Genomic DNA, 57,671 nt, shown 5'->3' with positions numbered 1-57,671 from the left:
CGAGTAAAATTTAAAGCTTCCGACAGGAACTGAAGTATCTTCTTCTAATTTAAGTTTAACAAAATATTTTAATTGTAACTTAGTAAGCAGTCCCAATTTGCCGCCTTTTAATCGCTCTGCATCGGCAGGATGACATTTAATTATCAAACTGAATTCTTTGGAATTAAGACGGAATTTCTTTAACCATTTTTCCAAATCATAAACAAGATGAGAACCTTTTGTTACGAATCCGCTTCCACCACATACAGGACAAACATCTTTCATCGCCTGCATAATATTTTGTCTGATTCGCTGTCGTGTAATTTCAATCAAACCAAAATCCGACATCGGTAGAAGCGATACTTTTGCCCTGTCTTTGCGAAATTCTTTTTTAAGTTCATCGTAAACTTTCTTTTTATTTCGCTCATCTTCAAGATCAATAAAATCAACGACAATAATTCCACCAATATCTCTTAATCTTAACTGACGAGCAATTTCTCTTGCAGCTTCAAGGTCAGTTTTAAGTGAATTAAGTTCCTGCTCAAGATTTTTAGCATACTTTCCGCTGTTAACATCAATTACAACCATTGCTTCTGTATGTTCGATGATAAGATAACCACCACTTGGTAAAGGAACTTTTCTTCCCAATAAAGTTTTAATCTGCTCTTCGATTTTGAACGCTTCAAATATTGGTTGCGGAGATTTATACAATTCAATCTTTTCGGTGAGTTCAGGTTGAAAGTCCTGCACAAAATTTTTGATTTGCCTGTAAAGTTTTTTTGAATCAATAAAAACTTTTGAGACATCTGGTGTAAGTAAATCTCTGATAACACTTTCAGTTGTAGATAAGTCCTGATGCACAAGTGCAGGTGGTTCTTCGTTTTTTGCTGCCTGTTGAATTCTGTTCCAGGTTCTTACAAGATGATTTAAATCTTCACGAAGAAGTTCTTCAGGTTGGTCTTTAGCTACCGTTCTTATTATCAATCCACAATTTTTAGGAATGATACTTCTAGCAATATGTTTTAATCTTCTGCGTTCTTTGAAGTCAGTAATTTTTTTGGAGATTCCGATTTTATTATCAAAAGGAAGAAGCACACAAAACCTACCGGGAAGAGAAATTGAAGAGGTAACTCTGACACCTTTCCCTTCAACAGGTTCTTTGGCTATCTGGACAAGAATGTTCTGTCCTTTTTTTAATCTTGGCGGGAAAGTCTGATGATTATTTTCACCATTTGAATGATTTGAATGATTTTCCGATTCGTCATCGTCTTCGTCATCTATATCACGATCATCTTCATCAAGCATACTCTGAAGTTGCTGAGTTCTTTGACCAATATCTGAGAAATGTAGGAAAGCATCGTGCTTCATTCCGATGTTTATAAATGCTGCACGGATACCAGGTAAAACTCTTGCAATTCTACCAAGGTAAATATCCCCCACCATTCTTCTGTTTTCAGGATAATCTACAAAGAAGTCTACTAAGTTTCCATCTTCCGTGATAGCAACACGAGTCTGGTTTGAAGATGAATTGATTATAATCTCTTTTATCATAAAATAAAAACTTTGTTTTTGTAACAGGAAAAATTCTTTTCGTCATAACAACAGATGATTCCTGTTTAACTTCCGATAAAATCAGAAACATCAGATTCTCATAGAAACCTGATATGAAATTTAAAAACCTGTTTAATGCGTTTGGATTCATCTGTATTTTAACTGAAGCCGACACAATGCCGGCTTCATTTTGAATTATTATTGTTGTTTTTCTTTTTGTTTATTCTCTTCTGAATTGTTAAGCACTTCTTTACGACTTAAAGATAATTTACCATCTTCAATCTTCATCAGCTTAACAAGTACTTTATCACCAACTTTAAAGTAATCTGTTACTTTATTTACACGTTTATTATCAATTTGTGAAATGTGAAGCAATCCTTCTTTGCCCGGAAGGATTTCTACAAATGCACCGAAGTCCATAATTTTTGTCACAACACCTTCATATACTTCCCCGACTTCAGGAGTAGCTGTTAGCTTTTTGATATATTCTTTGCACTTCTGTGCATTCTCTCTGTTTGGAGAAGCAATGTTAACTGTTCCGTCTTCATCAATTACAATTTCAACTCCGAATAATCTTTGCATTCCCTGAATTGTTTTTCCGCCAGGACCAATAACCAATCCAATCTGGTCAGTATCAATTTTCATTGTAATTAATCTTGGTGCATAAGGTGAAAGATGTGGACGAGGTTCTGAAATTGCCTGATTCATTATTTCAAGAATTTTCATTCGTCCTTCTTTTGCCTGAGCCAATGCTTTCTCCATTATCTCAAAAGAAATTCCCTGAATCTTGATATCCATTTGAAGCCCGGTAATTCCTTTTGATGTGCCGGCAACTTTGAAATCCATATCACCAAGATGATCTTCATTCCCAAGAATATCTGAAAGGATTGCATATTGCTCTCCTTCTTTAACAAGTCCCATTGCAATACCAGAAACTGCAGCTTTAATCGGAATTCCAGCATCCATCATTGCAAGTGAACCAGCACAAACAGTTGCCATTGAAGATGATCCGTTCGATTCAAGAATATCGGAAATTACCCGAACTGTGTAAGGGAAAACATCTTCGGAAGGAAAAACCTGTTTGAGAGATCTTTCAGCAAGATTTCCGTGACCAATCTCTCTTCTGCTTACTCCGGTTAATCTTCCAACTTCACCAACAGAAAATGGTGGGAAGTTATAATGCAACATGAATTTTTTTGTGTATTCCTGAAGCAAACCATCTACTAATTGTTCATCGTTTTTTGTTCCGAGTGTCACAGTAGTTAAGCTTTGAGTTTCACCTCTTGTGAATAATGCTGAACCGTGAGTTCTCGGAAGCAACGATGTTTCAATTGTAATTGGTCTTATATCAGTTGTTTTTCTTCCATCAAGTCTGATTCCTTCAGTAAGAATTCGCTGACGCATCAGTTCTTTTTCCATATCATGAAGTAGTTCAGCAATAACTTTTTCCTGCTCAGGATATTTTTCAGCCAGAGAAGTCTTAACAAACTCAGCGAGTTCTTTATTCTTAGCTGAACGTTCTTCTTTGGTAAGAACTGAATAAACGATTGATTTTAATTTTTCTAATGCGAGTTCATTGACATCGTTTTTAAGATTTTCATCAATAACTTTTTCCGGAACAACCCATTTTTGTTTTCCAGCTTCTTTCTGAAGCTCGAGTTGAATTTCAACAATCTTCCTGATTTCAGTCTGAGCAAATCTCAACGCTTCAAGCATTTCAGATTCACTTAATTCTTTTGCTTCACCTTCAACCATCATAATCGAATCGCTTGTGCCAGCAACAACAAGTTCCATATCACTTACTTCAAGCTGCTGATGAGTTGGGTTTATTACAAACTGTCCATCAACTCTTCCAACACGAACTTCACCCATCGGTCCGTCAAACGGGATGTCGGAGATTGTCAATGCTGCCGAAGCACCGCAAGCTGCAAGCACATCTGCATCATTTTCACCATCATACGATAAAACCATTGCAATAACCTGAGTTTCATTCATAAAGTTTTTAGGAAACAGTGGTCTTATCGGACGGTCGCAAAGTCTTGCACTAAGGATTTCTTTTTCGGTTGGTCTTCCTTCTCTTTTAATATACCCACCCGGAATTTTTCCGGCTGCAGAAGTTTTTTCACGATACTCAACCTGCAAAGGAAAGAAATCCTGATCATCTTTTACATCTTCAGAAGCAACAGCGGTAACAAGCACCATTGTATCTCCGTAGCGAACCATAACAGCGCCGTTTGCCTGTCTTGCATAACGACCTGTTTCAATTGAAAATAACTTACCGCCAATTTCAACTTCTTTTTTAATAATAGCCATAATAGTTTTTTTACTTTCTTATGTTTAATTCTTTAATAATTGCTCTGTATCTCTCGATGTCTTTCTTCATCAGATAATCGAGCAATCTTCTTCTTTTACCAACCATCATCATCAATCCTCTTCTTGAGTGATGGTCTTTTTTATGAGATTCAAAATGACTTGTGAGGTCATTGATTCGCTCTGTTAAAAGAGCAATCTGAACTTCAGGTCTTCCTGAATCTTTTTCATCTTTGCCGAACTTTTTAATTATTTCGAGCTTTCTTTCTTTTGTGATCATTTTAGTACCTCTGATTTTAGTTATACAATGTAATTCCAGATTTAACCGGAATTAATTAGTTAATTCTTTTATTTGATTTAAAACTTTCAATCCGTTTTCTTTATCAAGATTCATTTGATTTATAAGCTCTTCGGCTGAATTAAATTTTTCTTCGCCTCTTAGCTTCTGAATTACGGAAACTTTCATTTCCTGTCCATAAATATCGTTATTAAAATCGTATATATAAACTTCAGGAATAACCGCTCCGTCATTGTAAAATGTTGGTCTTTTGCCAATGCTTAACAGTGCTTTATGATGAATTCCTTTCAGTTCAACAAGCACTGCATAAATTCCGATTTGTGGAAGCAGTTTATCTCCATCATTCAGTTTTATGTTTGCTGTTGGATAACCGAGTTCTCTTCCTCTTTTATCACCTTCAATTACGATTCCCGAAAATGAATATGCTCTTCCAAGCATCCTGTTTGCTTTGTCAATCTGCCCGTTCTCAATTGCCGCTCTTATTTTTGTACTGCTAACAGGTTCGTTATCAATTAAGAAAGGTGGAATTTGAATAACTCCGAAATCATATTTTTGACCGGATGAAATTAAAAACTCAACATCACCTCCACGACCTTTACCAAAATGATGATCATAACCAATTACAATTTTCTTCAGTCCGATTTTATCAACAAGAAATTTCTTTATGAACTCATCAGGTGTAAGCTGAGAAAATTCTTTAGTGAAGTTTATTATGAATAAATTTTTTACACCAAGTTGCTCAAAAATTTTTATTTGTTCTTCTGATGTAGTTAACAGTTTCAAATTCAATTCAGGATTTATAACTTTTCTCGGATGAGGATGAAAAGTTATAACAAGATTCCTGAGATTTTCTGTTTCAGAGCAATCAATTACTCTTTTAATGATTTCCTGATGTCCCGAATGAATACCATCAAAAGTTCCAAGTGTCAGAACTGTGTTCTTATCAAATTTAATCTCATCTATGTCTCTGAAAATATTCATCAATCTCTGCTACTTAGTAACTAACTTATCATTTGCTTATTGATTTCATTTTTGTAATCAAATTTTTCTACAAACTCATCTACCTGCAAAGCATCTTCAACTTTGTAATCACCAATTGCAGTTCGTCTTAATGAAGTAAGCATTGCTCTTGTTCCAAGTGCTTTTCCAAAATCATCAGCTATAACTCTGATATATGTTCCTTTTGAACATTCAATAGTAAAATGAATTTCAGGTAAAGAAATTTTTTCAATATCAAAGTTGTAAACAGTTACTTTTCTTGGTTCTCTTTCAACAGTTTTACCCTTTCTTGCATAGGCATAAAGGGACTTTCCAGCTTTTTTAACTGCTGAGTACATTGGTGGAATCTGCTCGATTTCACCAATGAAAAGTTTTGATGTCTGAATAATTTTTGATTCATTCAGATCACCTGGAATAGGATAATCTTTTATTTCAGTTTCTGTATCCATCGAATCAGAAAATTTACCAAGAGTAATTACTCCAGTGTAAGTTTTCTTCAAATCCTGATATCTTGTTATCTCTTTAGTTTTATTGCCGGTACAAAGAATTAATAATCCAGTTGCAAAAGGATCGAGTGTTCCGGCATGTCCAACTTTTTTGACACCGATTGCTTTTCGCACGTTATGAACTACTTTGAATGATGACCAGAATGCAGGTTTATCAATCAGAATTACTTCGCCGGATTGAAAATCAGGGTGAGTTTGGTTCATTGTTTTCTTTGTTATCATCTTCGTGAATTTTTTTAATCAATCCTTCAATTTTCTCTACATAATCAAGCGTATCATCAATGAAAAATCTTAATTCAGGGACAAAACGAATTCTTATCCGGTGTGCAAGTTCAGTTCTGATAAAACCTGTTCTGTCTTTTACTCTTTCGAGTACAATTTCTCTTTTTTCTTTTTCGAATACCGATAAATAAATGCTTGCAACTCTTAAATCAGGACTCATTCTGACATGCGTAACAGTTAGAAAACCCAAATCAACATCTTTAACTTTGTGAAGAAGGATATCGCTTATTTCTTCTTTAACCAAATGTTCAACTCTATCTACTCTGTGTGACATAATTAGGTAAGCGTTTTCTTTGTTTCAACAATTTTGAATCCTTCGATGATGTCGCCAACTTTAATGTCATTGAAGTTTACTATGCTGATTCCGCATTCATAGCCGGCATCAACTTCACGAACATCATCTTTGAATCTCTTTAAGCTTAGGATTTCTCCCTGATGAATTACAATTCCATCTCTGATAATTCTGATTTTATTGCTTCTTGCAATTTTACCATCGGTAACATAACAGCCAGCAACAGTTCCAACTTTAGGAACTTTGAACACTTCACGAACTTCAACTGTTGCAGTGATTTCTTCAGATAGTACAGGAGACAATAATCCTTCAAGCGCTGATTTTACTTCATTAATAGCATCATAAATAACGCTGTATAGTCTGATATCAACTTTTTGAGTTTCAGCAAGTTTTCTTGCATTAAGATTCGGACGAACATTAAATCCGATTATGATTGCATTTGATGCTGCTGCAAGCAATACATCGCTTTCAGAAATACCACCAACTCCTTTGTGAATAACACGTACAACCACTTCCTGATTTGTAAGTTTCATAAATGAATCGGACAATGCTTCAACAGAGCCATCAACATCACCTTTAACGATAAGCGGAAGTTCCTTTACTCCACCGATTGAAATTTGTTTTGCAATTTCATCCAATGTAAGATGATGAACCTGTTTCTGATCCTGTTCGCGTTTTAATTGCTGTCTCTTCAATGCAATTTCTCTTGCATCTCTTTCAGATTCAACAACAACAAAAGTATCACCTGCCTGAGGAACTCCTTCAAAACCAAGTACCTGAACAGGAGTTGAGGGCGGAGCTTCTTTAACTTTATTTCCGCGTTCATCAAACATTGCTCTTACTCTGCCGTGATAAATTCCTGCAACAAACGGATCACCAATTCGTAGCGTACCTTTCTGAACCAGAACGGTTGCAACAACACCACGACCTTTATCAAGTTCAGCTTCAACAACTGCTCCTCTTGCAGGTCTGTCAGGATTAGCTTTAAGGTCAAGAATTTCTGCTTCCAAAAGAATTTTTTCTAAAAGTAAATCAATATTCTTTCCGGTTTTTGCAGAAAGCTCAACGCACTGATATTTTCCACCCCAGTCTTCAACAAGAAGATTTCTATCAGCAAGTTGTTGTTTTATTTTATCGGGATTAGCTCCCGGCTTGTCAATTTTATTTATTGCAACGATGATAGGCACATTAGCTGCCTGAGCGTGATTCAATGCTTCTACGGTTTGAGGCATAACTGCATCATCTGCTGCAACAACGAGAACAACTATATCAGTTAATTGTGCACCTCTCGCACGCATTGCAGTAAATGCTTCGTGACCCGGAGTATCAAGAAATGTAATTAATTTTCCCTCAGGTAATTCAACCTGATAAGCACCGATATGCTGTGTAATTCCACCTGCTTCGCCAGCAACAACATTTGTGTTTCTGATGTAATCAAGTAAGGAAGTTTTACCATGATCAACATGTCCCATTATCGTAACCACCGGTGGTCTTGGTTTTAATGATTCTTCCGGATCGGGTTTATCTTCAAGTACATCCGCAGTGTATTCTTTCTGAAACTCAACTTCAAAACCAAATTCATCAGCTACAAGTGTAATTGTTTCAACATCAAGTCGTTGGTTGATTGATACCATTAGTCCCATCGAAATACATTTGGCAATAACTTCGCCAACAGGAACATTCATAAGATTTGCAAGTTCATTAACTGCAATGAACTCATTAACTTTGATTTTCTTACTTTCCAGTTGCTTTAGCTCCTGAAGTCTTTCCTGTTCAGCTTCTCTTTCCCTTTTCTTCTTTCTTTTAAGTGAACCACGAATAGAGCCAACAGTTTCATCCATACTTAACAAGGTCTGCTTGATAGCAGCTTTAACATCTTTTTCATCGATTTCAAATTTCTTAACACGCTTTTTCTTTTTGCTTGATTCAATTTCTTCAACAACAGGTTCAATAGAAGCTTTCTTTTTAGCTTTTGGTTTTTTCTTCTTTTTCTTAACCGGCTCTTCAGATATTCTGTCAATTATAACTGGTTGTTTAGGTTCTTCCTTAACTTCAGGTTTTCGTTGCACCTGAGGTTGCTTCTGCTCTTTTTGCTCTTTCTGTGATTTCTTTCTTTTCTTTCCTTCATCAAGATCAACTTTACCTAATATTTTCAGACCTTTAACTTTATTTTCAACGGTATCTTTAGGTTGAACAAAATTCTCCTGTTCAACAGCTTCGGTTTTCTCTTCAGCAGCTTCAACAGTTTCAACCTCTTGCTGCTCCTGTTTTGCTTCTGTTGTTATTTCTACTTGCTGCTGAACTTCTGGAATTGATTCTGCTTCAACTTCCTCTTTTTGTGGTTCAGTTATTACAACTTCCTGAGGAGGTTCTTCAACAGCAACTTCATCAGAAATTGAAACAGATTTTTCGCGTGACTCTTTATCAGATTTTGAAGAGAATTTTTTCTTGAACTCTTCTACCTTCTTTGTATGCTGAGCAGCTTTTTCAATTTCCTTCTTGAAGTGAGATTGAATATCATGCATCATTTCATCTGTCACAACAGATTGAATAGACTTTACTTCGTGTCCTTTTTTACGAAGGAAGTCAATCAACACTTCAGTTGACAGATTTATCTCACTTGCAAGTTTGTGTATTCGTACTTTTTTTGCTTTTTCTTCAGCCATAAATTTCCTTAACGGAAGGGATTATTCTTCCTCTTCAAATTGTGATTTTATGATTTCAAGGATTTCTTCAATCTTTTCATCATCAAATTCTTTTATTTCTTTTAGCTTTTCGGGACCAGCTTTCAATACTTCAAGAGCTGTATCATAACGGTTATTAATAAGTATTTCATAAACATCTGCACCAAGTTCTTCTTTAAGGTCAATAAGTTCAATATCTTCTTCATATTCTTCAAATGGTTTTTCTTCACGAATGATTTCTATTTCATAACCAGTCAGTTTCATTGCAAGGCGAATGTTCACACCATTTCTTCCGACAATCATAGAAACCTGATCGCTATCAGCAGTTACAACAGCTTTCTTTTCTTCTTCATTAATTTCTATGCTCTTGAGTTTTGCCGGTGCAAGTGCCCGTTGAATGAAAACTGCGGGATCATCAGAGTAATGAATAACATCAATGTTCTCATTATTCAATTCACGAACTATCGCATGAATTCTTACGCCTTTCATTCCAACGCAAGCACCAACAGCATCTATTCTGTTGTCAGTTGATTCAACTGCAACTTTTGCTCTTTCACCGGGTTCTCTGGCTATTGATTTTATTTCGATTATTCCGTCATAAATTTCAGGAACTTCAATTTCAAAAAGTCTTTGCAGGAATAAATTATCTGCTCTGGAAATTATTATAACAGGACCACTGCTGGTTTTCTTCACTTCTTTAACAATGGCTCTGATAGTTTCGCCTTTCTTATATTTTTCGAAAGGAATCTGTTCACTCCTTGGCAGTACCAATTCATTTTTATTATGATTGATAAGAATATCATTTTTTCTGATTTGATAAATTTCACCGACAACTATCTCACCAAGAAGTTCTTTATACTCATTGTAAACAATATCTTTTTCCAGCTCGCGAATTTTCTGATTGAGACTTTGCTTTGCTAATGTAACCAGTCTTCTTCCGAGAGAAGCCAGTTCAATTTTCTCAACATAATCATCGCCCACTTCAAGTTCATCTTCATTTCCTTTTGCATTTACTTCATCAATACTTATCTGTGTGTTCGGATCTTCTACTTTTTCAACTATTTCTCTTTCAAGAAATATTTCGATATCGCCGCGATCCATATTTACGACAACTTCATATCTGGCATTCTCGCCATATTTTTTTCGGACAAGAAGACCGAAAATGTCTTCGAGAATTCCACCGAGAACATCTCTGTCAATACCTTTTTCCCTTACCATTTGGGCAAAGGATTCAACTATATCATAATTCATTTTTTGTTTTACCTCCGCTAAGAAAAACTAATTAATACTTTTGCTTTTATTATTTGATTGTGATTTATTAAAAATTCATTTTTACCATCATAGAAAGTCAATTCATTTCCATTTACAGAAACGAGTTTTGCTTTCTGCTTTTTAATTTCATCACCGAAATTATACTCAAGTTCAAAATTCCGGTTAATGTTTTTCGGATATTGTTCAATAAATTTCAATGGTCTATCAACTCCGGGAGTAGAAACATCCAGCCGATAATTACCAACTTCTTCATCTTCAGAAAGAACATCATTTATCTTCCTGCTTAACTCAGCAAGGTCGTCTGCTGAAATATTTTTTGCAGAATCAACAAATACCTCAATAATTCTTTTCCTCTGGTCACCTCTGATATTGGTTTCAATCAGGAAGAACTCTGTCCCGGATATCGAATTTTGAACAATTTTCAATATTTTTTCTTTTATTGCACCCATAGTAACAAAAAACGCCCTCATTGGGGCGAATCACTGTTCCAAAAATAGAATTAATTCAGTTGATAAGCAAGGAATTCATAGGGATTAATCACAGCAACCAGTGCTTTGCCAGTGACTGGAAGTTTTGATACTTGCGTTACTCTGCGTCTGTCAGTTTACGGACACGAAAATTTTTATCTCATCAATATCATCTTCTTGGTTTGTGTGAAGTTACCAGCTTGCAATCGATAAAAATATACTCCGCTGGATAATCGCTCTGCATTGAATTCTAATTCATAATATCCAGGTTCTTTTTGTTCGTTTACCAATGTCGAAACTTCGTTGCCAAGGATGTCGTAAACTTTTATTGTTACAAGATTCCTCGCTCCGCTCGGAATGACAAATGTAATTTTGGTTGTTGGATTAAATGGGTTTGGGTAGTTCTGCTCTAAAGAAAAATTATTTGGTAAAACTAAATCATCATCGGTTGAATTTATTATGATGGATTTCAATAATACAAAACCATTGTCAGGAAAGACCCAGGTTTGAACAAATTTGCCCGAGTCAGTTTGAAATGCGAAAATTGTATCAACTCTGTTATTCTGATTAAAGTAAACAGCATTCCAGTTATCGGGAACTTTTATCAAACAAGTTAAAGGTAAATTAAAAATTTCGTTATTAAGATTGTCAGAGAGACTAAATAAAATAACACTGTCAGTAACTGAAATTACCTGAACACTAGCGCTCTGCCGTTGTTTAATATATTTTGTCACTTCTGCAATTGGTGCAACCCAAACTTTTTCACTATCGGATTTATTTTTAAGCCAACTGCAATATTCTGTAAACCATTCGTTGGATATCGGTTCATAAATTCCTTGAGCTACCAAATCACCAAGTTCTGAAAACGGAACAACATCGTGAACCATCATTATAGCCCAGCCATTATTGTTTATCGAAGCTTCAGTCCAATTCATGAAAGAATAAAGCTCATCAAGATCATCGTCTATAGAATTTCTTGGCAAACTAAAATGAACGGGATAAGATTTAAGCGAATAAAATCCGTTCTCAGTTAATTGAAAACTGTTTGCATCAATACCAACGGCTCTTCCGGATTCGTAAAATGTTTTTGCGATGGAGTCAACGGTGGCATTATGATCAGCGAAAGGATAAGCAAGCGTTAAACATTTTTGATTAGAAATTCTTTGCTCAATGATTTTTTTTGACTGATACATCTCATAGATAATAGAGTTTTGTGTTGAAGTATCTCCAACAGTCAAAGTAGTCAGATAAAGGTGATTAAGTGTATGTGAACCGATTTCATGTCCTTCCGAAGCAAGAGTTTGAAACATTGGCCATGTTCCATATCTCCATATCGTCGGTTCGGTTTCAGTCAAATATGGAGGAAGCAAATAAAAAGTACCTTTAAAATTAAACTGATTAAGTATTGGTCTGACATTTATAAAATGAGATTTAAGTCCATCATCAAAACTGAATGAGAAAGCTGATGACTTATTATCAAACCACTTTGTTAAATAAACTAAATTCTGAGTTTGTGCATAGAAGTTAACATTGGAACAGGATGTTAAAATCAAAATCAGAAAAAATAATTTTATTCTACTGATGCTCATTTTGGCTGATACTTCCAATTACTTAAATAACTTTTCAAATATTTTCCAGTCCAGGAATTTTCAACCTGAACAATTTCTTCAGGAGTTCCGGTAGCAATTATCTCGCCACCTTTTTCGCCTGCATCGGGACCAAGATCAATTATATAATCGGCGCATTTTATCACATCAAGATTATGTTCTATTATTACCACCGAGTTGTTTCTTTCTAATAAAATCTTAAAACAATTCAATAGTTTCGAAATATCATGAAAATGCAAACCAGTAGTTGGTTCATCAAATATGAAAAGTACATGCTTTTTCTCTCTTTGAGCAGTAAGATGAGAAGCAAGTTTTATTCTTTGAGCTTCTCCACCTGAAAGTGTGTTAGATGGCTGACCAAGTTTAATGTAATCAAGTCCCACATCAGAAAGCAGTTGTAAGGTTCTGACAATTTTATCTTCACCTTTGAAGTATTGAATTGCTTCGGCAACAGTCATATTCAGAACATCAATAATATTTTTGCCACGATAGGTGATTTCTCTAACTTCTTTCTTAAATCTTGTTCCATTGCATTCATCGCATTCAAGATAAAGATCAGCAAGAAATTGCATTTCAACTTTAATGAATCCGTCACCCTGACAGGTTTCACATCTTCCACCGGGAACATTGAATGAAAAATATCCTGGTTTATATCCTCTTGCTCTTGCCTGATGTGTAGATGCAAACAACTCTCTAATCAATTCGAATGCCTTGATATAACTTGCAGGATTTGAACGCGGACTTTTTCCAATAGGTGATTGATCCACGATTACAACATCATCAAGGTATTCAGCTCCTTTTATGTCATCAAACTTACCAATGTATTCCGGAGCCATTCCAAAATATTTTGCCAATCCTGCGTAAAGAATATCGTGAACAAGAGTACTTTTACCTGAACCACTAACACCTGTTATCACCACAAGTTTATTTAATGGTATTTCAACATTAATGTTTTTAAGATTGTTTTCTTTTGCACCAAAAATTTTTATTGTTTTTGTAATTGAAGTATTTCTCGCTTCGGGTAAGGGAATTGAAAGTTTACCAGAGAGATATTTTCCGGTTAATGATTTTTCATTTTTAATAATATCCTGATAAGTTCCAGAAGCAACTATTTCTCCGCCTTTTGCACCGGCTTCAGGTCCAAGATCAAAAATCAAATCTGCTTCGCGCATCATTTCTGCATCGTGCTCAACTACCAAAACAGTGTTTCCTATATCACGAAGATTTTTTAGAATATTTATCAATCTCGAATTATCTCTCGGATGCAAACCAATACTTGGTTCATCCAGAACATAGAGTGTTCCCACCAAAGCAGAGCCAAGTGATGTTGCAAGATTTATTCTTTGTGTTTCACCACCTGAAAGAGTGTTACTGATTCTGTCGAGTGTGAGATATCCAATTCCAACATTATTAAGAAAAGTCAAACGCTTAATTATTTCCTGAAGAATTCGTTCTGCAACCATTAAATCATATTCTGATAACTGAAGTTGTTCAAAAAATTTCAGTGATTGTTCTATTGGCATCTGAACGATTTCGTGAATTGATTTGCCACCAACTTTAACCTGAAGAGCTTCTCTTCTGAGTCTTGCACCTTTGCAAGCGTGACATGTTGTGTAACCTCTGTATCTGCTAAGGAAAACTCTTATGTGCATTTTGTAAGTATATCTTTCCAACTCTTCAAAGAATCCATCAATGCCGATATAAGTACCAAATCCTTTTCTGAGCCAGCGGACTTGCTCTTCAGTCAGATTTTTGAATGGTACATTTAGCGGAATGCCATATTCTTTTGCATTGCGAATCAAATCTCTTTGAAGTGTACTGTACTTTGGAGATTTGAATGGGGCAATTGCTCCTTCCATTAAACTGAGGTTAGGATTCGGAACAACAAGATTCATATCAATGCCCATTACTTTGCTGAAGCCCTGACAAACCGGACAGGCACCAAAAGGATTATTGAAGGAGAAAAATCTTGGTTCAGGTTCTTCGTATTTAATACCGCAACATTCATAAAACTTATTAAACTCTTTTATCTCTTTCGTATCGGCGTTAATTAAAGCCAATCTGTTTTCACCTTCTTTAAATGTAACTTCAATCGAATCAGCTAACTTCTCATCAAGATTATCTTTTTGGATTTTAAATCTTTCAACAACAACAAAAACATTTTCTTTTTTCTTTGGATAAAAATCTTCTTCGTTTAAATCGTGATAATCATCATTCGCATAAATTCTGAAGAAACCTCTTTTCTTTATCAAATCAATTTCTTCCTTTACTGAATGACCTTCGTGATCGTGAAGCGGAAATGTCAGATAGAATCTTGCACCTTCTGATTGCTGATTAAGCCATTCAATTACTGTATTTGTAGTTGCTCTTTTAACTTCATTGCCACAAAGAAAGCAATATGTTTTACCTACCCTTGCAAAAAGCAGTCGAAGATAATCATAAATCTCTGTAGTTGTACCAACAGTTGACCGAGAATTTCTTGCACCGGTTTTTTGTTCGATTGCAACCGCCGGAGAAATTCCTATCATTAAATCAACATCGGGTTTGTTCATTCTTTCCAGAAACTGACGCGCATAAGAAGATAGACTTTCAACATATCTTCTTTGTCCCTCTGCATAAATTGTATCAAAAACTAATGAAGATTTACCGCTTCCACTGACTCCGGTAAACACGACGAGTTTGTTGCGGGGAATTTCAAAGCTTAAGTTTTTTAGATTGTGCTCGCGTGCACCTTTTATTATAATTTTCTTTTCTTTAATTGACATATAGTTTTATGATTATCAGGATATAAATTTACAAAATAATCCTGAAGTGAGGTGAGAAAAATTTAATCACTAAAGAGGCATTATTGCGGAAACTATTTCGATTCCAAAGCTTTTAGTTCGGCAATTTTTTTATCAAGAAGCTGAATTTTTTCATTCAACTCAATAATCTTAGAATCAATTTGCTGTTCAAACTCCTGTTTATCCCAATAACCTCGCTCTTCAAAATAGCTTTTGAATAACCAGTTATGTTTTAGTGCTTCCATATTTTCTGCAAGTCTTGAAGCACTGACTTTTGTGTCTTCGCTTATCTGAACAAAGTTTTCAAGAATTTTATTTATACTTTTTCCTTCCGTTCCCTGATCGGTAAGCAACGAACCAAGAACACCTTTTCCTTCCGAAACTCCATGGAGCAAAGTGTCAATTCCGGCTACAACATTATTTGTGTTTTTAACTATGGTTTCAACACCTTTACCAAGATCATCGAATAAAGCAATAACTTTTCTCAAATCCTCCGTAACAGCAGTGAGGTTTTTATCTGCTGACTTTGTGATATTTGTTGCAGCATTATAAAGTTCTTCATCATAAAGAATTTTTCCTATGGTACCTTCGCCTTTATTTACTTTGCCAACAATATCAGCAAGATTTTTTGTCATCTCTTTTGTATAGGCAAGAATTCCCTGAGTCTCTTCAATAACATCTGCAAAACTCAAAGGTTCTTTCGAAAGTATTACTCCATTGTCACTTATTGGTTCGGCATTATCTGAGCCCATTGAAATGATTACAACTTTATTTCCTACCAGTCCTTCTGTTTCGATTGATGCGCGGGAATCTTTTTTAATAAATCTTCTTACTTCTTCTTTAATTCGCATGCTTACCTCAACTCTACCGGAAGTGTCAGCCATTATTTTAATATCTTTTACTGCGCCAACATCAATTCCTCCGAATCGAACAGAAGCACCGTTTCGTAAACCTTCAGTATTCTGGAAATATGCTCTGATTGTAAAAGTTGAAACAAAAAGCTGATCTTTATTTCCGAGCATAAAAATTCCAACTACCAAAAGAACGCTTCCAATAAAGATGAAAATTCCAAGCTTTGCACCTGTTAAATCTTTAAACATTAGTTCACCTGTTTATTTTCATTTATAAATTCATGACTGAAAAAGTTTTTTAAGAAAGGATCGTTTGATGAAGTTAATTCAGGAATACTTCCTTCATATTGTACTTTTCCGTTATTAAGTACGATTGCTCTGTCAGCAATAATTTCAGCACAAAGCAAATCGTGTGTAACAACAACCGAAGTCATATTTAATGATTTCTGAAGTTCAAGAATAAGATAACTAATTTCCTTGGAAGTTATCGGATCAAGTCCTGTTGTTGGTTCGTCATAAAGCATGAGTTTTGGTTCTGTAATAATTGAACGCGCAAGTCCTATTCGCTTTTTCATTCCTCCGGAAAGTTCAGATGGCATTTTATCAATGGCTTCGAGCAAAGAAACTTTTTCAAGAACATTAATAATTTTTTGTTCTCTTTCTTCAGGAGTAAAATTAAAATGACGGATTAAAGGGAATTCCAGATTTTGCCTTACACTCATTGAGTCATATAATGCTGCACTTTGAAATAAAAATCCGATTTGCTTTCTAAGATTGTTTAATTGTTTGATGTCCAGTGAAAGAACATCTTTCCCATCGATAATAATTTTGCCATCATCAGGTTCCATCAAACGAACCATACATTTCAACAGAACGCTTTTACCTGTTCCGCTTCTTCCGAATACGACGAGATTTTCTCCTTCATCAACTTTAAGAGAAACATCATCCAGAACAACATGACTATTAAAAGATTTTTTAAGATTATAGATTTCGACCATATCAGAATGTTGGCCAAAGCCATAAAGTTATTTTAACAAGAATCATATCAAAAATTAAAATCATCAGTGATGATACTACAACTGCAGTTGTTGAAGCTCTTCCCACACCTTCCGTTCCATTTGTTGCAGTGTAACCTTTATATGAACCAACCAAACCAACTATGTAACCAAATACAAAAGTTTTAGCCACGCCGGGAATAGCGTCTCCAAACTCAACGGAATAAAGTACAGCGTTTGTATAATATTCAATCGTCATATTCTGAACAAGAACTACTGCAATGTAAGCACCTGCAAGGGCTATGAAGATAACATATACAGTTAATATCGGAAGAATAAAAGTGCAAGCGAAAATTCTTGTAACAACTAAAAATTTAAATGGATCAACTGCTGAGACTTCCATAGCATCAATTTGTTCTGTTACACGCATCGAGCCAAGCTCTGCACCAATTCCACTGCTTACTCTTCCCGCAAAAATAAGTGCAGTGATTACAGGACCTAATTCACGCACAATGGAAATTCCCACTGAACCAGGTAAATATGCCTCTGCACCGAAACGCGCAAGCACCGGTTGAGTTTGCATCGCAAGTACTAATCCGATTATAAAACCAGTTACACTTACAATGGGCAATGTTTTAATGCCGAGTTCATTCATGTGCTTACGGATTTCATAAACTTCATAAGGCGGCACAAAAACATATCGGAAGAATTGAATTGAGAAAGTCCACAATCCCGCAATCATTATAAAAAATTCATTGAGGCGATTTTCAATCGAAGTAAGATATGCCGAAGATGAAGTTTTATTATTCACTGCTTTATTCTTAACTAGTTAAGATTTTCTGAAATGTTACAATTGAAAATAATGATTTTTGACGCCTGATAAAAGTTATGTCAATCACATTACATAAAAGCATTTTCATAATGCTCGATGAGAGGGTTATCGGGATTAATCATTAAAACCGTTACAACATCAAATCTGCAATCCTGCTCTAAAATATTTTTTTCGGCAAGATAAAGTTCCGCAAGTTTTTTCAGCTGTATCATTTTCTTTTTGTTAATTGCATAAGCAGGATCGCCGTAATCCATTGTATTACGTGTTTTGACTTCAACAAACACAAGGTAGCCATCGCTTGGATCTTTTGCAATGATATCAATCTCACCGTGACCAGCAAAATAGTTTCGCTCAATTATTTCAAATCCTTTTTCAACAAGATATTTTGCTGCTATTTCCTCGCCTTCACTGCCAAAAGTTTTTTTATTTTCTTTTTTATCGTTAGTCATAATTAAAAATTATTTCGGATTGATAAGATTGATTCATGATTTTTTTAAGAAAAGTTTTTCTGTGAACAGGTGATGGACCAAATTTGAGTAACGCATCAATATGTTGCTTTGTAGGATATCCTTTATTCTTCTCCCAACCATAAAACGAATATTGTTCTGCAAGCCGACTCATCATTTTGTCCCGAATCACTTTTGCTATAATTGATGCAGCCGCAATTGATTGCGAGAGCGAATCTCCTTTTACTACAGGAATTAAATTCTGATTTGCACCGAAGGATTTATTACCATCAATCAAAACTATCTGTGGAACCGGCTTTAGTTTACTGACAGATTTTTTCATTGCAAGCAACGATGCATTAAGAATATTTATTCTGTCTATGGTTGAATGAGAGATGACTGAGAAGGAATAACTAATTGCATTTTCAATAATAATATTGAAAAGTTTTTCTCTTTGTTTTAGAGAAAGTTTTTTTGAATCGTTAATTTCTTTATGATGAAAATCTTTCGGAAGAATAACGGCAGCAGCAACTACAGGTCCCGCTAATGGTCCTCTTCCTGCTTCATCAACTCCTGCGAGAAAGTCTATACCTTGCCTGAAATATTTTTTATCTATGTTTTTCATTTGCCAAGATAAATCGCTATTAATCCAATAAGCATATTTAATTTTAGAACAGAACTAATCCGATGAAAATTTTCTTTTAAGTCATTGACAAAAAGTTTTTTCATTGAATAAATCAAAAGTGGATTGACAACTAACATCACAATAACAAAATATTCAATGTTATATAAGCGAACTAAAAATGGATAAAATGTAAAAATGATTAATGCTATTGTTAAAGCTACAATAAGATACCTGGTTTTCTCAAGTCCGAACTTAATTGGGAAAGTAATCACATTATCAGATTTATCACCATCGATATCCTCTGCATCTTTAACAAGCTCGCGGATTAAATTAATCATAAAGGCAAATACAGCCGGAATAATTGCAGCTTTGATATTACCAACTGCAAATCCACCGAATAGAAACGCAATAGCAGTTAATAAAGCAATGGTAACATTTCCGACCAAAGGAATTTTTTTAATAATGAAAGAATAAAGAAATAAAATTGCTAACACCAAAAGTGTAATCAGAAATAATTTTAAATTCAGTGAGAATGAAATGATTAAAGGAAGCAGAACAGTAATAAAGTATAACTTTAATGCATCAGCTGGTTTTATTCCACCTTTAATCAATGGTCTTTCAGGATGAGATATTTTATCGATTTCAATATCGAAATAATCATTGATAACATTTCCCGATGCTGCAACAATGGCTGCAACTATTGAAGCAAGGATTAGTATCCTGTCAAATGAATTATTATGTGACGAAATAATTCCGCCAACAAAAACAACAAGAGCTGTTATAAGGCAGTTTAATGGACGAGTAAGTTTTATGTAGTTATAAATTTTATTCATCAACTCAAAAGTATTTAAGTTGAGTTGTTCAATCAAAATTCATTAACTAAACCGAAATGAATTTTACCATCAGTGAACGAATCGCCCTGACCAAGAGCAAAACTTACAGCAAGCACGCCAAGTCCTGTTTCGAGATTAAGTCCCAAACCATATCCATACAGAAAATCTTCTGACTTAAGAATATTTTTATCGGGCTCAGCATTTCGCAGATAATATCCTGTATCGAAAAAAGCGAATGCAAAAGTTCTGCGCGTTAATAAAAATCTGTACTCAAAATTTGTCCATAAAATTCTTGAACCGAGAAATTGTTCTTCTCTGTAACCTCGCAAAGTTGAGGTTCCGCCAAGTCTGAACAAATCGCTATTCTCAAATGAAGGTCCTCTTAGTTCTCTTCCGTTTATAGATAGTGCCAATACCTGTCTTGAAAACAAAAGAAAGAAAATATCAAAGTCGAATGCAATTCTTTGCAAATCTAATTTTGTATTTAACTGTGGAGTAATGAACTGAAGAGGTCCGTTTATATTTTTTCTGCTGAATGAATAAGAATTAATAAAATGCAAACCTGATGTTGGAGAATAAGGATCATCCCTAGTATCAATTTTTAGATTCAATCCTGTTGTAATAGTAGAAGAGTTATAAACAGTGAAAACAGGAATTGTTCTTTCAGTTGGAATTACAGATTCTGTACCTAAAATAATTGAAGCAGAAATATCTTCAGTAGCGAGATATTCAATCTCGCCATTAAATTTTCTTTGAACATAAGTTGTATCCTGAATTCTCTGATAAAGATTAAGCGAAATATTGAATGGAAAATTTAAAAACCATGGTTCGAGATATTTTAATTCCAACTCCTGAGAGTTTCTATCAAACTTATTCCAGCGGATTGCTGCTGCTCTGCCAGTTCCAAAAAGATTTCGCAAAGAAATATTGACTAATCCTGTTATGTATCCCTTTTCATTTTCTTTTGTACCCGGAATGTATCCTATGATTCCGTCAAAATTATTTGTTTGCTTTTCTTTTACTTCAATTACTAAAACACCTTCGCCTTTTGAGTTGATATAATATTGAGGTGGAGGCACTGGATCAAAAAATCTTAATCTGTTTATTCTTTTCGGAAATTCATCAATTCTTTTTTGTGAGTATAATTCTCCTTTGGCTAATCTCAACTCACGGATAATTACATTCTCTTTCGTAAAAGAATTTCCCCGCACTTCCACTTTATCAATTCTGCTTAGATTTCCTTTCTCAAGAGATAATTTTATTGTTGCGGAATTTTTTTCGTTCACAGAATCACTTTGAAGAAAGACGGATTTTATTACAACTTTTACAAACGGATAACCATTCTCTTCGAAATATGTAAGAACTGAATTAACCGCTTCTTCAAAATCCTGTTGAGTTAAAATTTGTCCTTTCAAAAACTCAAATGATGATTGCAGAAATAGAATATCAGAACTATCAATATCAACAAATTGAATATCAGAAATTTCTGTTGGATTGTCTTCGCTCAGTTCGATAAGTAATCTGACTGAAACAGAATCAATTGAATCAGTTTGAACTTTGTAAAGCTTAAAAAGATGATAACCATTTTGAATAAGATTTGAAGTGATGCGATTTTTGATTGTATCTGTTATGCCCGGGAAAGTTCTTTGATTGATATTTATTCCAATCCATTTTAAGTAATCTGATTTATCAAAATATTTATTTCCCTGAATGTCTATTGTTTTGATTACAGCATTTTGTGCTGATGCATTTGAAATAAGAAGGAGTAAAGCAAGTAAAAATATTTTATTCCTGATGCGGGCTATCATCTATTATTTTCATTTTCTTGCCGATGGATTCGATCCTTACTTTTTCTTTGAGCGAATACACATCTTCCAATGAAACTTTACAAACCTCAAAAGACTCAGCATTAACAGCACCGCACGCTGAAGCAAATTTCAATGAGTCTTCGAATATCATTCCTTGCTTCCAGGCATAAATTATTCCTGCAACGAATGCATCTCCACTTCCAGTAGAATCAATCGGGTTTACTTTTGGAGGAGAAATTTTATAACGGTAATCAAAGTTTTGTGCATAAAAATCATTAGCACCATTTGTAAGAAAAACTCTTTTGATTCCTTTTTGATAAAGTGAGTTCAGAAAATCGGTAATCGATGTTTCATCTTTCAATTTCAAATCAAGTGAGTGTTCAATTTCTTCGAGATTGTTATGAAGAATTGTTGGTGATGATTCAAAAACTTCACTCAGATTTTTTCCATAATAATCGCAAACAGAAATCTTATCTAAATCATTTGCAAGTTTAATTGTGTATGGAACAATTTCTTCTGCAAGCGATGAAGGTGAGCTTCCAGAAATAACAACCATTTCACAATTTACAATCATCTTTTCAATTCGCGATTTCATTTCATCAACTTCTTTTTGATTTACTTCCGGATTTTCAGAAAAGAATGAAGTAACTTTTTTATCATTCTGTGAGATTATAACCGCTGCCTGACGGGTCTCGTCATCAATGTGAACAGAAGTGAATTGTAATTCTTCCTCTTTCAGAGTATCACGAAAAATTTTACCATCATTTCCACCGGAGAAAAATAAATTATAAGATTCAATTCCGAATTTCTTTAATTGTCTTGAAACATTTATTCCTTTTCCACCTGCCTGATAAAGAACTTTTCCGTTTCTGTTTACTTTTCCTTCAAAGATTTGTGGGTAGTAAAATCTTCTTTCGAGCAAAGGATTGAGTGTGATAATTAAAATCATAATTAACCGAAATGAGTGAAGATATTTTAATGCTTATCAAAAAAATCAATAACGATATCTGAATAAATCACCTGTTAAAGGAGTAATCAAACGATAATCTCCAAATCCTGTTTGATCAAGAAAGATAAAACTTCTGTTCAGTTCATAGTATTCCCATATTTCATAAGGTTTGGAATCATATTCAAACGGATGACGATCAATATTATTCGGAGCGCCGAGAATTATATAAACCATTCCTCTGTCAGTTCTCCAACCTTCATTGTAGTTTGAAAAATTATCATTGGCATAAGCTACCCTTCGGAAATATTCATTGAATACTTCATTCTCTTCATTATTTGGCGAAGGATCTTTTTTCTTCCAGAACTCTAAAAAGTTTTTGAGCTTTTCATCGTTGTTTTTTGAATCTTTCAGTTTGCTAAGTTCATCCGGAGTTGCAATGTAAACCATCTGAGAGATTGCTTTATCAAGATCAGTTACGCTCCCCGGAAGTCCAACCCATCTGGAGAAAAACGATTTGTTGATTGTTGTAATTGATTTGAAGTTTTCATCCTTAAGAGTTGTTCTCAGAATAAATGTACCTAAGTCCAGTCTTAAATCGCCGAGCGACTCAACAATTTGATTTTTACCAAAACCTAATTCTTTTAACACTGATTTTTTATAAAGTACTTTTGAGTCTTTATCTAATATTTCATAATCAACAGTACAATTTCTTGAGGAACTATCATTTGAATAAATCTCGTAAAAGAATTGCAATCCACCAACTGAAAGAGTTACATTGCGTGGAATGTTAGGCATTACCTGATTAGTTCTGGTCTCCGAACTTGTTACAAGCAATATATCACTCATATCAATTTCAGGGTTAAATTCTCTGACACGAAATGTGTTCTCCGATTTAACTTCTTTCTTTGAATCGCTATCAATCACCGCCGTTCTGAAAAAATAATTACCAGGTTTCAAATCAAATGATCTGTAACCAACATTATAATTCAATCTGGAAGTTGTCTGAGAGAAGTCGATAACATTAATGGTTTCATTCCAGGTTTTCTCAACAATCAACTTATCTTTTGATTCATCAAATACAGAAACCACAACTGAATACTTCGCAGTAAATCCTTGTCCGGTTTTTATAAACTGAAGACTTTTGTAGGGAACTTGAATATAAACATCAACTCTGGTCATTCCGGGTTTATCTGAGCGGAAGTTCACAAAGTCCTGATGAAAGAAAGCTTCATAGGATAATTTGAAGTTTCTATCAGAATTTTGATCCTGAGGAAATGCTATAAAGCTGACTACGAGCAATAAGCTTATTAAATATTTCATTTCTTAATTCTCCTCTTTTAATATTACTTCACCATACAAATCATACTCATCGTAATCAGTAATCTTCACATCATAAAAATTGCCTGGTTTTAATTTTCTGCCTGATTTGAAAAGAACTTCGCCATCAACTTCAGGAGCATCTCTGTAAGATCTTCCGACATAGTACTCCGATTCTTTAGACTCTAAAAGTACTGTTAATGTTTTGCCAACAAAAGACTGATTTTTCTCAAGTGATATCTGACTTTGAATTTCCATTAAGATTTCTTTTCTTCTTTCTTTTTCTTCCTTTGGCACCGGATCTCCAAGAATAAAGCTACTTGTATTTTCTTCAACACTGAAAGTAAAAGTTCCTACTCTGTCAAACTTAATTTCTTTTATAAAATCTACTAATTGCTGAAAATCTTTTTCTGTTTCATTCGGATAACCAACAATAAATGTCGTTCTTAATGTAATATCAGGAATTCTTTTTCTCAATTTATAAAGTAAGTTGTAAGTTTGTCTGGAAGTGACTCCTCTTCTCATTGATTTCAGAACATCATCAGAAATATGTTGCAAAGGGATGTCAACATAATTTAGAATTTTAGGATTATCAGCAATCACTTCAATTACATCCTCAGGGAAATGAGATGGATATGCATACATCAATCTTATCCATTCAATCCCTTTCACTTCGCTAAGTTTATTAAGTAGCTCTGATAAGTTTTTTCTTCCATAAATATCTTTTCCATAATCAGTCGTATCCTGTGCAATAAGTATAAGTTCTTTTGTTCCGTTTGAAGCGAGAAACTCTGTTTCCTCAATCAGTGATTCCATTGGCTTGGATTGATGCTTTCCCCGCATTAAAGGAATAGCACAGAACGAACAAGGATGATCACATCCTTCTGAAATTTTCAGATATGCAGTGTGAGAAGGAGTTGAAAGAAGTCTTTCGCCGAGCAGTTCATATTTGAATTTTCCACCAAGCTCTTTAATTATTTCTTCGTACTTTTCTGTTCCGAAATAAATATCAACTTCAGGGATTTCATTTTTAAGATCATCCATATATCTTTCAGAAAGACAACCTGCAACAATTAGCTTTTTCAGTTTACCAGAATTTTTCAATGCAACTGCCTGAAGTATTGTGTTAACGGATTCTTCTTTCGCTGCTTCAATAAATCCACAAGTATTTATAATGACTGTATCAGCTTTATTAGGGTCGTCAATCATTGGAATGTCGTTCAGTTGAATTTGCCTCATCAATCTTTCTGAGTCAACTGTGTTTTTCGAACAACCAAGTGTAATTACAGAAACTTTTTCTTTTCTTTTCATCTTCCGAAATAAAATAAATAGTAGTAAACAAAAGGAGCACTGAACAATAATGAATCAAATCTATCAAAGATTCCACCGTGACCAGGAATCAGATTGGAAGAATCTTTAACACCTGCATCGCGTTTAAGTAATGATTCTACCAAATCACCAATTTGTCCAAATGTTCCGATGATAAAACCAATTCCTATCGCTGTAGTGAACGAAAGGAAACCAATAAAAATTTTATGAAATAATATCATAGTAAGAATTGCAAAGACAAATCCAAATATTGCTCCTTCCCAGCTTTTCTTTGGACTAACACGAGGGAATAGTTTATGTTTTCCCAAAGCAGTTCCAAAAAAGAATGCAGCTGAATCGCATATCCATATCGTACCAAGCATTGAAAATATCAGAAACGCTCCCTGAGTGTAAAGACTATCAACATCAGGATAAAATTCTCTTATTGCAATCAAGCTACTTCCCATTAAAGCAAAGTACAAAAATCCGAATGAAGTTAAGCCCAGATTCAACAGAGCAGATTCCTTATTTCTGAATAGTTCATAAATTAGAAGAATCAAAAACCAGATAATCGTCAAAGCTTTGAAATCAAGAAATGGCTTGAATTGATTTAATAAAATCAAAACAATACCAATTAAACCAACAGGAAGATTTACCAAAGCATTTTTAGCTCTTGCAAAAGAAGAAAATTCATAATAAGCTATTAAAGAAATTGCAAGCGTAAAAGCCGTGAAGTACCACTTACCCAAATAAGAAACTAAGAGAATAAGTGGAATAGCAACAACGGAAACAATAATTCTTACGGCAGTGTTACTCAGTTTCATCTTCCTCGTTTTCAGACTCGAGACTTTTCTTAAACTCATCCAGAAAAGTGACAGCACTTTCAGCATCTTCTTTTTTAACAAGAAGTTTTATGATTGATAAATCACCTGGTGCGGGGAAGCTACTGTCTTTCTGAGAAAGAATAGTTGCAGATATTCCTGCACTTTCAAGATTTCCCTTCAACATTTCTGCTTCATAATCGAATGAAGTTGTGTAAACAACAACCCAATCAGCTTCATTCAGAATAATTTCCGGAGGAAGCTCATCGACAAGTTCAGCTCCACAGTCAGGACATTTATCAATCCCTTTAACATATTCATATTTACAATTAGGGCATACAGGCATAACTCCTCCTATGCGATTTGTTTTTGAGAATAATATTTTTTTATCAGAAAAATTAAAGCAACAAATACAAGTAACAAGGCAATAGTAACAAAAGTATAAAAACCGAGATCATCACCTGATTTTGCAGATACATCAGATTTAATTAGTTCTTCACTTCCAATAATATAATAAAGCATGACTGCAGTAAAGTTATTTAGAAAGTGTAGTAAAATTGGTATCAGTAATGTCTTGGAAGTGTAAGCAGCAAAGCCGAAATAAAATCCAAGCACTGCAAGTGGTATTAAGCCATAAGGATTGAAATGATATAGACTAAAGAAAACTGCTGTTAATAATGCTGCAACAAAAGGTTTAATCTTCAACTCAAAACTTCGTTGAATAAATCCACGGAACATTACTTCTTCAGAAACTGCAGGAACAACTGCTACAATTAACACAACAAATAATAGCTCAGGCACACCTGAAGCTTTTAATAAGTTACCATAAGTTTTATCAACAAGTTCATTCAATGAATCGAAAAAAGATTTTAATGTGTTGATTGACTCAGAATGTTTTGCCCAAACTTCAATGTAATAGTTTTGAATATAAAGATAACTTTGAAGCAACGGAGTTAATATTCCTATTCCAACAACAAAGAGAACCACTTCTGTCCAGTCCGGAATTCTTAAACGAATAATCTTTCCGACATCTTCATAAATCAATTTTGAAAAAACCAATGCAGGAAGAAGAATAAAAAGAATCTGGCCAGCCATTGTCATCAGTCTCAATCCATTGATTGGAGCTTTATCCAAATCGAACCCAAAAACGATAAGAGATAAAAGTCCGCCAACGAACTGATAAAGAAAAAATCCACCGACTAAACCAATAAATGCTGCAGCAATTGGTGAAATGTTCGATTTAATTTGTTCACGGGATTTATTTATTTCTTCAAAATCGTTTTGATTTTGCTGTTCGTTATTTTGATTTAAGTCGTCACTCATTTTTAAGAATATAGATTTATTACAATCAAAGTTAAAGATAAGCTTTTGTTTACTCAAATCTTTAAAACAAGAAAAGAAGCCGAAGCTTCTTTCCTGACTTTAAATACTCAAGCTGATTTTTATTTTCTCTTTGATTTTAGCGGACCTGCAAGTCCTTCGTATGAGGTTAAATCAGCGTCAATTGCACCAACAACAACTTTTGTTTTTACACGAACAGGCATTTTTATATCATCATCTGTTAACCAGATAACAATGTTGCCTTCGGATTTGAACAAACCACCTTCCTGAACAAGTGGTTCAACAATTATACAATCAAACTTGCCGGCAGCTACTTCAATAGTTTCTTTGCCGTGATAAACAACATCAAGATCATAAACTTTATCTTTATAAAAATTCTGAAGATGAATTTTATCACCTTTTTTCATACCTGAATAATCTAATGTTCTTGCAAAATAAAAAGCTGAAACTATATCGTGAACATACTTTGGAATATCGTACTCGCCTTCTGTGGTTTTTGCTTTGCCTTTTCTCTGATCAAAGAACGCAGAAAAGTCTCTCGAATATTTTCCTTCACGAATATGTTGTTCAAATCTCCAGGGGAAAAGTCCTTCGACATCAATATAAGTTTCATATCTGTCACGAACTTTATAAAATAAATCGAAGCTCGGAACCGAATTAACTTCAAATGTAACATGATATGCATCTCGTCCGGATATTCTTTTAATCTTGGGAATCTGCATTGTTGCGATACCTGCCGTAACAAATCCATACTTAACATCAAATGTTAACTTTTCACCTTCCTTAAAAGCTTTGTTCGGTAATTTTCTGAAATCATCACCGGATAATGATGCAAGTAGTGATATCTGAAATACCACGATTATGATTAAAGATAATTTAGATTTCATTTTTGTCTCCGTTTAGTTTTTCCATTACACTATCGATATCGTTAAAAACACGATGAATATTTATTGTGTTCATACAATTTAATTTTTCACATTGTTCAATTGTGCAGTCTTTACAATCAAGTTCAGGTTCATAAATAAATTTTTTGTTTGTATAAGGTCCCCAGCGTTGTGCAGAGCAAACTTTTACTTTCGGATAAAATCCAAAAGTGAATTTGTTCAATGCCGCTGCAATGTGAATCGGACCAGTTGAATTTGCAACAAGTAAAGAACTTTTGCTAACAAGTGCAATTAATTCTTCGAGATTAAATTTTCCAGCCAGATTGAAAACAAATTCATTCAATTTTAATTGATTGCACAAATCAATTTCTTTTTCACTACCGGTAAGAACAATTTTATATTTTTTATTCGTTAATAGTTTAATCAATTCTTTGAACTTCTCTATCGGCAAATCAATTGCACTTCCGCCACTTCCGGGATGAATAATAATAAACTTTTCATCACTCTTTATTCCGATTGATTCAAGAACTTTATCAACTTTACTCAAAGAACTTTGATTAACTTCGAGGTCGAAAGAGACATTATTTATGCCACCACTGTTTTCAATTCCGATTGCTGATAATAAGCTCAAATTATATTCTAATTCGTGCTTAACTGCATCTTTCCTGTGTTCAAATACTTTTTTATTGAACAGAAAAGAATACAACCTGTAGCCACTTCCAATTCTATTCTTTATTCCCGAAAGAAAAATAATTAATGAGATTTTGAATGTAGGATAAACAATAATTGCAGTATCAAAATTCTTACTTCTTAGTCGGGTTACATTTCTTTTAATCAAAACCTTTGAGGATTTCTCTTCAAGTGTAATGACATCATCAATGAAAGGGTTATTTACTACTAATGCTTTAGTGTAATTTCTGACAAGAAAAGTAATTTTTGCATCAGGAAATTTTTCTTTGATTATTCTGGCAAGAGGTAATGATAAAATAACATCACCAATTCTGTCTGTTCTGACTATTAAAATATTTTTGAATTGATTACTCATCTTGACAGAAACTTACTCGCTTTAATAAAAAATCTCCAGGGCAATTCAATTGATTTGGATATTCCGATTCTTTTTGAAATTCCGATCTCAGATTTTTTTTAACAAAGGTGCGTCAATAATAAAAACTTTATTGCCAGTCAAATCTAAACCAGAATGAGTTCTGTCGAAAGCAAATGCTTCACAAATTATCCCTGGTCCGTTACAAAGATTGTAAAATTGCTTTTCGTTAATTTTTCTGATTCCAAATCTTCTCATTGCCATTGTTTCAATTCCGGTAACAGGTTCAATAGCTCTTATTAAAACAGCAGCACCGTAACCTTCCTTTCCGGTTACTACATTGCAGCAATGATGAACTCCATAAGTGAAGTAAACATAAAAATAACCTCCTTCCCGAAACATTACTTCATTTCTTTTTGTTTTTCCTCTGTATGAATGTGATGCTTCATCAAACTTACCATCGTATGCTTCAACTTCAACAATTTTACCTGCAAGAATTTTCCCTCTTTCTTTCTTCACCAAAATTTTCCCAAGAAGTTCTTTTGCAACTTTAATTACAGGTCTGGTGTAAAATTCACGGGAAAGTTTTTTTGAAGTATGAATTTGCTTCATATTGAAATGAAGTTGTAGAATGATTTATACCTGATCGGTTTCAAGTTTTAATTTTAGTTCGTCAATTTTGGAATCGAAGTAGTGGGACTTTTCAGGAATTTTAATTTTCAGTTTTTCATAAATCCTAATTGCTTCCTGATATTCTCTTTGATTAACATAAATTTTGGCAAGAGTCTCAGAAAGGATCAAACTGTCATCAATTATATTCATTGATGGAGTTGTAAAATTTTCGTGCTCAGAATTAATTAAAACTTCTTCGGCTTCTTTTAATTCTTCTGCAATTTTTTTAACAGTATCTGTAAGGAATATTGATGTTAAATCTTTTTCTTCAGCTTTATCTGGTCTGCCATCAGATTTTTTATCAACATCATAAAATATTTTTTGCTTTTTGATTGCTTCTATTTCACGGAGATAAAATTCGTAAGTTTTTGGTGAATGAATCAGTTCACTACCCTTTTTTAAAAACTTTATTGCCTGAGAATAATTTCCAAGTGCAGTATGAGCTTTCGCAATTAGGAAAATGGCAACTGGATGATCCGGATAATGAATTAATCCCGCATTTAGAATAATAAGTGCTTCCTGAGGATTATCTTTTTCGAGATGTATGTTTGCCATCCGAACAAAAAGGGGAGTCTGTTTATTGTATTCATAAATCAGACTCACCTTTTCATTAAATATTTCGGACGAACTTTTGAACATTTATTTTTTATTTGAAGCGTAAGCGTGTTTAATTGATGTTATTGAAACAAATGCAAATCCAAGGAAAAACAATAGCTGAAAAGGAATTGCAGCTAATTCCATAAAGTAAATTGAAGAAAGAACTCCAATCAAACAATAAATAGCAAGCAGTGCCTCAACGATTACAGAAAATCCAACTTTCCTTGTCAGATATTTTTTACCCATCCACGAGTCTTTTTCACTTTCCAATCTGAACTTTGGTGTTCTGACAAATTCACTTTTACGATTGAGCAACCCTTCTATTACTGCCCGTGAGTTATTGACTGCAAAACCCATACTTCCGGCCATAAATAACGGAAACAGTACAATCTTTTTTCTCCAATCAGTTCTGATATCTTTCTGTGCATACATATAAAACAGGAATGAACTGATAAAAGCCAGAACAAAAATTGACATAATTGCAAAATAAGCTTCGTGCGAGCCGCTGTTCTTAATGAAGATTAATGGAACATTAAGTATTGCAGCTAAAAGAATAAATGGAAACACAAGATTGTTTGTCAGATGAAAAGTTGATTGCAATTTTACCCTTAATGGAATGTCAGATTTCCAAACTAAAGGAAGAATTTTTTTAGCTGTTTCCACAGCGCCCTTTGTCCATCTGAATTGCTGTGATTTTAAAGCATTAATTTCTGATGGAAGTTCTGCTGGTGAAGTAAAATCTTTCAGGAATACAAATCTCCAACCTTTTAGCTGAGCTCTGTAGCTTAAATCAAGGTCTTCGGTTAAAGTATCTGCGTGCCAATTACCTGCATCTTCAATACAAGATTTTCTCCAAATACCACCAGTGCCGTTAAAGTTAATAAAGAATCCGGCTTTGTTTCTTACAGTTTGTTCAATAACAAAATGTCCATCTAAAGCTAATGCCTGAGCTTTTGTAAGGATTGAATAATCACCGTTCAGATGTTCCCATCTTGTTTGAACCAAACCAACTTTTTCATCAGTGAAAAATGAAAGAGTTTTTTTCAGAAAATCTTTGTGTGGAATAAAATCTGCATCAAAGATTGCAACAAACTCTCCTTTAGCTCTTTCAAGTCCATACTTCAACGCACCAGCTTTGAAACCCTCACGAGTTCCTCTTCTTATATGTTTAATATCAAATCCTTCAGCTTGCTTTTGCTTGACGATGTTCGCAACAATTTCTGTTGTTTCATCAGTTGAATCATCAAGCACCTGAATTTCAAGTTTATCGTTTGGATATTCAATTTCACAAGTTGCTTTGATTAATCTTTCAGCAACATATAATTCATTATATAATGGAAGCTGAATAGTCACAGTGGCGTTTTCATCAATCTGTGGTTTGGGAACGGGATTATTATATCTGTACTTTTTGTGATAGTACAGCATAATAAATCCGTGTAATCCAAACACAAACAATATTGTTAGTGATAAGAAATAGCCAATTAAAACTATATCATCCATAATTCTTTTTCTCCTTTATTTTTTACCAACCCGAAACAGTTTCAAGTAAGATATCTTCTGTTAATTTATCCAGAACTTTTTCAATTGCGTTATTACGATCTGATAAACTTCCTCCTTGTGGATAATCCTCATAAGATGAGAAAGTCTTATCATAAACAGTTATTTTTTTTACAAGGTCACGATAAGATGCCTTAACTCCGATTGTGATTCTTCTCGAAGTAACATTTTCACCTGCAGAAACAATTGCCGGAGCATCATTAAATGAAACGATAGTGCATTCAAGGATTGCATCGGCATTCACTCTATCGGCAACCTGCAAAGAATTATCATCAATAAACTTCTGAATTAGCTTTTGTGTTAATGATTCCCTCAATCCGATTTCTGCAGAACCACTTTTGTCATCAGCAATTGGTATTGCAATCGTATTCAGATGTTTAGGAACAGATGCTCCTGTAAATGAATACGAACAACACGCGGTAAAATTAAACACTATGGTTAAAGCAATCAATAAGATTAACAATGAGAATTTCTTTAGCTTGATTTTAAGCATATCATTGAATTTCATACTCTTTCAGCTTTCGGTACAAAGTTCTTTCACTGATGTTAAGCAATTTAGCTGCTTTCCTTTTACTTCCACGGGTTTTTTCCAAAGCTCTTTTAATTGCTTCTTTTTCTAATTCATCCAACGAAATAATTTCCTCCAAATCCGGAGATTTCTGTAAACGAATTTCATTGTTTTGCTTAAGAATTAAATCTTTTAACTCCAGAATATCCTTTTTAAGTTCAAACAATGCTCTGTAAATAAGCTCACGGTCAACATCTTCAGGAGATTTTCTTAAGAATACCGGAAGATTACGATTATCATCATGAACTTCAACTTCGGGCATCAGATGAAAAAATGCTTCTGCAGTAAGATCTTTTCCGGGATGAAGTGCAACAGCAGTTTCAATAGTATTTTTCAGCTCTCTGATGTTACCAGGCCAGTGATATTCAAATAAAATATCAAGAGCATCTTCAGTTATTTTAGGAACAGGCAATTTGTTTGCTTCGCAAAAACTCTTTACGAAATGATTAGCTAAGAGTTCAATATCAACTTTTCGATTTCGAAGCGGAGGAATATGAAGCGTAACAGCTTTTAATCTGAAATATAAATCTTCTCTGAACCTTCTGGCTTCAACTTCTTTTTGCAAATCTTTATTTGTTGCAGCAATGATTCTTACATCTACTTTGGTAACGGTTTCAGCTCCTATTCTCATAAATTCCTGTGTTTCGATTGCACGAAGTAACTTAACCTGAGTTGTAAGAGGCATTTCAGCAATTTCATCAAGAAACAGAGTTCCGCCATCAGCTAATTCAAAATAACCTTTTCGGGTTTCAACTGCACCAGTAAATGAACCTTTTTTATGACCAAATAATTCGCTTTCCAAAATACCTTCAGGGATTGCACCGCAATTAACGCTAATCAATGGTTTATCTGCTCTGTTGCTGTAACCGTGAATTGCTTTAGCAAAAACTTCTTTGCCTACGCCACTTTCACCATAAAGAAGAACTGATATGTCAGATTTTGCAACCTGCATAACAATATCAACAAGGTCATTAATTTCTTTTGACCTTCCAATAATTCCAAATTTTTCTTTGAATTGTTCTCTCGTCATCAGTTAATCTGACATTTTGTAAAATCGGGCTGTAAATATAGCATATTAAATGTTTCTTTAGAAGGTAATAAATCAAAAGACCTTAACTTCAAGTCCATCAAAAGTCAGGACAATTTGACCATTATCGAAAGTTTGAGAAGCCAGAAAATCTAATATTTCCTTTTCTTTTTCATCAGGAATGTGGATTAGATAAGTAAATGATGGATTAAGTTTCTTGATTGCGTCTGCCAGTTCATTCAAGTGAATGTGAGTTATTTCACAGAGCAATGTATCAATCGGTTCAGAAAATAAAAGTAAGTCATTGGCACTACCAATATCTGATGTGAAAAATATTTTTTTATCTAAATGAGTGAACAAAAAAGATGGTGAAGCAGGAGAAATCTTATAGCTTTCATTATAAATTTTATACTTATCGAAGTGTGAATTCTGCCTGGTAAGAAATTTCAAATCATCATTTATGATAAATTCTTTTTCATAAAAAAATTCTTCAAATAGAATTTCAAAATTCATTCTTTCAGGAATAATGAAAGAACTTAATAAAAAATTTTTAATGAAGGATAAATTAAGTTGATGAGAAATAATATTTACAGGTTTAGTTCTTCCATTAAGTTTGAAGTTTGTCAACAAACCTGCAAGTCCGGCAAAATGATCTGAGTGAAGATGCGATATTATAATCTTATCAATTGAGTTTAACTCAATATTTTGTTGCAGCAAAGCTCTGGAGATTCCTTCTCCACAATCAATAAGAATCTTTTCTGAGTGAGTGTTTATCAGTAACGAAGTGAAATTTCGTTTAAGCGAAGCTTTTGCAGAGCCGGTTCCAATGAATTTTATTTTAAGCACATTACAATTTTTCTTTTTCTACAATTCTTCCGTTAAGATTATATCTTGAATTTAACTGCTGTAAAAATTTTTCAGCATCGGTTCTTGAATTAAACTTTCCGGCATATATAACATGAAAAGTAGTTCCACCAATATTCTTTTCTTTCATTTCACAGTAAATACCTTCAGATTCAAATTCGGATTTTAATCCCTGTGCATTTTCAATTTTAACAAAAGCTCCTGCCTGAATTGTGAATTTATAATCAGAATCATTCTTAACCTGCACAGGTTTTTGAATTTCTGTTGTTTCTGTTTTTTCGGTTGAAGCCGTTTCTTCTTTTGCTTCTTCCTGACTTTTTGCCATTTTGATGTAAGGAGAATCCGGATATTTATCGGTAAGATTCTTTAATACTTTTCCGGCTGTTTCATAAAATCCTAAAGCATAGTAGTAAGAATATATTCTGTAAAGCGCTGCGTCTGCATAAGGATTGTTAGGATATTTTTCCACAAAGTCCTGGTAAATGGAAACCGCGTCCTGACCGTTTTCGGTTAATACACCTTCAAGAAAAATAAGATTGGCACTTTGAGGATTATCTTTTTTAAGCTTTGGTAGAAGATTTTTTACTGCTTTACTTTCACCTTTTTCAATCTGCTTCAGATAAGGAACAATATCTACTTCCTGAGCAAATGAAATAACATTGAGTATAATTGAAAGGAAAATAATCGGGAAAAATATTCTATTCATTTTTGAAGAAATTATTTTTATAACATCTGAAAATTAGATGTATTAAGCACTAAGAACAACACTACTCTTTTCAAATACAATGTGAGAAAGATATTCACCAAAAAGAGTTGCGGATGTAGCTTTATTAATTTTTACCCGGACATAATCTCCCGGTTTGATATTTTCTTGTGCCGGAATGATTGTAACTTTATTTGTATCAGTTCTGCCTGATAAAAATTCATTTGATTTACGGCTGAATCCTTCAACCAAAACAATTTCTTCTTTACCAATTAAACCTTGATTTATTTCATACGAAATCTGCTGTTGAAGATCGATTATTTCCTGCAATCTTTTTGTCTTTACATCTTCAGGAACATCATCACCCATTTTGTAAGCTTTGGTTCCTTCGCGTGGAGAATATTTGAACATATAAGCTCCATCATAACGAACCTGACGCATTACTTCTAATGTTGCCAGATGGTCTTCCCAGGTCTCAGTAGGAAATCCTGCAATAATATCAGTTGAAAAACTTACACCCGGAATAATCTTCTTTGCTTTATCAATAAGATTAAGATAATGTTCAATCGTGTAAGTTCTGTTCATCAGCTCAAGAATTCTGTTTGAACCAGATTGAACAGGTAGATGAATATAATTGCAAATGTTTTGATGCTCAGCAATAGTATAAAGAAGTTTATCTGATAAATCCTGTGGATGTGAAGTAGTAAAACGAATTCTCATCGAAGGATCAACTTTGGCAGCTGCAGCGAGTAAATCAGCAAAATCATTTTCTTCATCACGATAGGAATTAACATTTTGTCCGAGTAAAGTAACTTCCTTAAATCCTCTTACAGAAAGATCTTCAATTTCTTTAACGATTGAATTAAGCGAACGGCTTCTCTCTCTTCCCCGCGTAAATGGTACAACACAAAAGGTACAGAATTTATCACAACCTCGCATTACGGAAATCCAGGCAGACAGACCATCTTCTCTGTGAGGTTCAATATCATCATAAGTTTCAGTTCGCGAAAGTTTAACACCAATTCCTTTATCACCATTGAAAGCAATATCAATATATTCCGGTAACCTTCTGTATTCATCTGGTCCAACCACAACATCAACAATTTTCTTTTCTTCAATTAAGTCTTTTCTTAATCTTTCTGCCATACAGCCGAGAATACCGAGAACAAGCTCTGGTTTTTTTGTTTTAAGATTTTTCAGATTACCAAGTCTGCCATAGATTCTTTGTTCTGCATTATCCCTAATGCTGCAGGTATTGAGCAGAATTATATCAGCATCTTCAGGATTTTGAGCTACAGTGTATCCTTGTTTTTTCAGAACGCCCAAAACAATTTCAGTATCAGCGAAATTCATCTGACATCCGTAAGTCTCTATGTAAACTGAGCCGTTTTTCATCAAATAACCAATTATACTTTAGTTAATAAATAAAGAATTATGTTTAGTATTATAAATGAAAGAGTAAAGAAAATAATATCAAACCATCTTTTCTTTCTTTTAACTTCAATATGTCGGTCGAAGTTAATGCGTTTTGCCTCCTCATCAACTTTCATAAAACCGAACATTCATTCTCCCGTCAATTTTTATTAAAAATTTTGCGCCGCAAGATAACTAAATTGCTTTTTTTATCAACACAAAATTGTGTGACTGATTTAATACTCGAAGCTAAATAAAATTCGAAAACACTTTAATCAAATTCCAGATATTTTGCAGGTAATCTGTCTTTGGGATAACCGCTTTTCAGATAATATTCAAACCAGTCGAGTGTTCTGACCAGATAATCATATCTTGAAGTATTCTTACTATTTCCGTGACCTTGTCCGGGATAAAATACCAACCTTACAGGAGCTTTGCCATGAAGCTTTAACGCTCTGTAAAGTTCAAGACTTTGAGATGGATGAACTCTCGGGTCTTCTTTGCCATGCAAAATTAAAGTTGGTGTTTTACTCTGATGAGCATATCGAACAGGACTTCTTTCCCAAACAAGTTGTTCATTTTCGTGAGTCCAGAATCCCCAGTGGACATAATAATCTTCGTATGGAATATCTGTAGTATTTCTTTTCGAAATTTGATTTGAAATTCCAACAAATACCACTGATGCTGCAAATCGATCTGTATATTTTGTTGCAGCCCAGGCAGAAAAGTATCCACCGTAAGAACCTCCACCAATTCCAACTTTGTTTTTATCAACCAACCCTTGTTGAATCAGATAATCGATTCCATCGATAACATCTTCAAATTCTTTTCCGGCAAGATCACCAAAACCCATCATAGTGAATTCAACACCTCTTCCGGATGAAGCACGATAGTTAGGCATAAATACAAAGAAATCTTTTGCGGCTGCAAATTGTCCCCACGAACCATAACCTGTTTCCCAACCATTCTGAACTGCAGCTTCAGGTCCTCCGTGTATGTAAGTAATTAAAGGATATTTCTTACCTTGCTCATAGTTAAGAGGATAAATAAGAACTCCCTGAATCTTTAATCCATCTTTTGCCGGGAATTCTATTTTCTCCTGCTTAGCAAGTTTAACAACTGATAGCCAGTTATTATGATTTGTAAGTTTTATTAAATTTTTCTCTTCAAGATTAAATACAAACAATTCATTAGGATGTTCTTTTGTATTGCCTGCAAAACAAACATCATTATTAAGTAAATCAAAATTTCTGAGTACTACTTTACCTGGTTCAAGAAGCAATTTACTTGACTTTTCATTAATCTTTTGTTCCCGCAATGTTATATCAACTCCTTCCTCAGATGAGAAGATTAAAGTATTGTCATCTTTCCATCTTACCATAATCACTGAGCCCTCAAATCCTTCGGAATAATTCTTAAGTTGTGAGAATTGTTTTGTGTTTGGAACATCGCAGACAAAAAGACTTCCGCTGACAGCATCATTTACACTTGAGGCAGACACAAATGCCAGCTTTGTTCCATCAGGACTGAATGAAAACTGAGTGAGCTTTCCGGGATTATCAACCAATTTATATTTTATTCCTGTTTCGGAATCAATAACATAGAGTCTCTTAAACATGTAAGAATCATCAACAAGATTTTTATCTGCTATTGCAGCAGCAATATTCCTGCTATCTGATGACCATTCAAACTCAAATACAGATGAAGCTGTTGTAATTTGTTTTACCGATTTATCGTTCAAATTCATTACATACAAATTTCTATGCTGAAATTCTTCTTCATAAATTTCAGCATCAAAGCCACGACTTAGCATTTCCTGTTTTCCTTTGCTTTTATCTTCAAGTCTAATAAAAGCTATTTTCTGACCATCGGGACTTATTTTATAAGCTAGTACATCAGTTTGCTCAGTAGTTACTAATTTTGGAGAACCGCCATCCGAATCAATGTAGTAAACCTGATTCGTTTTCTGTTCACCAATCTTTCCTAAAAAATAAATTTTTTCTGATTCGGTGTCCCATTGTATCGAGGAAACAGAAATTTTATTTGCTAATAAACCTACACTTTGCTGGTCTTCAACATTATATACATAAAGATTATTGTAATTACTTCCGGGTTCTTCATTAAGAGGACGCGGAACATTAAGTGTGTATGCTATCATTTTACCATCCGGAGAGAAAGCTGTTTCACCAACACTTTTAATTTTGAACAAATCATCTGGTGCAAGTCCGCGATTCTGAGCATTAACTGATAAAGATGCCAGAAAGAATAGAACGATTATTACAGTATTTAACCGAAGTATTTTTTTCATCACAATCCTCCGAAAAGTTGTGGATATTCTACTGCTAAAATAAAGATAAACTTTCCATTAGGGAATAAAAAATGGCTGACCTGAAATCAAGCCAGCCATCGCTAAGAAATGTGAATGTTAAGATATTATTTCATCATCTTGCTGTTCTGTAATTCGTAACTCAGTCTCTTAAGTTTATAAACTTTATCAATTGCCTCGACCATTCCTTTTGAGTGAACGGAAACAGTTCTGTTCTCTTCTGTTCTGAAAATAAAATTACCAGGCAAAGATTGGATATTTCCATCGAATGCAAGTCCAACAACTTCCGCATTCTTGTTTATTACCGGACTACCGGAATTTCCACCAATGATATCATTGGTTGAAACAAAATTAAACGGAGTAGATAAATCTAATTCTGCTGGCGGTGTAGTCCATCTATCAGGAAGATTCCACGGAAATTCTTTATTGAAAGAATAATATCTGTCATACAAGCCATAGAAAGTAGTAAATGGAGGTGCAACTGTTCCGTTGTATGGAAAACCATCAACAACACCATCAGAAATTCTTAATGTAAATGTAGCATCAGGTGGAATAGATGTTCCGTAAACTTCGAACAAAGCTTTTCCAAGCTGAGATGAATAACTGTCTTCAAGGTCAAGTAACTCCTTGTTACGCTTCTGAATTTTTTCAATTGTTTCTTTTGAGTTCAGTGCAAACTGAATGAAAGGATCATCGGAATTAAGAATTGCATCAGGACCTTGCTTAACCAATTCTTTAATCTTTTCTGCACTTGTTATTTTTGACTTCGAAAGGATATAATCAAGTGCAGCTTTTCCGGTTTTACCTCCGGTAAAGTTTTTAACAAGAGGATCATTCATTCCCACATATTTAACCATTACATCGATTCTGTTCTGCAAAAGTCTTTGTTGCATTTTTTCATCAAAATCTTTCGGGAAAATTGATGCAACAGTATTATCCAGTTCTTCGCCAACATAAAGTTCATCTCTTTCGCTTTCGGGCTTCTTTAGTTCTTCTGCAACAGAAATCAACTGGTCAGCAATTAAGAAATATTGTGGAGTTGTAAATCTGTTTTTACCGAAAGCAAAATTTTTGTTTGAAACATCTCTTAATTCTTTTCTGATGTTAGCAATCTTATCCCAGAGGTCACCGTATTTTTTATTGAGTTCAGGATTTGCTTTGACCTTTGATTTGAAAGTTTCCTCAAAATCGATTTTTCTTTTCATTAAAATCGGATCTCTTAAACCTTTCAAAATTCCTTCGAATGCTTTTTTAGAATTTTCAAAACTGAAAATCATATCCTGTAATTGAAGTTTCCTTTCAGGATTTTCTTTCAACATATTTTTATAAAGATCAATAAGACTGTTCAGAAGTTCAAGTGTTCTCGGATATTGAATGTCTCTCATAAACTCAAGCTGGGCAACAGTATTTAGTCTATCAGTGTTACCGGGATTACCTACTACAAAAACAGCTTCTCCGGCTTTAGCTCCATCTTTACTCCATTTCAGGAAATGCTCAGTTTTAAGTGGTTGACCATTTTCATCATAAACACGGAAGAATGAACAATCAAGATTGTATCTTGGATATGTAAAGTTATCCGGATCACCGCCAAAAAATCCGAGCTGATCTTCTGGTGCAAAAACCAATCGAACATCTTTATATCTTTTGTAACCATACAAAGAATATTTTCCACCATTGAAAAGTTTTGTAACAGCAACTTCAAGTCCGGTTTCTTTGGCTTCACGATCTTCAATTTTCTGTATTACATCATCTTCAAGCTGAACTCTCTCTTCATCGGTTTTTGCAACTTCAACAGCTTCCATTACTTCCTCAGTAACATCTTTAATAAGAACTAACTGATCCACATACAATCCCGGAACAGGTCTTTCATCTTCAAGTGTTGCTGCAATAAATCCGTTTGCGTGCAAATCTTCACCTTCTCGTGTAACCTGAGTTACGCTTTGTCTTGCACAATGGTGGTTTGTCATAACCAACCCATCCTCAGATACAAACGATGCTGAACAGTAATTTGCAAATCTTAATGCAGACATTCGAACATGATCAAACCACTCTTGTGTTGGTCTGAAACCATATTCCTTTTCAAAATAATCTATTGGCGGGAATTCAAATGTCCACATTTTACCGGTATCAAAAGGACCGGCTTTCACAGTATCGAGATTCATCCAATCGGATGACTGAATAGTAGTGCCTGAATTACTTTGAGCCTCAGTACTTACTGATGCACAGCTTGTTACTAACAAAGTAATCGAAACAAGCAAAAAAAGTTTTAGTGAATCAGATAATCTTTTCAACATAGATTTTCCTTTTAGTTTTTAATGATTTGATAAATATTCGATTGGAAAAATAAAGAAAAAAATTTTTCTTACGGATAAGAAATGATGATGAGCGGTTATATATTTTGATAAATGAATAAATGGATAGACTTTACTCATTGAATAGAATAATCCACTTCCGCAGGGCGAATGATAATAAGTTAAATTATCAGATTGCTAATCAGATATATGAATCTGGTTGATATAACGGTTCAACTTCCCATTCATCTTCAATTGTTCCGATGCAATGAGAGCATTTGGGAACCGTAAAAACAACTTTCTCTTCATAAGGTGCAACACGAATAAAGTTCAAAACTGTTTTACAGCTTGAACATTGCACTATGTGAGATGTTGTTATCTTTCTGCTGCAATCTGGACAAAGGTAACCTAAATCTCCCGGTGCTTCGTCAGGATGCACGAGAAATATAGAGTTACATTTCGAATTATTGCATTTAGCGAAGTGCCATTTGACTGTATCAGTAGTAGCGATAACTCTCTCCGAAATTATTACGGGTGATAAACTAATATCCTTCATGATAAAAGTCCATGTAAAAATCAGTCTCTATCAAAAAATATTTCATTAAATTGCGTGCGAAAGTAAAACTATTTTTACGAAGCAAAAAAACCAAAAATAATTCACTGAAAAATAATTCTTTGATATTCATACAGGAGACTTTTATGGAAAGATTAGAAAGTTTTAAAGCTTATGATATAAGAGGCAAAGTTCCTTCAGAACTAAACTCAGAGCTTGCTTACAAAATCGGGAGAGCTTTTGCCAAACTTGTTTCTGCTAAAAAAATTGTAATCGGTCACGATGTCAGAAAATCTTCGGAAGAACTAAGTGATGCTCTTGCAAATGGTTTGATGGACAGCGGAGTTGATGTAATTGATATTGGTCTTTGCGGTACTGAAATGATTTATTTCGCAACACCTTTTCTTGATACCGACGGCGGAATAATGATTACAGCCAGTCACAATCCTCCTGAATACAATGGAATGAAATTCGTAAAACGCGATTCTGTACCTGTTGGGTATAGTTCCGGTTTGAATGAAGTTGAAAAAATGATACTGACAAACTCCTTTGATCCTTTGGCAGAAAAAAAAGGTTCGTTTAAAAAAATAGATGTGATGAAAGAATTCATAAGCAACCTCAGAAAGTTTTATGATCCGGCTAAGATTAAGCCATTTAAAATTGTAGCAAACTCTGGAAATGGTTGTGCAGGACTGGCAGTTAATGCGATAGAACCTTTACTTCCGGTAAAATTGATAAAAGTTTTTAATGAACCTGATTCAAATTTTCCTAACGGAGTTCCAAATCCACTTTTACCTGAAAATCGTCAATCAACTATTGATGCTGTTCTTAAAAATAAAGCTGATCTCGGCGTTGCCTGGGATGGTGATTATGACAGATGCTTTTTCTTTGATGAAAAAGGTAATTTTATTGAAGGATATTACATTGTCGGTTTACTTGCAAAATCAATTCTTCTAAAAAATCCGGGCGAAAGGATTGTTCACGACCCAAGATTGGTGTGGAATACTTTGGATGTTGTGAAAAGATATGGCGGAGTTGCTGTTCAATCAAAAAGTGGACACGCATTCATAAAAGAAAAGATGCGCGAAGTAAATGCTATATACGGTGGTGAAATGTCTGCTCATCATTACTTCCGCGATAATGCTTATTCCGATAGTGGAATGATTCCGTTCCTTCTCATCCTTCAACTGATGTCTGAAGAAAATAAAAAGCTGAGTGAACTCGTTGAAGAGATGATTGCTGCTTATCCTTGTTCCGGGGAAATAAATTCAACAATTGAAAATCCGAAAGCAAAGTTAGAAGAAATTGAAAAAATTTATTCTGATGGAAAGATTGATAAGACAGACGGCTTAAGTGTTGAATATCCTGACTGGAGATTTAATTTGCGAATGTCGAACACTGAACCGATAATTCGGTTAAATGTTGAATCAAGAGGCAACTATAAACTGATGGAAGAGAAGACAAAGGAGTTACTTGAGTTAATCAGATCTTAAAAAAACAGATGAGAAGCTGTCTCAAAAGTCTCTTTTATAGTTATTGCGAGGAGACTTAGACGAAGCAATCTTGTAGTTTTGTTCAAAAAATAGATCACTTCGTTTTATTCGTGATGACAAATATAACTTTTGAGGCAGTCCCATCTTTTGTTAATCATAATATTCAACCTTGTGATGAAAAAACTTTCCGCAAATCAGCTTTGGTTTATCTTCTCTATATTATCATTATCAATAATTGGAATAATTGCAATTCATTGTCCTTTAAGAGGCGATGAAAAACATATAATCGACACTATCAAATTATTTACAACTGATTTATCGTTTAAAACAATAAAAGATTATCCCGAAGTTACTCCACCACTCTTTTACATTATATACGCTTTATGGGCAAAGATTTTTGGATCAACAATTGAAAGCCTAAGGATTTTTACATTACTGATTGCGTTAATCACCTGGCAATTAGTTTTTTATCTGATAAGCTTATTTGTAAATAAAAACAAAGACTCTTTTCTTCTTTCACTTTTGGTTATTATTAATCCTTACTTTTTTGGTACAAGTATTTTTGTTTTTACAGATATGTTAACGATTATGTTTTCTCTATCTGCCGTTATTCTGTTCTTAAAAGATAAGTATTATTTATTTTTAATTTTTAGTTCACTTGCGATTCTTTGTAGACAATATGCAATCATCTTTCCATTAGCAATTATAGTATTTTCAATTATTAATCTATTTATTAAAAAACCAATAAATAGAAGATATATTTTTGGTACTGTTTTAACTTTTTTGCCACTGTTAGTTTTATTTTTTGTATGGGGAGATATTCTACCGGTAAGTGGAATGCGGAAGTGGATTGTTCCTGCCAAAAACTTTTATAATATCAGTTATATAAATACTTATTTAACTTTTTCAGTTGTCTATCTTTTACCATTAGTTATTTATTTTATTTATAAAAGTATCGGATTAAATTTTTTAAATGCCGGTATTGCGGTAATTATTTGCTTAACATTTTTACAATTTCCAAGTCAACCATCTGCAGCAACACTTATGCAGGCTAATATCAGAACGGTTGGTTTTGCTAATATTGCATTTGTAAAAGTGTTTGGAGAAAACAGTCTTATGTTAAAAGTATTTTTGGGAATATTACTTTTTATTGGCTGCTATGTTAATGTGATATTAATAAGATATTTTCTCATTGACATAAAAAATAAAATTTACGACAAGAAAATGATTTTAGTAATAGTATGGATTTTATTTTTATTAATAATGCCATTTTCTTATCAGGTTTGGGAAAAATACCTGACAATGGTACTTCCATTTTTAATGCTTAGCATCTACTTATTATTGGATATTGAGCACACAAAAATAAAAGTGAAATTATAATTTAACTTCAACTTTAAATGGGACTCTTAATTTTTCCCATTCCAGTCTTATAATTGCCGATGTATCAGAAGTCTTGGTAATCGTATATGTAAGCCATTCCTGCATATTCCCTTTTTCCGGTTTAACTTTTATTCTCAAAGCATCCTGTGATTCATTATACTCAAATGCTCCCCATTGATCAGCAACTTTATTGAAAATTAATGTCCATTCATTTTTCCCTGGAATTGCAAAGAAACTGTACGAACCGGCTTTCAACAGTTTACCTTCTATTAAAACATCCGTACTGAAAATAAATTTTGTAGCTTCATTTGCACCAGCACGCCAGACCTGGTTGTATGGCACCAATCCGCCCCAGATTTCTCTTCCTTTAACACCCGGTCGACTGTAAATTATTCTGACTTCCGTGAAGCCAACTACCTGCATTACTTCTGCTTTAGGACTTACTCTAACTTTTTCTTCTTTATTCTGTGCTAAAATTGTAAAAGAAAATAATGAGAGCATCAGTACCAATAATGTTTTTATCATATTTAATCCTTATTTGTTATGAATTTCCTGATTGATTTAATTACAACATCAATATCTTCAAATGTATTATAAAAATGTGGTGATAATCTTATAAAACCTTCGCGTAAAGAACAAACAATTTTTTCTTCCTCAAGATGTTTAAACAATTTTTCTGCGTTATCAACTTTGAAGGTTGTTATTCCTGAATAAAACTTTTCATCTACTTCATCAAGCAGACTTTTAATTCCCATCTCATTTAATTTTTTACGAAGATACTTAGTGTTTGAAATTACTCTTTCTTCAATTCTGTCAAATCCAAAATCCTTTAATAATTTTAAAGATGTATTGAAGATGTAAATGCCAAGCGAATTAAGAGTTCCTCCCTGATAAACATTAGCAGACTTTTTCAAATTCATTTTATAATCCAACAAATTCCAGGCATCTTCAACTGAAAGCCAACCGACATAAGCCGGATTAAGTTTTCTCTGCAAATCTTCGGTAAGATAAATAAATGCAAGACCTTGAGCACCAAATAACCATTTTTGTGTTCCGCAGGAAAGAAAATCTATTTTGAATTTCTGAACATCAAAATTCATTGCACCAATTCCCTGAATACCATCAACCGAAAAAATTATATTATTCTGCCTGCAAAAGTTTCCGAGCTTTTCAAGTTCAATTTTATATCCCGATAAAAACTGAACGAAACTAACGGAGATTAATTTTGTCTGTGGTTTTACATTTGCAATAATATCTTCTGCAGAGACAATTCCATTTTTTGATTTAACAAAATCAACCTGAACACCAAATTTTTCCAGGTTAAGAAACGGATAAACATTTGCGGGAAATTCAATATCGTTCAATAAAATTCTGTCGCCCTCTTTCCATTCAATTCCGGTTGCAAGAATATTTAAACCGTTACTTGTGTTATCTAAAAAAGCAATTCTGTCAGGTTTAGCATTAATCAATTCACTTAAAAGAATTTTGGTTTCTTCATAAACTTTAAGGAAAGAAAAGTAATCATCAATTTTCGTTTCTGATTTTTCTTTCAGCAGTTCAGTAATTCTTTCTCTAACAGCCAAAGATACAGGTGCAGTTGAAGCATGATTAAAATAGATAATTCCTTTTTTAATAAACGGAAATTGTTGCCGGAATTGTTCAACATTCATAAAAAGTGTCCTTTGATGGCTGTCTTTGAAAATATTTTAAAGAATGTTTAGTTTGACATCGAGAAAAATAATTTAAAGTATATCATTCCTCTCACTCCAAAATAAATATGAGGAAACACTATGGCAAATCCTAAAGCTCCTGCTCACAGAGAATTAAAGCCCGAAGAATTAAGATGGAAATGTAATCCCGAAATTTTTGAATTCGAATCAACAGAAGATCTTGAACCGATTGAAGGAATTCTTGGTCAGGAAAGAGCTTTAAAGGCAATTCGACTCGGAGTTGATTTAAGAAGCCCTGGTTACAATATCTATATTGCAGGACTTTCCGGTTCCGGAAAAGCAACAACAGTAAAGAAAATGTTAGAAAAGATTACTGCAAAATGTCCGGAACTTCACGATTATGCTTATGTAAATAACTTTAAAGATCCTGATCAACCAATGCTCTTAAAGTTTCCAAAAGGAAGAGCAAAAGAGTTTCGTCAGGATTTACAATCAGCAATTGAAATCCTTAAGCAAAGAATACCTCTAGCTCTTGAGAGTGATTTATATCTTACTCGCAAGAAAAATCTGATTGATGAGTACAATCAAAAAGAACAGGAGTTGATGAATTCATTTGATAAAGAATTACGTAAAAAAGGATTCTCACTTGGACAAATTAAAGTTGGTGAAGTAATCAGACCAGACATACTTCCGCTGATTGATGGAAATCCTGTTCCGATCTTTCAAATTGAAGAGCTTGTAACTCAGAATAAAATTTCAAAAGAGCAGGCACAGGAAATTTTCAAGCAATATCAGGATAGTCAGCAAGATCTTCAGATGTTGTTCAAGAAAGGATTAAAGATAAGTCAGGAATTTCAGGAAAAACTTCAACAGCTTGAACGGGATAGTGCTGAAATAATTGTCAAAGGAATTTTTGAAGGACTTAAAGAAAAGTATGGCTCAAACTCTGTTTTAAATTTTCTGAATCAGGTTGAAGAAAATATTCTTAGCAATATTCAAATATTCAAAGGCGTTAAACCGCTTGGCGAAACAACTCAACAAGGCGTGGAAATTGACTACTTCAGTGATTACGATGTGAACATCATTCTCGATAATAGCGATACAAACGAATGTCCCGTAATAATTGAAACCAATCCAACTTTTGTAAATCTTTTCGGAACAATTGAACGGGTAAGCGATGGGCACGGTGGATGGTATAGTGATTTTACAAATATTAAAGCCGGTTCACTACTTAAGGCAAACGGTGGTTACCTTGTATTGAATGTTCTTCATTTATTCGAAGAACCAGGTGTTTGGAAAACGCTAAAAAGAGTTCTCACTTATAATAAATTAGAAATTCAGGAATCACCATTTCTGTTTTCACTTTCATCTACATCATTGAAACCTCAGCCAATTGATATTGAAACAAAAGTAATTTTAATCGGCAGTCAAATCATCTATTCATATTTGAGTGAACGCGAATATGATTTCAAAAAAATGTTTAAAGTGAAAGCTGATTTTGATTATGAAATTAACAGGACTGATCACAATATTCAGGAATATGCCAAAGTAATTAAGAAACTTATTAAAGAAGAAAACCTACTTGAGTTTGATAAATCTGCAATTGCCTACCTGCTGGAGATAAGTGCAATTTTTGCAGGAAGGCAGGATAAATTGAGTACAAGATTTTCACGCATAGCTGATGTAATGCGCGAAGCAAGTTTCTGGGCTAAGGATGATGGGCAAAATATTGTTTCTGATTTCCATGTTCAGAAAGCTTACAGAATGGCGAAAGACAGACATGGAATGCTTGAATCAAAAATCACTGAGATGTATAAAGACAATCTGATTTTAATTGACACTCAGGGTGAAAGAGTAGGACAAATAAACGGACTCGCAGTTTACGATGCAGACTTTTATTCTTTCGGAAGACCAACGAGAATTACCGCAACTGTTTCACTCGGAAGTGGAGCAATAATTAATGTTGAACGCGAAGCCGGAATGAGCGGAAGACATTATAACAAAGGCGTTCTGATTATATCAGGTTATTTCCGCGAAACATTCGGACAGGATATGCCTTTATCATTCAATGCTAATCTTGTGTTCGAACAATCCTACGGAATGGTTGAAGGAGATAGTGCTTCCTGCACAGAAATTTTTGCTTTGCTGTCTGTTCTTTCTAACTTACCACTAAAGCAATCAATTGCTGTTACAGGTTCTCTTAATCAAAAAGGAGATGTTCAACCTATTGGTGGTGTCAATGAAAAGATTGAAGGATTTTTTGATATCTGTAAATTGCAAGGATTCACAGGAACTCAAGGTGTTATCTTTCCGGTTCAAAACATAAGAGATTTAATGCTCAAGGAAGAAGTTATTGAAGCAGTAAAGAAAGGGATATTTCATCTGTATCCGATTTCCAGAGTTGAAGAAGGTATTGAAATACTTACCGGAGTTAAGGCAGGAAAAAAGACAGCAAAAGGTTATGAAGCTGGCTCTGTTTTTTATCTTGTAGAAAAGCGAATAAGAGAACTCTACGAGAAATCAAGACAGGTTCGAACTCAGAATAACAATCAACAAAAAAAGAAAAGTAAGAAATAATGCCCGAAGCAGTTGAACATATTGCAAAAACAAAAATACTTGCTACGCTTGGACCGGCAACAGCAACAGTCGAACAAATTAAAAATCTTATTTATGCCGGTATTGATGGAATAAGATTAAATTTTTCTCATGGCGATTTTAATTTCTTCGAAGAAATTTTCAGGAACATTTATCTTGCCTGTGTAGAAGAAAAAACTCCACTTGCTGTTCTGATTGATTTGCAAGGACCAAAAATCCGGATTGGTGAACTTGCAGAGCCAGAAATTCCGGTAAAAGAAAATGACATAATTGAAATCACAACTGAAAAAGTTATCGGAACAAAAGAAAAGATTTCCACGACTTACAAATATCTTCCACGAGATGCTGAAGTTGGTAATCTTATTTTGATTGATGATGGTTTGATTCGCCTTTCAATAATTGAAAAAACTGAGAGCTCAGTAATTTGCAAAGTTCTGAACAACGGAACTTTGAAACCAAGAAAAGGGATGAATCTGCCTGGGATGAAACTAAGCACCCCTTCAATCACAGAAAAGGATTATGAAAATCTTGAGTTCGCACTTAAACACAGAGTTGATTTTATCGCGCTGTCATTTGTTCGTAGTGCCGAAGATGTAATTGAATTAAAGAACTGGCTCTTGATGAAAGGGAAAGAAATTCCCGTAATTGCAAAAATCGAAAAGAAGGAAGCCGTTGAACAGATTGATGACATATTAAAAATTGCTGATGGAATTATGATTGCCCGCGGTGATTTGGGTGTTGAGCTTCAACCTCAGGAAGTTCCTGTTTTGCAAAAATCAATTATAAGAAAATGTAATTGTGCAGGAAAGATGGTAATTACTGCAACGCAGATGCTCGAATCAATGATAAACTCACCAATTCCAACAAGAGCAGAAGCATCTGATGTTGCAAATGCTGTTTGGGATGGAACTGATGTTGTAATGCTAAGTGGCGAAACTTCTGTTGGAAAATTTCCTGTAAGAACCGTTCAGATAATGAATGATATACTTAAAAATGCAGAAGAACATTCTATTGCTAAAAAAGAAATGGATTATCTGATTCCGGATTCACTTCAGGAAAAGTTATTTGATTCTGTTGGAAGAGCAGTTGTGTCAATCAGTCATCAGACAAATGCACAGGCAATTGTGGTATTTACAGAAAAAGGAAGAACAGCAAGATTGATTTCGAAATACAGACCTAAAGCAAAAATCATAGCTGTTTCAAACAACTTTGAAACAATGAATAATCTTTCATTACATTGGGGTGTAATTCCAATTTTTTCGGAGAAGATTGATAAAGAACATATTGCAATTGAAGAAGCCAAAACTTCTATACTTAATTCAGGACTTGCAAAATCAGGCGATCTTCTTATTTTTACAGCCGGAGCTCCTTATTCAGAAAAGAGCAGAACAAACTGGATAAGATTTGAGGTGATGTAATATGAGAACATCAGAACTTAAAGAAGCAAAGTGGTGGCAACCTACGGAAAAAGGAAAAATACTTTGCACACTATGTCCACGGTACTGTGAAATTGGCGATGGACAACCTGGCTTCTGCTACATTAGACAAAACATTGGCGGAAAACTTTATTCAATCGGCTACGGAAGACCAACAGGATTTGCAATTGATCCGGTTGAAAAAAAACCACTGAATCATTTTCTTCCGGGCACATCTATCTTATCTTTTGGAACTGCTGGTTGCAATCTTGGTTGTAAGTTTTGTCAAAATTGGTCAATCAGCAAAGCAAAACTTGATGAGACATATTCGGTAGAAGCTTCACCTGAGGATGTTGTTGCATTGGCAAAAAAATATAAAACACCTTCAATCGCATATACTTATAATGACCCAACTATTTTCGGAGAATATGTAATTGACATTTCCAAACTTGCTCGTGAAGAAGGAATTAAGAATGTAATGGTAACTGCCGGCTATATTGATAAAGAGGCAAGGAAAGAAATCTATCAGTACATTGATGCCGCTAATGTTGACTTAAAAGGTTTCACTGAAAGATTTTATTTCAAAAATACTTTATCTCATCTCGATTATGTGCTTGATACAATCTACTGGTTAAAACATGAAACTAATGTCTGGATTGAACTAACAACACTTTTAATTCCGGGTGAAAATGATTCCGATGATGAAATAAGAAAGGAATGCGAATGGATATTAAAAAATCTTGGTGAAAATGTTCCAGTACATTTCACTGCATTTCATCCGGATTTTAAGATGAGGGATAAATCACCGACTCCTCACTCAACATTATTAAGAGCAAAAAGAATTGCTGAAACAGAGGGAATAAAATATTGTTATGTCGGAAATGTACTTGATTCGAAAAATCAATCAACATTCTGCCCTAACTGTAATTCACTTATGATTGAAAGAAACTGGCATAACATAAAATTTCATAACTTTGAAAAAGGAAAATGCACAAAGTGCGGTTTCCATATTCCGGGAATATTTAATTAAAAAGGATTTCAACAATGGTAACTCTTGAAGGAAAAACTGTTCTTATAACAGGCGCATCATCAGGTATTGGTAAAGCATGTGCAGAAAAATTTGCTGAACTAAATGCCAAACTAATTTTAACTGCAAGGAGAAAAGAAAGAATTGATATTCTTGCCGAAGAGCTAATTCAAAAGTATAAAGTTGAAATAATTTCCTCTAAATTGGATGTCAGAAATTTTAATGAAGTAAAATCGTTTTATGAATCACTTCCTGATGAATGGAAAACGATTGATATACTTGTAAACAATGCAGGGCTTGCACGCGGTCTTGATAAATTCTATGAAGGCAAAATAGAAGATTGGGATGAGATGATTGACACAAATATTAAAGGATTGCTTTATGTCTCCAGAGTTATTGTTCCCCAAATGGTTGAAAGGCAAACAGGCCACATCATTAACATTGGCTCAACTGCCGGACACGAACCTTATCCAATGGGCAATGTTTATGTTGCAACCAAGTTTGCCGTGAAAGCTCTAAGTCAGTCATTCAGAATTGATGTACTTGAAAAAGGAATTAAAGTAACAAGCGTTGATCCCGGTATGGTTGAAACAGAATTCAGTAAAGTAAGATTCCGTGGAGATGACGAAAGAGCAAAAAAAGTTTATGATGGTCTTCAGCCGTTAACTCCACAGGATGTTGCAGATGCTGTTATATATGCTGCAACAAGACCAAAGCACGTAAATATAAATCAGATTATACTCACTCCTTTAGCTCAGGCATCATCGAATTTTGTTCACAGAAAAAAGTAGAGCTTACTGAAAAATACTTATGTCGCCTGCACCTTCTCTAACTACGACTGGCTCCTCGCCACTGAGGTCAATAACACTTGAAGGTTCTGCAATAAGGTTACTTGATGCGAGCATCAAATCAACCTGAGAGTTAAAAACATTTTTTATTTCGTTCGGATCTACAATCGGATCGCCCAAGCGGTTTGTAGTGCTCGTACTTACAATCGGGTTACCGAGTCCAGAAACCAATAATTTACAGACATTATGTTCGGGCATTCTTATTCCAACAGTTTTTCTCTTACTCCAAAGTTTTTTAGGAACCTCTTTGGCTGCCGGCAAAATGAATGTATAAGGACCGGGCAAAAGTTTTTTCATAATCTTAAAAGCATAATCAGAAACTTTGGCATATTTACTTATATCCTTAAAATCAGAAAAAATAAAGCTGAAAAGTTTCGTATTCGTTTCATTTTTTATTGCAAGTAATTTTTCAATACCTTCCTTATTATAAAGATCACAACCAATTCCGTAATATGTATCTGTCGGGAAAATGACTATTCCACCATCCCGTAGAACATCAATTGCTTTATTAATGAATCTGATTTGTGGGTTAACAGGATGTAATTCATAGAATTCCATATCTCATCCTTTCAAATTTTTGGAAATAAACGATTTGCTTAAGATTTCAATTATAAATTTAGCAGTTCTTAAATAATTGTCAACATCAATAGTTACTTTTAATAGAATTTTTTAAAAAATTTTTGATGGAAAGTTTTCTGATTAAGTATAAACTTTCTATATTTGTTGCTCAAAATTGGAATATTAAGAAGGAGTAATTAAAAATGTCGAGAAGATGTCAGGTAACAGGAAAAGGACCTGTTTACGGAAGCAGTATTTCGCATGCTCACAACAAGACAAACAGAAGATTTTTACCAAATCTGCAGAAAAAGAGAATTTGGGTTCAGGAGCTTAATCGTTTTGTAACCTTAAGACTTTCTACCAGTGCAATTAAAACAATTAACAAAAAAGGCACCGCTCACATTGCCAAACTGATTAAGGAAAACAAGATTAAGGTCAGATAAATAATCTTTAAGTTTAATGGAATTCAAATTAAAGGAAGCCGATGCGCTTCCTTTTTTGCTTTATGCTAAGCGGGGAAAGAAGGTATAAGGAAATAAGGGTTTTAAGCTAGTTCCTTAAATAATTCATCTTCAAGTTAAATTATCATCGGTTAAATTCTCTTATTCATTCATCCAATCAATTTTACCTAACGAAGGTAGGCAAATCAATAATTCTGAAAATCGTTTTAAAACTTAGTTGGTACATCTTATTAGTAATTCTTTTATGTTTTCATTTCGACCAGACTTCTAACAAATAAAAAAGGGCTTGTCAAAAAAAATTTCGAGCAAGCCCTTTGTAAAAGTTACAGTTTAGATTTTTATTCTCTGACTACCCAAACCTTAATCTTAGCACTTACACTCGGATGAAGTTTAATATTTACATTATAAATACCAAGTGTTTTGATTTGTTCTTCCATTTCAATTTTTCTTTTATCAATATCATGACCTTTTTCTTTCAACGCATCGGCAATCATTTGAGTAGTTACACTTCCGAAAATCTTATCTTCTTCACCAACCTGAACAGGAATGGTAACAGAAATTTTCTCTAATTCGGAAGCAAGAGTTTCAGCAGCTTTAAGTTCCTGCTGATTTCTTTTTTCAACTACTTTCTTTTCTTCCTCGAGTGCTTTGACATTGCCTTTAACAGCAACATAAGCAAATCCTTTTGGAATAAGATAGTTTAAGGCATAACCGTCTTTTACATCAACAATCTGCCCTATTTTTCCAAGTTTATCAATATTTTGTCTTAAAATTACTTTCATTATTTCACCCTTTCCGAATTACCTTACAGTATCAGCAACATAAGGCAGCAGAGCCATATGCCTTGCTCTCTTAATAGCAATCGCCAATTGTCTTTGATATTTAGCGCTTGTACCTGTAATTCTTTTAGGAATAATTTTTCCCTGCTCAGTAATAAATTTCTGAAGCAGTTTAACATCTTTATAATCGATGTATTTTATACCAGCTTCAGTAAATCTGCAGGTCTTCTTTACTTTAATTTCCTTTTTCATCTTTTGATTCCGTTCCTGATTGTTTAATTAAGTTTGACTCTTCATCTGATAAAAATTTATCAAATGAATCTTCTGTATAATCATTATCATCTTCACTTACACTGGTAACTTCATCTTCTTTAAGTGTACCGTTTTCGGTTCCGATTAATCTTTTATTCAAGAATTGAATTCTTCTTGCTTTAATTTCAACAATGCTTCTGTTATGCCCATCTTCAGATTTCCAGCTTCTGCTCTGAAGTTCACCATCAACAAGTACAGCAGAACCTTTCTTAAGTCTGTCTCTGCAACTTTCAGCAAGTTTATTCCAGGCAACAACACCAACATAGCAAACATCTTCCTGCCATTGGTTTGAGCTGTCTTTGAACTTTCTGTTAGAAGCAATAGAGAAATTAACAACAGGGGTTCCGTTGGTAGTTTCTCTGAAGACAGGATCCTTAGTAAGATTTCCTGCAACAATAACATAATTAATTTCGGGCATTTTCAATTCAGCCATTTGTAACCTCCGTACTAATCGTTATAAATTAATTTTTGTCGTTATCTTCAATTTCTTCTTCATCTTCCTCAACCTGAAGATTAACTTCAGTTTCAGGAATAGATTCTTCTTTTAAGGAAACACTTTGGGTTTTATTTTTTTCGATTTGTTCGAGAGCTTCCTTACTAAGTTTAATAGTAAGGTAACGAAGTATATGCTCATCGAGATTGTAAAATCTCTCAAGCTTTGAAACTATGCTACCCGGAGCATCAAATCTGAAGATTGCATAATAACCAATCTTACTTTTATCTACCGGATATGCTAGTCTTTTTCTTCCCCAATTTTCAAAATCGCGAATTTGTCCACCGTTTGTGGTAATGAACTCTTTAACGCGATTTATAACATTTTCGATTTGATTATCTTCTAGTGCAGCGTTAATTAAAATTGCACTTTCGTATACACCTGATTTCATTCAGTCTATTCACCTCCCTTTGGACTTTAGGCCCTTACATTAAGCAAGAGCAGGGTTTATTGACATATGTTAATTAAAAAAAGCGCTCCAAATCTACTTAATAAGAGGCGCAATTACAAGAGCTACAACGGACATCAGCTTGAGCAGAATATTTAATGATGGTCCTGATGTATCTTTGAACGGATCGCCTACTGTATCACCTACAACCGCAGATTTATGAGCATCAGAACCCTTGTAATATTTTTGTCCATCAAGCTCAACACCTTCTTCAAACATTTTCTTTGCATTATCCCAGGCACCTCCGGCATTTGCCTGGAATATAGCCATTAGAACTCCTGTAACAGTAACACCTGCAACAAGACCGCCAAGCATTTCTTTTCCACCAAGAAATCCTGTAAGAATTGGGACAATCACTGCAAGCAATCCTGGAAGTAGCATTTGTTTAATAGCAGATTTGGTTGAAATCTCTACACATTTTGCATATTCTGCTTTTCCATCAGCTTCTTCAAAAGTTGTTAAATCCTCTTTACTCCATTCTGAATGTTCCTTGCCTTGATTTTTACGCATCACTTCAAGAGCAGCTTTTAGCTGAGGAATAGATGTGAATTGTCTTCTTACTTCCTGTATCATAGACATTGCAGCTTTTCCAACTGCCTGCATTGCAAGTGCAGAAAATAAGAATGGAATCATTGCACCGATAAGTAAACCAGCCATAACCTGAGCTTTTGAAATATCAATAGCTTTGATATTTGCTGAAGTCATATAAGCACCAAATAAAGCTAATGCAGTTAATGCAGCAGAACCAATTGCAAATCCTTTTCCAATAGCAGCGGTTGTGTTACCAACAGCGTCAAGTTTATCAGTCCTTCCGCGAACTTCTTTTGGTAGTTCAGACATTTCAGCAATTCCACCAGCATTATCTGAAATAGGACCATAAGCATCTACTGCTAATTGAATTCCGAGAATTGAAAGCATACCAACGGCTGCAATTGCAATTCCGTATAATCCACCAAAGTTGAATGCAATAACGATTGCTAATGCTAACACTAAGATTGGAATAGCTGTAGAAAGCATTCCTACACTAAGACCCGCTATAATATTTGTAGCGGTACCTGTGACTGATTGTTGAGCAATTCGCGTAACAGGTGGTTTACCGCTTCCGGTAAAATACTCAGTAATCATTCCAATCATAGCGCCGGAAACAATTCCAGCAAATGTTGCAACAAAAATTCCTGTTGAAGTATATAAATTACCTTTTACAGGATCAGCCCATTCATATAATGGGTCCTGATAATACCAGCTTTCCGGTAATAACCATTTAATTAAAACCCAGGAGGACGCAATCATTAAAAATCCGGCAACCAGATTTCCTTTATTCAATGCTTTTTGTGGATCACCACCTTCTTTAACTCTCACGAAAAAAGTTCCTATCATTGACATTACAATTCCAACGGCAGCAATTACCAAAGGAAGCATTACTGCACCAAGTGAAAAATTATTTATGAATTCGGGAATTGTAAAGAAAGCAGCACCAAGAACCATTGTAGAAATGATTGAACCCACATAAGATTCAAATAAGTCAGCACCCATACCAGCAACATCACCAACATTATCACCAACATTATCTGCTATGGTAGCTGGATTAAGCGGATGATCTTCAGGAATTCCTGCTTCAACTTTCCCAACAAGGTCAGCACCAACATCAGCTGCTTTAGTATAAATTCCTCCTCCAACTCTTGCAAACAATGCGATTGACGAAGCACCGAAAGAAAATCCTGTAATTACAGTTATAACTTTTGTAAGATCATCAGCAGTATTTATACCGAAAGTATCGCTGTAAAAAATGAATAATAATCCCAGACCCAGAACTCCTAATCCAACAACTCCCATTCCCATTACAGAACCACCAGCGAAAGCAATTTCTAAAGCTTTACCAAGACTTGTCCTTGCAGCATTTGTAGTTCTGACATTTGCTTTAGTAGCAACCCGCATTCCGATAAATCCAGCTAATGCTGAACAGAAAGCTCCAACCACAAAAGATACTCCAACTAACGGAGACGAATTTGCTGCAGTTGAACCACTATATGCAAGAAGAGCAGCAACAACAATTACAAAGAATATTAAAACTCTGTACTCGGCTTTAAGAAAAGCCATTGCACCATCAGCAATGTATTTTGAAATACGCTGCATTTTTTCTGTTCCAGGATCTTTTTTGGAAATCCAGGCAGATCTCCAGAAAGTATAAATTAATGCAAGAACTCCCAATAATGGTACAAGGTGAATTATGAGATCCATGATTATCTCCTAACTTCCGTTTGAATCTTTAAGATTATTTTTTAATTGATTTTTTATTTTACTATACTCGGATAAGCAGGAATTATAACCTCCGACAATAAATGCTCTGATTATTGCAGAGGTATATTCAAATGTTTCATAAAGTTTTTTCAATTCTGTTTCATCAAAGTCAGATAGCACATACTCAGCTAAGTTTCCCTTTTCAAAGTCGCTTCCTATACCTATTCTTAATCGGGGAAAAGCATCAGTATTAAGTGAATATATTATTGATGCTAAACCGTTATGACCGCCGTCGCTACCG

54 protein-coding genes (2 of these 54 cut by a window edge) are annotated in these 57,671 nt (G+C 34.2%); 7 read left to right on the top strand and 47 right to left on the bottom strand.

The genetic code is table 11. The features are described from left to right. From Q0X14_RS13715 to Q0X14_RS13525, 38 genes are all read right to left on the bottom strand, one after another. A protein-coding gene (locus Q0X14_RS13715; RefSeq protein WP_297839772.1) for an Rne/Rng family ribonuclease crosses the window boundary here: on the bottom strand, positions 1-1,530 show its 5' portion. 39 nt of this gene lie to the left of the window's left edge; only the first 1,530 of its 1,569 coding nucleotides appear in the window; its start codon is at positions 1,528-1,530; its stop codon lies off the left edge, out of view. A 198-nt stretch (positions 1,531-1,728) separates the two neighbouring features. Further along, positions 1,729-3,843 carry a polyribonucleotide nucleotidyltransferase gene (pnp, locus tag Q0X14_RS13710; protein ID WP_297839769.1) on the bottom strand — a complete coding sequence of 705 codons (2,115 nt, stop codon included), beginning with the start codon at positions 3,841-3,843 and terminating at the stop codon, positions 1,729-1,731. A 10-nt stretch (positions 3,844-3,853) separates the two neighbouring features. After that, entirely contained in the window at positions 3,854-4,120 is a 267-nt protein-coding gene (gene rpsO / locus Q0X14_RS13705; protein ID WP_014559513.1) for a 30S ribosomal protein S15, read from the bottom strand. 51 nt (positions 4,121-4,171) lie between these two features. Further along, positions 4,172-5,119 (bottom strand): bifunctional riboflavin kinase/FAD synthetase, encoded by a 948-nt coding sequence (locus tag Q0X14_RS13700; protein ID WP_297839762.1) that lies wholly within the window; start codon positions 5,117-5,119, stop codon positions 4,172-4,174. A gap of 20 nt (positions 5,120-5,139) precedes the next feature. After that, positions 5,140-5,847 (bottom strand): tRNA pseudouridine(55) synthase TruB, encoded by a 708-nt coding sequence (truB, locus tag Q0X14_RS13695; protein WP_297839760.1) that lies wholly within the window; start codon positions 5,845-5,847, stop codon positions 5,140-5,142. Beyond that, complete coding sequence (gene rbfA, locus Q0X14_RS13690; protein WP_297839759.1) at positions 5,828-6,199, bottom strand: 30S ribosome-binding factor RbfA; 372 nt, start codon at positions 6,197-6,199, stop codon at positions 5,828-5,830. The genes truB and rbfA overlap by 20 nt, the downstream gene beginning before the upstream one ends. Before the next feature lie 2 nt (positions 6,200-6,201). Next, positions 6,202-8,883, bottom strand: a complete 2,682-nt coding sequence (infB, locus tag Q0X14_RS13685) for a translation initiation factor IF-2 (protein ID WP_297839757.1) — start codon at positions 8,881-8,883, stop codon at positions 6,202-6,204. Between the two features lie 21 nt (positions 8,884-8,904). Then, positions 8,905-10,152 (bottom strand): transcription termination factor NusA, encoded by a 1,248-nt coding sequence (nusA, locus tag Q0X14_RS13680; RefSeq protein ID WP_297839754.1) that lies wholly within the window; start codon positions 10,150-10,152, stop codon positions 8,905-8,907. A 17-nt stretch (positions 10,153-10,169) separates the two neighbouring features. Continuing rightward, positions 10,170-10,622, bottom strand: a complete 453-nt coding sequence (locus Q0X14_RS13675) for a hypothetical protein (RefSeq protein WP_297839751.1) — start codon at positions 10,620-10,622, stop codon at positions 10,170-10,172. Between the two features lie 173 nt (positions 10,623-10,795). After that, positions 10,796-12,229, bottom strand: a complete 1,434-nt coding sequence (locus Q0X14_RS13670) for a polysaccharide deacetylase family protein (protein ID WP_297839747.1) — start codon at positions 12,227-12,229, stop codon at positions 10,796-10,798. After that, positions 12,226-15,012, bottom strand: coding sequence for an excinuclease ABC subunit UvrA (gene uvrA, locus Q0X14_RS13665; protein ID WP_297839744.1), 2,787 nt, complete (start codon positions 15,010-15,012; stop codon positions 12,226-12,228). The genes Q0X14_RS13670 and uvrA overlap by 4 nt, the downstream gene beginning before the upstream one ends. Positions 15,013-15,104: 92 nt before the next feature. Beyond that, positions 15,105-16,130 carry an MlaD family protein gene (locus Q0X14_RS13660; RefSeq protein ID WP_297839741.1) on the bottom strand — a complete coding sequence of 342 codons (1,026 nt, stop codon included), beginning with the start codon at positions 16,128-16,130 and terminating at the stop codon, positions 15,105-15,107. After that, complete coding sequence (locus Q0X14_RS13655; RefSeq protein ID WP_297839739.1) at positions 16,130-16,879, bottom strand: ATP-binding cassette domain-containing protein; 750 nt, start codon at positions 16,877-16,879, stop codon at positions 16,130-16,132. The genes Q0X14_RS13660 and Q0X14_RS13655 overlap by 1 nt, the downstream gene beginning before the upstream one ends. 1 nt (position 16,880) lies before the next feature. Beyond that, positions 16,881-17,687 carry an ABC transporter permease gene (locus Q0X14_RS13650; RefSeq protein WP_297839737.1) on the bottom strand — a complete coding sequence of 269 codons (807 nt, stop codon included), beginning with the start codon at positions 17,685-17,687 and terminating at the stop codon, positions 16,881-16,883. An 89-nt stretch (positions 17,688-17,776) separates the two neighbouring features. Further along, the gene (locus Q0X14_RS13645) at positions 17,777-18,157 is read right to left on the bottom strand and encodes a YraN family protein (protein WP_297839735.1); all 381 of its coding nucleotides are present in this window, start codon (positions 18,155-18,157) and stop codon (positions 17,777-17,779) included. After that, on the bottom strand, positions 18,150-18,779 hold the full coding sequence (locus Q0X14_RS13640; protein WP_297839733.1) for a ribonuclease HII: 630 nt from the start codon (positions 18,777-18,779) through the stop codon (positions 18,150-18,152). Before Q0X14_RS13640 ends, Q0X14_RS13645 begins: the two co-directional genes overlap by 8 nt. Beyond that, a complete protein-coding gene (locus Q0X14_RS13635; protein ID WP_297839730.1) occupies positions 18,776-19,648 on the bottom strand; it encodes a geranylgeranylglycerol-phosphate geranylgeranyltransferase in 873 nt (290 codons plus the stop codon). The genes Q0X14_RS13640 and Q0X14_RS13635 overlap by 4 nt, the downstream gene beginning before the upstream one ends. Next, positions 19,645-21,420 (bottom strand): BamA/TamA family outer membrane protein, encoded by a 1,776-nt coding sequence (locus Q0X14_RS13630; RefSeq protein WP_297839728.1) that lies wholly within the window; start codon positions 21,418-21,420, stop codon positions 19,645-19,647. The genes Q0X14_RS13635 and Q0X14_RS13630 overlap by 4 nt, the downstream gene beginning before the upstream one ends. Then, on the bottom strand, positions 21,398-22,369 hold the full coding sequence (locus Q0X14_RS13625; protein WP_297839726.1) for a 1-phosphofructokinase family hexose kinase: 972 nt from the start codon (positions 22,367-22,369) through the stop codon (positions 21,398-21,400). The genes Q0X14_RS13630 and Q0X14_RS13625 overlap by 23 nt, the downstream gene beginning before the upstream one ends. A gap of 45 nt (positions 22,370-22,414) precedes the next feature. Then, positions 22,415-23,689, bottom strand: a complete 1,275-nt coding sequence (locus Q0X14_RS13620; RefSeq protein ID WP_297839723.1) for a GWxTD domain-containing protein — start codon at positions 23,687-23,689, stop codon at positions 22,415-22,417. A gap of 3 nt (positions 23,690-23,692) precedes the next feature. Next, positions 23,693-24,997 carry a 30S ribosomal protein S12 methylthiotransferase RimO gene (gene rimO, locus Q0X14_RS13615; RefSeq protein ID WP_297839721.1) on the bottom strand — a complete coding sequence of 435 codons (1,305 nt, stop codon included), beginning with the start codon at positions 24,995-24,997 and terminating at the stop codon, positions 23,693-23,695. Further along, complete coding sequence (locus Q0X14_RS13610) at positions 24,994-25,818, bottom strand: phosphatidate cytidylyltransferase (RefSeq protein WP_297839719.1); 825 nt, start codon at positions 25,816-25,818, stop codon at positions 24,994-24,996. The genes rimO and Q0X14_RS13610 overlap by 4 nt, the downstream gene beginning before the upstream one ends. After that, entirely contained in the window at positions 25,805-26,161 is a 357-nt protein-coding gene (locus Q0X14_RS13605; protein ID WP_297839717.1) for a DUF2007 domain-containing protein, read from the bottom strand. Before Q0X14_RS13605 ends, Q0X14_RS13610 begins: the two co-directional genes overlap by 14 nt. 8 nt (positions 26,162-26,169) lie before the next feature. Next, positions 26,170-27,138, bottom strand: coding sequence for a CPBP family intramembrane glutamic endopeptidase (locus Q0X14_RS13600; protein WP_297839714.1), 969 nt, complete (start codon positions 27,136-27,138; stop codon positions 26,170-26,172). Between the two features lie 119 nt (positions 27,139-27,257). Next, entirely contained in the window at positions 27,258-28,043 is a 786-nt protein-coding gene (locus Q0X14_RS13595; protein ID WP_297839711.1) for a DUF3108 domain-containing protein, read from the bottom strand. Continuing rightward, a complete protein-coding gene (locus tag Q0X14_RS13590) occupies positions 28,033-29,085 on the bottom strand; it encodes a glycosyltransferase family 9 protein (protein ID WP_297839708.1) in 1,053 nt (350 codons plus the stop codon). Before Q0X14_RS13590 ends, Q0X14_RS13595 begins: the two co-directional genes overlap by 11 nt. Before the next feature lie 87 nt (positions 29,086-29,172). Then, positions 29,173-29,694 carry a DNA-3-methyladenine glycosylase gene (locus Q0X14_RS13580; RefSeq protein ID WP_297839705.1) on the bottom strand — a complete coding sequence of 174 codons (522 nt, stop codon included), beginning with the start codon at positions 29,692-29,694 and terminating at the stop codon, positions 29,173-29,175. A 24-nt stretch (positions 29,695-29,718) separates the two neighbouring features. Further along, positions 29,719-30,309: a tetratricopeptide repeat protein gene (locus tag Q0X14_RS13575; RefSeq protein ID WP_297839702.1), complete on the bottom strand. Its 591-nt coding sequence runs from the start codon at positions 30,307-30,309 to the stop codon at positions 29,719-29,721. An 84-nt stretch (positions 30,310-30,393) separates the two neighbouring features. Further along, positions 30,394-31,851 carry a glycosyltransferase gene (locus tag Q0X14_RS13570; protein ID WP_297839699.1) on the bottom strand — a complete coding sequence of 486 codons (1,458 nt, stop codon included), beginning with the start codon at positions 31,849-31,851 and terminating at the stop codon, positions 30,394-30,396. Positions 31,852-31,873: 22 nt separating this feature from the next. Next, positions 31,874-32,416: an LptE family protein gene (locus Q0X14_RS13565; protein WP_297839696.1), complete on the bottom strand. Its 543-nt coding sequence runs from the start codon at positions 32,414-32,416 to the stop codon at positions 31,874-31,876. After that, a complete protein-coding gene (locus Q0X14_RS13560; RefSeq protein ID WP_297839693.1) occupies positions 32,403-33,506 on the bottom strand; it encodes a sigma-54 dependent transcriptional regulator in 1,104 nt (367 codons plus the stop codon). Before Q0X14_RS13560 ends, Q0X14_RS13565 begins: the two co-directional genes overlap by 14 nt. 72 nt (positions 33,507-33,578) lie before the next feature. After that, a complete protein-coding gene (locus Q0X14_RS13555) occupies positions 33,579-34,349 on the bottom strand; it encodes an MBL fold metallo-hydrolase (RefSeq protein WP_297839690.1) in 771 nt (256 codons plus the stop codon). Between the two features lies 1 nt (position 34,350). Further along, positions 34,351-35,073 carry an SPOR domain-containing protein gene (locus Q0X14_RS13550; protein WP_297839687.1) on the bottom strand — a complete coding sequence of 241 codons (723 nt, stop codon included), beginning with the start codon at positions 35,071-35,073 and terminating at the stop codon, positions 34,351-34,353. 42 nt (positions 35,074-35,115) lie between these two features. Further along, positions 35,116-36,465 (bottom strand): tRNA (N6-isopentenyl adenosine(37)-C2)-methylthiotransferase MiaB, encoded by a 1,350-nt coding sequence (miaB, locus tag Q0X14_RS13545; RefSeq protein ID WP_297839684.1) that lies wholly within the window; start codon positions 36,463-36,465, stop codon positions 35,116-35,118. An 11-nt stretch (positions 36,466-36,476) separates the two neighbouring features. Further along, the gene (locus Q0X14_RS13540; protein ID WP_297839681.1) at positions 36,477-36,632 is read right to left on the bottom strand and encodes a hypothetical protein; all 156 of its coding nucleotides are present in this window, start codon (positions 36,630-36,632) and stop codon (positions 36,477-36,479) included. 122 nt (positions 36,633-36,754) lie between these two features. Continuing rightward, positions 36,755-38,791 carry a S9 family peptidase gene (locus Q0X14_RS13535; protein WP_297839679.1) on the bottom strand — a complete coding sequence of 679 codons (2,037 nt, stop codon included), beginning with the start codon at positions 38,789-38,791 and terminating at the stop codon, positions 36,755-36,757. 125 nt (positions 38,792-38,916) lie between these two features. Further along, on the bottom strand, positions 38,917-41,103 hold the full coding sequence (locus tag Q0X14_RS13530) for a S46 family peptidase (protein WP_297839677.1): 2,187 nt from the start codon (positions 41,101-41,103) through the stop codon (positions 38,917-38,919). 199 nt (positions 41,104-41,302) lie between these two features. Beyond that, positions 41,303-41,656, bottom strand: a complete 354-nt coding sequence (locus tag Q0X14_RS13525) for a hypothetical protein (protein WP_297839673.1) — start codon at positions 41,654-41,656, stop codon at positions 41,303-41,305. Between the two features lie 143 nt (positions 41,657-41,799). Between Q0X14_RS13525 and Q0X14_RS13520 the strand changes: the two genes are divergently transcribed. Beyond that, positions 41,800-43,146 carry a phosphomannomutase gene (locus Q0X14_RS13520; protein WP_297839670.1) on the top strand — a complete coding sequence of 449 codons (1,347 nt, stop codon included), beginning with the start codon at positions 41,800-41,802 and terminating at the stop codon, positions 43,144-43,146. A gap of 174 nt (positions 43,147-43,320) precedes the next feature. Continuing rightward, positions 43,321-44,526 carry a glycosyltransferase family 39 protein gene (locus tag Q0X14_RS13515; RefSeq protein WP_297839669.1) on the top strand — a complete coding sequence of 402 codons (1,206 nt, stop codon included), beginning with the start codon at positions 43,321-43,323 and terminating at the stop codon, positions 44,524-44,526. On the opposite strand, the gene Q0X14_RS13510 is transcribed toward Q0X14_RS13515, so the two are convergent. Both Q0X14_RS13510 and Q0X14_RS13505 read right to left on the bottom strand, forming a co-directional pair. Continuing rightward, the gene (locus Q0X14_RS13510) at positions 44,521-45,051 is read right to left on the bottom strand and encodes a DUF2911 domain-containing protein (protein WP_297839664.1); all 531 of its coding nucleotides are present in this window, start codon (positions 45,049-45,051) and stop codon (positions 44,521-44,523) included. The genes Q0X14_RS13515 and Q0X14_RS13510 overlap by 6 nt on opposite strands. A 2-nt stretch (positions 45,052-45,053) precedes the next feature. Beyond that, entirely contained in the window at positions 45,054-46,196 is a 1,143-nt protein-coding gene (locus Q0X14_RS13505; protein ID WP_297839662.1) for an aminotransferase class V-fold PLP-dependent enzyme, read from the bottom strand. Positions 46,197-46,316: 120 nt separating this feature from the next. Here Q0X14_RS13505 and Q0X14_RS13500 point away from each other — a divergent pair, with 120 nt between their 5' ends. Genes Q0X14_RS13500 through Q0X14_RS13485 form a run of 4 tightly spaced genes read left to right on the top strand, consistent with a single transcriptional unit; the run spans position 46,317 to position 52,024 of the window. After that, complete coding sequence (locus tag Q0X14_RS13500; RefSeq protein ID WP_297839659.1) at positions 46,317-48,773, top strand: AAA family ATPase; 2,457 nt, start codon at positions 46,317-46,319, stop codon at positions 48,771-48,773. Continuing rightward, a complete protein-coding gene (gene pyk / locus Q0X14_RS13495) occupies positions 48,773-50,209 on the top strand; it encodes a pyruvate kinase (RefSeq protein ID WP_297839656.1) in 1,437 nt (478 codons plus the stop codon). Before Q0X14_RS13500 ends, pyk begins: the two co-directional genes overlap by 1 nt. A 1-nt stretch (position 50,210) precedes the next feature. Beyond that, a complete protein-coding gene (amrS, locus tag Q0X14_RS13490; RefSeq protein WP_297839653.1) occupies positions 50,211-51,236 on the top strand; it encodes an AmmeMemoRadiSam system radical SAM enzyme in 1,026 nt (341 codons plus the stop codon). 14 nt (positions 51,237-51,250) lie between these two features. Beyond that, positions 51,251-52,024 (top strand): SDR family oxidoreductase, encoded by a 774-nt coding sequence (locus tag Q0X14_RS13485; protein ID WP_297839650.1) that lies wholly within the window; start codon positions 51,251-51,253, stop codon positions 52,022-52,024. A 3-nt stretch (positions 52,025-52,027) separates the two neighbouring features. Here the strand turns inward: Q0X14_RS13485 and Q0X14_RS13480 are convergent, their stop codons facing one another. Continuing rightward, the gene (locus tag Q0X14_RS13480) at positions 52,028-52,639 is read right to left on the bottom strand and encodes an L-threonylcarbamoyladenylate synthase (RefSeq protein WP_297839648.1); all 612 of its coding nucleotides are present in this window, start codon (positions 52,637-52,639) and stop codon (positions 52,028-52,030) included. A 203-nt stretch (positions 52,640-52,842) separates the two neighbouring features. On the opposite strand from Q0X14_RS13480, the gene rpmB reads away from it, so the two are divergent. After that, on the top strand, positions 52,843-53,082 hold the full coding sequence (gene rpmB, locus Q0X14_RS13475; RefSeq protein ID WP_297839646.1) for a 50S ribosomal protein L28: 240 nt from the start codon (positions 52,843-52,845) through the stop codon (positions 53,080-53,082). Positions 53,083-53,438: 356 nt separating this feature from the next. Here rpmB and rplI read toward each other — a convergent pair whose 3' ends face one another. The 6 genes from rplI to pth form a co-directional block, all read right to left on the bottom strand. Further along, positions 53,439-53,882 (bottom strand): 50S ribosomal protein L9, encoded by a 444-nt coding sequence (gene rplI, locus Q0X14_RS13470; RefSeq protein WP_297839645.1) that lies wholly within the window; start codon positions 53,880-53,882, stop codon positions 53,439-53,441. Between the two features lie 18 nt (positions 53,883-53,900). Next, positions 53,901-54,131, bottom strand: coding sequence for a 30S ribosomal protein S18 (rpsR, locus tag Q0X14_RS13465; RefSeq protein WP_290664691.1), 231 nt, complete (start codon positions 54,129-54,131; stop codon positions 53,901-53,903). Next, positions 54,115-54,624, bottom strand: a complete 510-nt coding sequence (locus tag Q0X14_RS13460; RefSeq protein WP_014559464.1) for a single-stranded DNA-binding protein — start codon at positions 54,622-54,624, stop codon at positions 54,115-54,117. Before Q0X14_RS13460 ends, rpsR begins: the two co-directional genes overlap by 17 nt. Before the next feature lie 28 nt (positions 54,625-54,652). Continuing rightward, positions 54,653-55,075, bottom strand: a complete 423-nt coding sequence (rpsF, locus tag Q0X14_RS13455) for a 30S ribosomal protein S6 (protein ID WP_297839637.1) — start codon at positions 55,073-55,075, stop codon at positions 54,653-54,655. A 93-nt stretch (positions 55,076-55,168) separates the two neighbouring features. Then, positions 55,169-57,370 (bottom strand): sodium-translocating pyrophosphatase, encoded by a 2,202-nt coding sequence (locus Q0X14_RS13450; protein ID WP_297839635.1) that lies wholly within the window; start codon positions 57,368-57,370, stop codon positions 55,169-55,171. Between the two features lie 9 nt (positions 57,371-57,379). Then, on the bottom strand, positions 57,380-57,671 hold the end of the coding sequence (gene pth, locus Q0X14_RS13445) for an aminoacyl-tRNA hydrolase (protein WP_297839632.1). It continues 314 nt past the right edge of the window; the window shows 292 of its 606 coding nt (coding positions 315-606); its start codon lies beyond the right edge, outside the window; the stop codon is at positions 57,380-57,382.

Source organism: Ignavibacterium sp. (genome assembly GCF_025998815.1).
Lineage (GTDB): Bacteria > Bacteroidota > Ignavibacteria > Ignavibacteriales > Ignavibacteriaceae > Ignavibacterium.
Note: the sequence above shows the minus strand (reverse complement) of the source record. Positions and strands in the feature narration are given on the sequence as shown.

Bases quoted from the DNA above. Each gene is read 5' to 3' on its own strand.
- Q0X14_RS13450 (WP_297839635.1), bottom strand. From the start codon at position 57,370: ATGGATCTCATAATTCACCTTGTACCATTATTGGGAGTTCTTGCATTA.
- Q0X14_RS13500 (WP_297839659.1), top strand. From the start codon at position 46,317: ATGGCAAATCCTAAAGCTCCTGCTCACAGAGAATTAAAGCCCGAAGAA.
- Q0X14_RS13540 (WP_297839681.1), bottom strand. From the start codon at position 36,632: ATGTTCGGTTTTATGAAAGTTGATGAGGAGGCAAAACGCATTAACTTC.
- pyk (WP_297839656.1), top strand. From the start codon at position 48,773: ATGCCCGAAGCAGTTGAACATATTGCAAAAACAAAAATACTTGCTACG.
- Q0X14_RS13655 (WP_297839739.1), bottom strand. From the start codon at position 16,879: ATGGTCGAAATCTATAATCTTAAAAAATCTTTTAATAGTCATGTTGTT.
- Q0X14_RS13530 (WP_297839677.1), bottom strand. From the start codon at position 41,103: ATGTTGAAAAGATTATCTGATTCACTAAAACTTTTTTTGCTTGTTTCG.
- rbfA (WP_297839759.1), bottom strand. From the start codon at position 6,199: ATGTCACACAGAGTAGATAGAGTTGAACATTTGGTTAAAGAAGAAATA.
- miaB (WP_297839684.1), bottom strand. From the start codon at position 36,465: ATGAAAAACGGCTCAGTTTACATAGAGACTTACGGATGTCAGATGAAT.
- Q0X14_RS13485 (WP_297839650.1), top strand. From the start codon at position 51,251: ATGGTAACTCTTGAAGGAAAAACTGTTCTTATAACAGGCGCATCATCA.
- Q0X14_RS13535 (WP_297839679.1), bottom strand. From the start codon at position 38,791: ATGAAAAAAATACTTCGGTTAAATACTGTAATAATCGTTCTATTCTTT.
- Q0X14_RS13590 (WP_297839708.1), bottom strand. From the start codon at position 29,085: ATGAGTAATCAATTCAAAAATATTTTAATAGTCAGAACAGACAGAATT.
- Q0X14_RS13595 (WP_297839711.1), bottom strand. From the start codon at position 28,043: ATGAAATCTAAATTATCTTTAATCATAATCGTGGTATTTCAGATATCA.
- uvrA (WP_297839744.1), bottom strand. From the start codon at position 15,012: ATGTCAATTAAAGAAAAGAAAATTATAATAAAAGGTGCACGCGAGCAC.
- rimO (WP_297839721.1), bottom strand. From the start codon at position 24,997: ATGAAAAGAAAAGAAAAAGTTTCTGTAATTACACTTGGTTGTTCGAAA.
- Q0X14_RS13605 (WP_297839717.1), bottom strand. From the start codon at position 26,161: ATGCCTGTATGCCCTAATTGTAAATATGAATATGTTAAAGGGATTGAT.
- rpmB (WP_297839646.1), top strand. From the start codon at position 52,843: ATGTCGAGAAGATGTCAGGTAACAGGAAAAGGACCTGTTTACGGAAGC.
- Q0X14_RS13510 (WP_297839664.1), bottom strand. From the start codon at position 45,051: ATGATAAAAACATTATTGGTACTGATGCTCTCATTATTTTCTTTTACA.
- nusA (WP_297839754.1), bottom strand. From the start codon at position 10,152: ATGAATTATGATATAGTTGAATCCTTTGCCCAAATGGTAAGGGAAAAA.
- Q0X14_RS13630 (WP_297839728.1), bottom strand. From the start codon at position 21,420: ATGATAGCCCGCATCAGGAATAAAATATTTTTACTTGCTTTACTCCTT.
- Q0X14_RS13570 (WP_297839699.1), bottom strand. From the start codon at position 31,851: ATGGATGATATAGTTTTAATTGGCTATTTCTTATCACTAACAATATTG.
- Q0X14_RS13645 (WP_297839735.1), bottom strand. From the start codon at position 18,157: ATGACTAACGATAAAAAAGAAAATAAAAAAACTTTTGGCAGTGAAGGC.
- Q0X14_RS13640 (WP_297839733.1), bottom strand. From the start codon at position 18,779: ATGAAAAACATAGATAAAAAATATTTCAGGCAAGGTATAGACTTTCTC.
- Q0X14_RS13575 (WP_297839702.1), bottom strand. From the start codon at position 30,309: ATGGCAAACATACATCTCGAAAAAGATAATCCTCAGGAAGCACTTATT.
- Q0X14_RS13520 (WP_297839670.1), top strand. From the start codon at position 41,800: ATGGAAAGATTAGAAAGTTTTAAAGCTTATGATATAAGAGGCAAAGTT.
- Q0X14_RS13505 (WP_297839662.1), bottom strand. From the start codon at position 46,196: ATGAATGTTGAACAATTCCGGCAACAATTTCCGTTTATTAAAAAAGGA.
- amrS (WP_297839653.1), top strand. From the start codon at position 50,211: ATGAGAACATCAGAACTTAAAGAAGCAAAGTGGTGGCAACCTACGGAA.
- Q0X14_RS13550 (WP_297839687.1), bottom strand. From the start codon at position 35,073: ATGAATAGAATATTTTTCCCGATTATTTTCCTTTCAATTATACTCAAT.
- rplI (WP_297839645.1), bottom strand. From the start codon at position 53,882: ATGAAAGTAATTTTAAGACAAAATATTGATAAACTTGGAAAAATAGGG.
- Q0X14_RS13565 (WP_297839696.1), bottom strand. From the start codon at position 32,416: ATGAAATTCAATGATATGCTTAAAATCAAGCTAAAGAAATTCTCATTG.
- Q0X14_RS13625 (WP_297839726.1), bottom strand. From the start codon at position 22,369: ATGATTTTAATTATCACACTCAATCCTTTGCTCGAAAGAAGATTTTAC.
- rpsF (WP_297839637.1), bottom strand. From the start codon at position 55,075: ATGAAATCAGGTGTATACGAAAGTGCAATTTTAATTAACGCTGCACTA.
- Q0X14_RS13600 (WP_297839714.1), bottom strand. From the start codon at position 27,138: ATGAGTGACGACTTAAATCAAAATAACGAACAGCAAAATCAAAACGAT.
- Q0X14_RS13480 (WP_297839648.1), bottom strand. From the start codon at position 52,639: ATGGAATTCTATGAATTACATCCTGTTAACCCACAAATCAGATTCATT.
- rpsO (WP_014559513.1), bottom strand. From the start codon at position 4,120: ATGATCACAAAAGAAAGAAAGCTCGAAATAATTAAAAAGTTCGGCAAA.
- Q0X14_RS13620 (WP_297839723.1), bottom strand. From the start codon at position 23,689: ATGAAATATTTAATAAGCTTATTGCTCGTAGTCAGCTTTATAGCATTT.
- pnp (WP_297839769.1), bottom strand. From the start codon at position 3,843: ATGGCTATTATTAAAAAAGAAGTTGAAATTGGCGGTAAGTTATTTTCA.
- rpsR (WP_290664691.1), bottom strand. From the start codon at position 54,131: ATGAAAAAGGAAATTAAAGTAAAGAAGACCTGCAGATTTACTGAAGCT.
- Q0X14_RS13610 (WP_297839719.1), bottom strand. From the start codon at position 25,818: ATGAAACTGAGTAACACTGCCGTAAGAATTATTGTTTCCGTTGTTGCT.
- Q0X14_RS13580 (WP_297839705.1), bottom strand. From the start codon at position 29,694: ATGAAGCAAATTCATACTTCAAAAAAACTTTCCCGTGAATTTTACACC.
- Q0X14_RS13460 (WP_014559464.1), bottom strand. From the start codon at position 54,624: ATGGCTGAATTGAAAATGCCCGAAATTAATTATGTTATTGTTGCAGGA.
- infB (WP_297839757.1), bottom strand. From the start codon at position 8,883: ATGGCTGAAGAAAAAGCAAAAAAAGTACGAATACACAAACTTGCAAGT.
- Q0X14_RS13700 (WP_297839762.1), bottom strand. From the start codon at position 5,119: ATGAATATTTTCAGAGACATAGATGAGATTAAATTTGATAAGAACACA.
- truB (WP_297839760.1), bottom strand. From the start codon at position 5,847: ATGAACCAAACTCACCCTGATTTTCAATCCGGCGAAGTAATTCTGATT.
- Q0X14_RS13525 (WP_297839673.1), bottom strand. From the start codon at position 41,656: ATGAAGGATATTAGTTTATCACCCGTAATAATTTCGGAGAGAGTTATC.
- Q0X14_RS13560 (WP_297839693.1), bottom strand. From the start codon at position 33,506: ATGACGAGAGAACAATTCAAAGAAAAATTTGGAATTATTGGAAGGTCA.
- Q0X14_RS13675 (WP_297839751.1), bottom strand. From the start codon at position 10,622: ATGGGTGCAATAAAAGAAAAAATATTGAAAATTGTTCAAAATTCGATA.
- Q0X14_RS13515 (WP_297839669.1), top strand. From the start codon at position 43,321: ATGAAAAAACTTTCCGCAAATCAGCTTTGGTTTATCTTCTCTATATTA.
- Q0X14_RS13670 (WP_297839747.1), bottom strand. From the start codon at position 12,229: ATGAGCATCAGTAGAATAAAATTATTTTTTCTGATTTTGATTTTAACA.
- Q0X14_RS13660 (WP_297839741.1), bottom strand. From the start codon at position 16,130: ATGTTTAAAGATTTAACAGGTGCAAAGCTTGGAATTTTCATCTTTATT.